This is a genomic window from Shewanella sp. Isolate11 (assembly GCF_022398315.1).
Lineage (GTDB): Bacteria > Pseudomonadota > Gammaproteobacteria > Enterobacterales > Shewanellaceae > Shewanella.
Window position 1 is genome coordinate 1 of sequence record NZ_JAKEVF010000009.1, and the last position, 57,671, is coordinate 57,671.

General features: G+C 46.3%; 55 protein-coding genes and 1 rRNA gene (1 of these 56 running past the window's edge). 21 read left to right on the plus strand and 35 right to left on the minus strand.

Annotation, left to right across the window (positions count from 1 at the left end; genetic code table 11):
- Positions 1–282, minus strand: a 16S ribosomal RNA gene (locus L1D21_RS15720); the annotation flags it as partial.
- A 688-nt stretch (positions 283–970) separates the two neighbouring features.
- On the opposite strand from L1D21_RS15720, the gene L1D21_RS15725 reads away from it, so the two are divergent.
- A complete protein-coding gene (locus tag L1D21_RS15725; RefSeq protein ID WP_239846217.1) occupies positions 971–1,528 on the plus strand; it encodes a gamma carbonic anhydrase family protein in 558 nt (185 codons plus the stop codon).
- Between the two features lie 149 nt (positions 1,529–1,677).
- Here the strand turns inward: L1D21_RS15725 and L1D21_RS15730 are convergent, their stop codons facing one another.
- Positions 1,678–1,944, minus strand: a complete 267-nt coding sequence (locus L1D21_RS15730) for a DUF1488 domain-containing protein (protein WP_239846218.1) — start codon at positions 1,942–1,944, stop codon at positions 1,678–1,680.
- A gap of 15 nt (positions 1,945–1,959) precedes the next feature.
- Positions 1,960–2,778, minus strand: a complete 819-nt coding sequence (gene aroE / locus L1D21_RS15735) for a shikimate dehydrogenase (RefSeq protein ID WP_239846219.1) — start codon at positions 2,776–2,778, stop codon at positions 1,960–1,962.
- A 171-nt stretch (positions 2,779–2,949) separates the two neighbouring features.
- Here aroE and L1D21_RS15740 point away from each other — a divergent pair, with 171 nt between their 5' ends.
- A complete protein-coding gene (locus L1D21_RS15740; RefSeq protein ID WP_239846284.1) occupies positions 2,950–3,390 on the plus strand; it encodes a group II truncated hemoglobin in 441 nt (146 codons plus the stop codon).
- A gap of 96 nt (positions 3,391–3,486) precedes the next feature.
- Here the strand turns inward: L1D21_RS15740 and hemF are convergent, their stop codons facing one another.
- The 6 genes from hemF to L1D21_RS15770 all read right to left on the minus strand — a co-directional run bounded on the left by hemF (position 3,487) and on the right by L1D21_RS15770 (position 8,457).
- On the minus strand, positions 3,487–4,401 hold the full coding sequence (gene hemF, locus L1D21_RS15745; protein WP_239846220.1) for an oxygen-dependent coproporphyrinogen oxidase: 915 nt from the start codon (positions 4,399–4,401) through the stop codon (positions 3,487–3,489).
- Between the two features lie 29 nt (positions 4,402–4,430).
- Positions 4,431–4,988 carry an L-threonylcarbamoyladenylate synthase gene (locus tag L1D21_RS15750; RefSeq protein ID WP_239846221.1) on the minus strand — a complete coding sequence of 186 codons (558 nt, stop codon included), beginning with the start codon at positions 4,986–4,988 and terminating at the stop codon, positions 4,431–4,433.
- Between the two features lie 101 nt (positions 4,989–5,089).
- Positions 5,090–5,653: a topoisomerase DNA-binding C4 zinc finger domain-containing protein gene (locus tag L1D21_RS15755; protein ID WP_239846222.1), complete on the minus strand. Its 564-nt coding sequence runs from the start codon at positions 5,651–5,653 to the stop codon at positions 5,090–5,092.
- A 126-nt stretch (positions 5,654–5,779) separates the two neighbouring features.
- Complete coding sequence (locus L1D21_RS15760) at positions 5,780–6,253, minus strand: DUF494 family protein (RefSeq protein ID WP_239846223.1); 474 nt, start codon at positions 6,251–6,253, stop codon at positions 5,780–5,782.
- Positions 6,254–6,255: 2 nt separating this feature from the next.
- Positions 6,256–7,275 (minus strand): DNA-processing protein DprA, encoded by a 1,020-nt coding sequence (gene dprA / locus L1D21_RS15765; protein WP_239846224.1) that lies wholly within the window; start codon positions 7,273–7,275, stop codon positions 6,256–6,258.
- Positions 7,276–7,359: 84 nt separating this feature from the next.
- The gene (locus L1D21_RS15770; RefSeq protein WP_239846225.1) at positions 7,360–8,457 is read right to left on the minus strand and encodes a LysM peptidoglycan-binding domain-containing protein; all 1,098 of its coding nucleotides are present in this window, start codon (positions 8,455–8,457) and stop codon (positions 7,360–7,362) included.
- A 126-nt stretch (positions 8,458–8,583) separates the two neighbouring features.
- Here L1D21_RS15770 and def point away from each other — a divergent pair, with 126 nt between their 5' ends.
- From def to L1D21_RS15795, 5 genes are read left to right on the plus strand one after another with little or no spacing between them, the layout of a single operon-like run.
- Positions 8,584–9,093 (plus strand): peptide deformylase, encoded by a 510-nt coding sequence (gene def / locus L1D21_RS15775; protein WP_239846226.1) that lies wholly within the window; start codon positions 8,584–8,586, stop codon positions 9,091–9,093.
- 7 nt (positions 9,094–9,100) lie between these two features.
- On the plus strand, positions 9,101–10,066 hold the full coding sequence (fmt, locus tag L1D21_RS15780) for a methionyl-tRNA formyltransferase (RefSeq protein ID WP_239846227.1): 966 nt from the start codon (positions 9,101–9,103) through the stop codon (positions 10,064–10,066).
- Complete coding sequence (gene rsmB, locus L1D21_RS15785; RefSeq protein ID WP_239846228.1) at positions 10,066–11,346, plus strand: 16S rRNA (cytosine(967)-C(5))-methyltransferase RsmB; 1,281 nt, start codon at positions 10,066–10,068, stop codon at positions 11,344–11,346. Before fmt ends, rsmB begins: the two co-directional genes overlap by 1 nt.
- 9 nt (positions 11,347–11,355) lie before the next feature.
- Positions 11,356–12,765, plus strand: coding sequence for a Trk system potassium transporter TrkA (trkA, locus tag L1D21_RS15790; protein WP_239846229.1), 1,410 nt, complete (start codon positions 11,356–11,358; stop codon positions 12,763–12,765).
- A gap of 15 nt (positions 12,766–12,780) precedes the next feature.
- Complete coding sequence (locus L1D21_RS15795) at positions 12,781–14,223, plus strand: TrkH family potassium uptake protein (protein ID WP_239846230.1); 1,443 nt, start codon at positions 12,781–12,783, stop codon at positions 14,221–14,223.
- A gap of 8 nt (positions 14,224–14,231) precedes the next feature.
- Here L1D21_RS15795 and rlmF read toward each other — a convergent pair whose 3' ends face one another.
- A complete protein-coding gene (gene rlmF / locus L1D21_RS15800) occupies positions 14,232–15,329 on the minus strand; it encodes a 23S rRNA (adenine(1618)-N(6))-methyltransferase RlmF (protein ID WP_239846231.1) in 1,098 nt (365 codons plus the stop codon).
- A gap of 85 nt (positions 15,330–15,414) precedes the next feature.
- Positions 15,415–15,822, minus strand: coding sequence for a flagellar basal body-associated protein FliL (locus L1D21_RS15805; protein WP_239846232.1), 408 nt, complete (start codon positions 15,820–15,822; stop codon positions 15,415–15,417).
- 157 nt (positions 15,823–15,979) lie between these two features.
- On the opposite strand from L1D21_RS15805, the gene L1D21_RS15810 reads away from it, so the two are divergent.
- The gene (locus tag L1D21_RS15810) at positions 15,980–16,549 is read left to right on the plus strand and encodes a chorismate lyase (protein ID WP_239846233.1); all 570 of its coding nucleotides are present in this window, start codon (positions 15,980–15,982) and stop codon (positions 16,547–16,549) included.
- 72 nt (positions 16,550–16,621) lie between these two features.
- Here the strand turns inward: L1D21_RS15810 and L1D21_RS15815 are convergent, their stop codons facing one another.
- Complete coding sequence (locus L1D21_RS15815) at positions 16,622–19,459, minus strand: immune inhibitor A domain-containing protein (RefSeq protein WP_239846234.1); 2,838 nt, start codon at positions 19,457–19,459, stop codon at positions 16,622–16,624.
- A gap of 244 nt (positions 19,460–19,703) precedes the next feature.
- The gene (locus L1D21_RS15820; RefSeq protein WP_239846235.1) at positions 19,704–20,306 is read right to left on the minus strand and encodes a YhgN family NAAT transporter; all 603 of its coding nucleotides are present in this window, start codon (positions 20,304–20,306) and stop codon (positions 19,704–19,706) included.
- A 223-nt stretch (positions 20,307–20,529) separates the two neighbouring features.
- Here L1D21_RS15820 and L1D21_RS15825 point away from each other — a divergent pair, with 223 nt between their 5' ends.
- Together L1D21_RS15825 and L1D21_RS15830 are read left to right on the plus strand one after the other, a co-directional pair.
- The gene (locus L1D21_RS15825; RefSeq protein WP_239846236.1) at positions 20,530–22,107 is read left to right on the plus strand and encodes a metal transporter; all 1,578 of its coding nucleotides are present in this window, start codon (positions 20,530–20,532) and stop codon (positions 22,105–22,107) included.
- A gap of 293 nt (positions 22,108–22,400) precedes the next feature.
- A complete protein-coding gene (locus L1D21_RS15830) occupies positions 22,401–23,162 on the plus strand; it encodes an NRDE family protein (protein WP_239846237.1) in 762 nt (253 codons plus the stop codon).
- Here L1D21_RS15830 and L1D21_RS15835 read toward each other — a convergent pair.
- The gene (locus tag L1D21_RS15835) at positions 23,159–23,581 is read right to left on the minus strand and encodes a DUF4440 domain-containing protein (protein WP_239846238.1); all 423 of its coding nucleotides are present in this window, start codon (positions 23,579–23,581) and stop codon (positions 23,159–23,161) included. The genes L1D21_RS15830 and L1D21_RS15835 overlap by 4 nt on opposite strands.
- Positions 23,582–23,739: 158 nt before the next feature.
- On the opposite strand from L1D21_RS15835, the gene L1D21_RS15840 reads away from it, so the two are divergent.
- Entirely contained in the window at positions 23,740–24,297 is a 558-nt protein-coding gene (locus L1D21_RS15840; protein WP_239846239.1) for a lysophospholipid acyltransferase family protein, read from the plus strand.
- 11 nt (positions 24,298–24,308) lie between these two features.
- On the plus strand, positions 24,309–24,929 hold the full coding sequence (locus L1D21_RS15845) for a LysE family translocator (RefSeq protein WP_239846240.1): 621 nt from the start codon (positions 24,309–24,311) through the stop codon (positions 24,927–24,929).
- On the opposite strand, the gene L1D21_RS15850 is transcribed toward L1D21_RS15845, so the two are convergent.
- Positions 24,926–26,176: a mechanosensitive ion channel domain-containing protein gene (locus L1D21_RS15850; RefSeq protein WP_239846241.1), complete on the minus strand. Its 1,251-nt coding sequence runs from the start codon at positions 26,174–26,176 to the stop codon at positions 24,926–24,928. The two genes, L1D21_RS15845 and L1D21_RS15850, sit on opposite strands and share 4 nt — an antisense overlap.
- 231 nt (positions 26,177–26,407) lie before the next feature.
- Here L1D21_RS15850 and L1D21_RS15855 point away from each other — a divergent pair, with 231 nt between their 5' ends.
- Complete coding sequence (locus L1D21_RS15855) at positions 26,408–27,049, plus strand: DUF3157 family protein (protein ID WP_239846242.1); 642 nt, start codon at positions 26,408–26,410, stop codon at positions 27,047–27,049.
- 178 nt (positions 27,050–27,227) lie between these two features.
- On the opposite strand, the gene hutH is transcribed toward L1D21_RS15855, so the two are convergent.
- The 3 genes from hutH to hutC all read right to left on the minus strand — a co-directional run bounded on the left by hutH (position 27,228) and on the right by hutC (position 31,237).
- Positions 27,228–28,760, minus strand: coding sequence for a histidine ammonia-lyase (gene hutH / locus L1D21_RS15860; protein WP_239846243.1), 1,533 nt, complete (start codon positions 28,758–28,760; stop codon positions 27,228–27,230).
- Between the two features lie 18 nt (positions 28,761–28,778).
- Positions 28,779–30,458 (minus strand): urocanate hydratase, encoded by a 1,680-nt coding sequence (hutU, locus tag L1D21_RS15865; RefSeq protein ID WP_239846244.1) that lies wholly within the window; start codon positions 30,456–30,458, stop codon positions 28,779–28,781.
- Between the two features lie 71 nt (positions 30,459–30,529).
- Positions 30,530–31,237 (minus strand): histidine utilization repressor, encoded by a 708-nt coding sequence (gene hutC / locus L1D21_RS15870; protein WP_239846245.1) that lies wholly within the window; start codon positions 31,235–31,237, stop codon positions 30,530–30,532.
- Positions 31,238–31,421: 184 nt separating this feature from the next.
- Here hutC and hutI point away from each other — a divergent pair, with 184 nt between their 5' ends.
- The gene (gene hutI, locus L1D21_RS15875; protein WP_239846246.1) at positions 31,422–32,648 is read left to right on the plus strand and encodes an imidazolonepropionase; all 1,227 of its coding nucleotides are present in this window, start codon (positions 31,422–31,424) and stop codon (positions 32,646–32,648) included.
- Between the two features lie 99 nt (positions 32,649–32,747).
- Here hutI and L1D21_RS15880 read toward each other — a convergent pair whose 3' ends face one another.
- The 4 genes from L1D21_RS15880 to L1D21_RS15895 all read right to left on the minus strand — a co-directional run bounded on the left by L1D21_RS15880 (position 32,748) and on the right by L1D21_RS15895 (position 36,574).
- A complete protein-coding gene (locus tag L1D21_RS15880; RefSeq protein WP_239846247.1) occupies positions 32,748–33,131 on the minus strand; it encodes a hypothetical protein in 384 nt (127 codons plus the stop codon).
- A gap of 162 nt (positions 33,132–33,293) precedes the next feature.
- Entirely contained in the window at positions 33,294–34,244 is a 951-nt protein-coding gene (locus L1D21_RS15885; protein WP_239846248.1) for a PDC sensor domain-containing protein, read from the minus strand.
- A 270-nt stretch (positions 34,245–34,514) separates the two neighbouring features.
- Positions 34,515–35,663 (minus strand): alpha/beta hydrolase-fold protein, encoded by a 1,149-nt coding sequence (locus tag L1D21_RS15890; protein ID WP_239846249.1) that lies wholly within the window; start codon positions 35,661–35,663, stop codon positions 34,515–34,517.
- Between the two features lie 71 nt (positions 35,664–35,734).
- Positions 35,735–36,574, minus strand: coding sequence for a tetratricopeptide repeat protein (locus tag L1D21_RS15895; protein WP_239846250.1), 840 nt, complete (start codon positions 36,572–36,574; stop codon positions 35,735–35,737).
- A gap of 206 nt (positions 36,575–36,780) precedes the next feature.
- Here L1D21_RS15895 and mtnC point away from each other — a divergent pair, with 206 nt between their 5' ends.
- Positions 36,781–37,458 (plus strand): acireductone synthase, encoded by a 678-nt coding sequence (mtnC, locus tag L1D21_RS15900; protein ID WP_239846251.1) that lies wholly within the window; start codon positions 36,781–36,783, stop codon positions 37,456–37,458.
- 160 nt (positions 37,459–37,618) lie between these two features.
- On the plus strand, positions 37,619–38,056 hold the full coding sequence (locus L1D21_RS15905; RefSeq protein ID WP_239846252.1) for a thioesterase family protein: 438 nt from the start codon (positions 37,619–37,621) through the stop codon (positions 38,054–38,056).
- Between the two features lie 81 nt (positions 38,057–38,137).
- Here the strand turns inward: L1D21_RS15905 and L1D21_RS15910 are convergent, their stop codons facing one another.
- From L1D21_RS15910 to L1D21_RS15935, 6 genes are all read right to left on the minus strand, one after another.
- Complete coding sequence (locus L1D21_RS15910) at positions 38,138–39,151, minus strand: Solitary outer membrane autotransporter beta-barrel domain (protein ID WP_239846253.1); 1,014 nt, start codon at positions 39,149–39,151, stop codon at positions 38,138–38,140.
- 194 nt (positions 39,152–39,345) lie between these two features.
- Positions 39,346–39,750, minus strand: a complete 405-nt coding sequence (locus L1D21_RS15915; protein ID WP_239846254.1) for a thioesterase family protein — start codon at positions 39,748–39,750, stop codon at positions 39,346–39,348.
- Positions 39,751–40,131: 381 nt separating this feature from the next.
- Positions 40,132–41,928, minus strand: coding sequence for a long-chain fatty acid--CoA ligase (locus tag L1D21_RS15920; protein ID WP_239846255.1), 1,797 nt, complete (start codon positions 41,926–41,928; stop codon positions 40,132–40,134).
- A gap of 125 nt (positions 41,929–42,053) precedes the next feature.
- Positions 42,054–43,340: a hypothetical protein gene (locus L1D21_RS15925; protein WP_239846256.1), complete on the minus strand. Its 1,287-nt coding sequence runs from the start codon at positions 43,338–43,340 to the stop codon at positions 42,054–42,056.
- Entirely contained in the window at positions 43,337–44,182 is an 846-nt protein-coding gene (locus tag L1D21_RS15930) for an ABC transporter ATP-binding protein (protein WP_239846257.1), read from the minus strand. Before L1D21_RS15930 ends, L1D21_RS15925 begins: the two co-directional genes overlap by 4 nt.
- A gap of 19 nt (positions 44,183–44,201) precedes the next feature.
- A complete protein-coding gene (locus tag L1D21_RS15935; protein ID WP_239846258.1) occupies positions 44,202–44,576 on the minus strand; it encodes a GntR family transcriptional regulator in 375 nt (124 codons plus the stop codon).
- 109 nt (positions 44,577–44,685) lie between these two features.
- Between L1D21_RS15935 and L1D21_RS15940 the strand changes: the two genes are divergently transcribed.
- The 5 genes from L1D21_RS15940 (at position 44,686) to L1D21_RS15960 (ending at position 48,838) form a co-directional block, all read left to right on the plus strand.
- Positions 44,686–46,242, plus strand: a complete 1,557-nt coding sequence (locus L1D21_RS15940; protein WP_239846259.1) for an alpha/beta hydrolase — start codon at positions 44,686–44,688, stop codon at positions 46,240–46,242.
- Complete coding sequence (locus tag L1D21_RS15945) at positions 46,235–46,969, plus strand: ATP-binding cassette domain-containing protein (protein WP_239846260.1); 735 nt, start codon at positions 46,235–46,237, stop codon at positions 46,967–46,969. The genes L1D21_RS15940 and L1D21_RS15945 overlap by 8 nt, the downstream gene beginning before the upstream one ends.
- Positions 46,969–48,102, plus strand: coding sequence for an ABC transporter permease (locus L1D21_RS15950; protein WP_239846285.1), 1,134 nt, complete (start codon positions 46,969–46,971; stop codon positions 48,100–48,102). The genes L1D21_RS15945 and L1D21_RS15950 overlap by 1 nt, the downstream gene beginning before the upstream one ends.
- A 51-nt stretch (positions 48,103–48,153) precedes the next feature.
- Entirely contained in the window at positions 48,154–48,387 is a 234-nt protein-coding gene (locus tag L1D21_RS15955) for a hypothetical protein (RefSeq protein ID WP_239846261.1), read from the plus strand.
- A 190-nt stretch (positions 48,388–48,577) separates the two neighbouring features.
- Positions 48,578–48,838, plus strand: coding sequence for a hypothetical protein (locus L1D21_RS15960; protein ID WP_239846262.1), 261 nt, complete (start codon positions 48,578–48,580; stop codon positions 48,836–48,838).
- A gap of 148 nt (positions 48,839–48,986) precedes the next feature.
- Here L1D21_RS15960 and mog read toward each other — a convergent pair whose 3' ends face one another.
- The 7 genes from mog to L1D21_RS15995 all read right to left on the minus strand — a co-directional run.
- Positions 48,987–49,520: a molybdopterin adenylyltransferase gene (gene mog, locus L1D21_RS15965; RefSeq protein ID WP_239846263.1), complete on the minus strand. Its 534-nt coding sequence runs from the start codon at positions 49,518–49,520 to the stop codon at positions 48,987–48,989.
- A gap of 170 nt (positions 49,521–49,690) precedes the next feature.
- Positions 49,691–50,584 carry a diguanylate cyclase gene (locus L1D21_RS15970; RefSeq protein WP_239846264.1) on the minus strand — a complete coding sequence of 298 codons (894 nt, stop codon included), beginning with the start codon at positions 50,582–50,584 and terminating at the stop codon, positions 49,691–49,693.
- A 257-nt stretch (positions 50,585–50,841) separates the two neighbouring features.
- Positions 50,842–51,444 carry a hypothetical protein gene (locus tag L1D21_RS15975; protein ID WP_239846265.1) on the minus strand — a complete coding sequence of 201 codons (603 nt, stop codon included), beginning with the start codon at positions 51,442–51,444 and terminating at the stop codon, positions 50,842–50,844.
- Between the two features lies 1 nt (position 51,445).
- Positions 51,446–52,741 carry a TolC family outer membrane protein gene (locus tag L1D21_RS15980; RefSeq protein ID WP_239846266.1) on the minus strand — a complete coding sequence of 432 codons (1,296 nt, stop codon included), beginning with the start codon at positions 52,739–52,741 and terminating at the stop codon, positions 51,446–51,448.
- Between the two features lie 12 nt (positions 52,742–52,753).
- Complete coding sequence (locus tag L1D21_RS15985) at positions 52,754–54,067, minus strand: HlyD family type I secretion periplasmic adaptor subunit (protein ID WP_239846267.1); 1,314 nt, start codon at positions 54,065–54,067, stop codon at positions 52,754–52,756.
- The gene (locus L1D21_RS15990; RefSeq protein WP_239846268.1) at positions 54,064–56,187 is read right to left on the minus strand and encodes a type I secretion system permease/ATPase; all 2,124 of its coding nucleotides are present in this window, start codon (positions 56,185–56,187) and stop codon (positions 54,064–54,066) included. Before L1D21_RS15990 ends, L1D21_RS15985 begins: the two co-directional genes overlap by 4 nt.
- Positions 56,184–57,671 carry the end of an Ig-like domain-containing protein gene (locus L1D21_RS15995; protein WP_239846269.1) on the minus strand. 10,032 nt of this gene lie beyond the right edge of the window, so only the last 1,488 of its 11,520 coding nucleotides appear in the window; its start codon lies off the right edge, out of view; it ends in the stop codon at positions 56,184–56,186. The genes L1D21_RS15990 and L1D21_RS15995 overlap by 4 nt, the downstream gene beginning before the upstream one ends.

Below are 57,671 nucleotides of genomic sequence, written 5' to 3' on the forward strand. Positions count from 1 at the left end.
GTCGCCTTGGTGAGCCATTACCTCACCAACTAGCTAATCCCACCTAGGTACATCCAATCGCAGAAGGCCCGAAGGTCCCCTCTTTTCCCCCGTAGGGCGTATGCGGTATTAGCAGTCGTTTCCAACTGTTATCCCCCTCGACTGGGCAGYTCCCTAGGCATTACTCACCCGTCCGCCGCTCGTCATCTTCAAAAGCAAGCTTTTGAAATGTTACCGCTCGACTTGCATGTGTTAGGCCTGCCGCCAGCGTTCAATCTGAGCCATGATCAAACTCTTCAATTAAAGTTTTGGTGCTCCAAACCCCGTTAAGAGTTTAGAACGGCTCAATGAATTCTGATTCGTTTGAAAGACTCGGAAGAATCTTAAAAACGTTTGTACATATTGCTATGGACATTCACTATCTCTAGTTAACTATTGCTAGTTACAGAAAAGCATTGAGAAATAAATCGTTTTCGATTAACTCAATACCTGTGAGTGTCCACACAGATTTCTTGNTCGGAAGAATCTTAAAAACGTTTGTACATATTGCTATGGACATTCACTATCTCTAGTTAACTATTGCTAGTTACAGAAAAGCATTGAGAAATAAATCGTTTTCGATTAACTCAATACCTGTGAGTGTCCACACAGATTTCTTGTTTTATTTTGTTAAAGAACGTTAGCCGCTGTGGGCTAGGGCTGCGTATTCTACGCTTTCCTTGGTCGGCGTCAAGTGATTTTTTAGAAGTTTTTTAACTTCGCTCACTTTCGACTCGAGTTACTGATTTAATCACTGCTTTCATGACGCTAGGCGTCGCTGTTTGCCGTGTCAGTGGGAGCGCATTATAGGGAGCGAAAACTTTTACGCAAGGGCTTTTTTTAAGAAAAGTGACACTTTCACCCTGTTTGCATGATTTTTAGCCTGACTAGCTAGTTTTTACCCATTATACTGTTCGATTCTGGCTAAATTCACGGCATTAAGGACTTTCGCGTGACAAATTCAATCCGTTCATACAAAGGCATTAGCCCTCAATTTGATAATAGTGTTTATATTGATGAGGCATGTGTACTCGTTGGTGACATCAGTTTAGAAAGCGATGCCAGTATTTGGCCTCTTGTTGCCGCTCGAGGTGATGTTAACCAGATCAAGATTGGTAAACGCTCTAATGTTCAAGATGGCACAGTGCTGCATGTCACCCGTAAATCTCCAGCTCGTCCTGAAGGTCACCCTTTATTAATTGGTGATGATGTCACCATAGGTCATAAGGCAATGTTACATGGTTGCACTATTGGCAATCGTATTTTAGTGGGTATGGGGGCGATTATTCTTGATGGTGCAATTCTAGAAGATGACGTGATCTTAGGTGCAGGTTCGTTAGTACCTCCTGGTAAGGTACTGCAGAGTGGTTATCTATATGTTGGCAGTCCTGCTAAGCAGATAAGGAAGCTGACCGAGGCAGAGTTAGCCTTCTTACCTCAATCTGCCGATAACTATGTCAGATTAAAAAACGAGTATTTAGAAGAGACGCTACAAAATTTACCAACCTAGTCACTCTGCTTTATGGTGTCGAATCGACATTCTACAACTCGATATTAGTATCTTGATATTCGGCGGTTAGTTATTCAAATGGTGCTCTATCTAACTAACTTTACTAACTCTACCAACTGACTCTACCAGCCAAGCTTGGTAGAGTTGGCTTAAGCTGTAATCCATATCCGCCCCTGCTCATCAAATACTTCTTGTTCGATGAGCTGTTCAGCTAGTTCTTCTATATCAAACCGATACTCATCAAATACCTTCATCGCTTGTTGCTGATTAAGTATAGTTTGTTGGCTTAATCTGCCTAGAGCACTTAAACCAATGTAGCAACGAATATTCATTCCTTGTTGCTGACCAGTAAATTGAATACTCGCCGACTCGTCACTCCAAGTCGCATCATCGCTAAATAAAATATTCTGGTTCATCTCTCTTCCCACAAATTAGGCTAACTGCTGGCGCAACTGGGTTAAAACCGACTCGACATCCGGCTCGACACCACGCCATAGATAGAAACTCTTTGCCGCCTGACCAACTAGCATGCCTAATCCATCTAGAGTTTGCTTTGCACCCGCTTGTTGTGCCCAAAGATTAAATGCGGTGAGCTGTTTAGCGTACATCATGTCGTAGCACAGGGTATCATCACCAATAATCTCGGTCGGTAAATCGGGGGATTCACCCGATAGGCTCGAGGAGGTTGAATTAATTACAATATCGTAAACCGAGTTCAACTCATCACACGACTTGGCTACAACCTGACCATAGTCAGCAAAAGTTTTGGCTAGGCTTAACGCTTTAGCGTGAGTACGATTTTGGATGGTTAATTGCTTAATGCCACTATTTAACAACGGTAAAATAGAGCCTCTCGCCGCACCACCAGCACCAAGCAATAGCACAGACTTACCAGCGAGCGAACCAATATGACGCTCTAAATCGGTAACCAAACCTATGCCATCGGTGTTATCGCCCCGAAGCTGACCATCTTTTAATACGCTGAGGGTATTGACCGCTCCTGCCAGTTTAGCCTCATCACTTAATTGATCGCACAATGCAAAGGCTTGCTCTTTAAAAGGAACCGTCACATTACCGCCTTTGCCACCCTCTGTAAGAAATGCCTGCAGCGTCGATTTAAAATCATCGACAGGTGCCAATATCGCCTCGTAACGGATATCTTGCTCTGTGGCGGTGGCAAAAGCATGGTGAATAAAAGGCGATTTGCTGTGTGCAATGGGATGACCGAATACGGCGTACCTGTCTGTCATGGTTCACTCTGTCTCTATTTGCAATTGCCATCAGTCTACTGAGCTTTACCTCGTAGTCAAAGCCAATAATCGATTCGAGTTATTATCTAAATTCTGAACCAAATACTGAGTTGCCGGTAGATGATGAATAAGTTAGTGTGCCAGCCATCAGTATTTTCAGCGGCCGTCAAAATGAAATGGTTAAAGAAATTAGTCAGCAATAAACAGACCCAGCGGGATCCCAACCAATCCAACGCCTATGATCGCATTGGCGGAGAGAGGGTTATTCAAGCACTCGCTAGACAATTTTACTTACAGATGCACATCCTACCCGAGACTCAACCGCTTTTAGCCATGCACCGCTCACCCATCAGCGAATCAGAACAAAAGCTTTTCGAATTTTTAAGTGGATGGCTAGGTGGCCCACAGCTTTATCAACAAAAATATGGCCACCCCGCGCTACGTGCGAGACACATGCCTTTTGCGATCGATAAAGCTCTGCGTGATCAATGGCTGCTATGTATGAAAAAGGCGATCGAAATTGAAATATCAGAAGCCCAGCACCAGCAAGCTATCTATCAGGCAATATCGACCCTCGCCGATCATATGCGTAATCAGGTTGAAACTGACTGACTACAAGTACTGGTACCTTCATTGGGAAGTGATCTTATCGTTATAATAAAGGGGCCTTAGCCCCTTTATTATAACGATAAGATTGTTAGCCTAGATTTAGCTGACAAGCCACTCTCTTGGATGTAAAAACTCATCATATAACTTAGCTTCTGGGCTACCGGCCTCAGGAACATAGGCATACTGCCAACGCACTAATGGCGGCATTGACATCAAAATAGACTCGGTACGGCCACCGGTTTGCAAGCCGAATAAGGTGCCTCGGTCATATACCAAGTTGAACTCGACATAACGGCCACGACGATAAAGTTGGAAATCACGTTCACGCTCGCCATACTCGCAGTCTTTGCGGCGCTCAACAATTGGCGCATAGGCATCGAGAAAGCCATTACCAACAGCTTGCATAAAAGCAAAGCTGGTATCGAAACCTTGCTGATTTAAGTCATCGAAAAATAGCCCGCCAACACCACGAGTTTCATTACGATGTGGTAAGAAAAAATACTCATCACACCATTTTTTATATTTCGGATACACCTCTTCACCAAAAGGCTGACAAATCTGCTGAGCCGTTTGATGCCACTGGACGACATCTTCTTCGAAAGGATAGTAAGGCGTTAAATCGAACCCACCTCCAAACCACCAGACCGGGTCTGCGCCTTCTTTTTCGGCAATAAAGAAACGCACGTTGGCATGAGTCGTTGGGATATAAGGGTTTTTAGGGTGAATAACTAGCGATACACCCATCGCCTCAAAACTACGGCCAGCTAACTCAGGTCGATGAGCCGTTGCCGAAGCGGGCATAGCCGCCCCCGTAACATGAGAAAAGTTAACACCAGCCTGTTCGAATACTTCACCATCGGTCATCACTCGGCTGGTTCCACCGCCACCTTCTTCTCTTGTCCAAGAGTCAGCAATAAATTCAGCCTTACCATCCAGACGTTCCAGCCCTTCACAAATTCGCTGTTGTAATCCTAGTAGAAACGCTTTTACCTCGGTGGCATTTGGCTTGCTCATCATGATTCCTTGTTCTGAGTATTGGCTGTTTATCTTAAAATTTTGCCGCTAATGGCATCGATAATAGTCGATGGTTTCGGTTCGGCGCCTAAACTACCGACCACTAACGCATCAATTTTATCTGCAAACTGCAGCTTAACCTCGTCTGCGGTCATCGCAGGTTCTTGACACGTTAAATTAGCACTGGTCGAAACGATAGGCTTACCGAGAGCCTGACATAAGGCTTGCACATCGGGGTGATTAGAAACGCGTACCGCCAAAGAGTCAAATTGACCACTTAATAATGGGGACACATCAGGCTTTATCGGCATGATAAAGGTAAAAGGACCCGGCCATTTCTCGAATGCGTTTTGTAATTGCTCTGCTGTTAGTCGAGTCTTATCGACATAAGCCTCGAGTTGTGCAAATTCGCTGGCGACTAAAATCAAACCTTTCTGCCAAGGCCGCTGTTTCAATGCTAATAGCTGTTTAATTGCCGCTTCATTATCCGGATCACAGCCCAAGCCATAAACCGCTTCGGTGGGATAAGCTATCACGCCACCTTGTAACACCACATCGACAACTGCACTGGGCTCAACTTGCAACATTTAACTCAAACCTTGATATAAAAAACCGTTAGATGGGTCAACACTCCGATGAAGCGGATTATACAGAGATGGCTAATACTGACAACGCTCAAACAAGCACTCTATAGTGCTCGCTTATATTTACACGCCTTTTGCGGACATTCGAGCCGCATGCCGGCTGCCCCTTTGCGTTCGACTAACATATCAAAACCACAGTCAGGACAACTCTCAGCTACTGGAGGATAATTAACTAAAAACTTGCATTTAGGGTATGCACTACAAGCATAAAACGTTTTACCAAAGCGACTGGTTCTGTGCTCCATAGTGCCTTTATGGCAACTGGGGCAAGTGATCGTTTGTTCGCTATCATCTTGATCATGCTTCTCAATATGATTGCATTCTGGATAACGGGTACAACCGATGAAAATCCCGAAACGCCCGGACTTAACGGCTAATTCGGCCCCACATTCGGGACATTCCGATCCCTCAATCACCTGAGTTTCAATTGATTCGTGTTGCACTAAAGGTCGGGTGTAATCACAGCTAGGATAGTTATTACATCCTACAAAACCACCATGCTTACTGTTTTTAATCGATAGCTCGCAACCACACTTAGGACAGAGTTCATACTCTTTCTCTAATGCATGTTCGTGGGAACTAAACAGTTGCTGATCTATTTTAGACATGATGATCTCACTCAGGACTATTGCATTATTTTACCAAGGTTAGCGATAACTTGGGAATCGAATATCAGCTAATTGTAGGCACTAAAAAGGAGGCTGTTGCCTCCTTTTAATTGATTTGAAATTTTCCTATGAATGTAAGCGTCCGTCGGGTTGTTCAAATATCAGATCTTCCATCTGCTCGTAAGCCGACTCATTGCCGGGAGAATTAAACAACACCATCAAGATGACCCACTTAAGATCTTCTAAGATCAATGCAGGTTCATCAAGTTCCATCACACGATCGATCACCATCTCACGAGTTTCAACACTGAGTACTTTTATCTGTTCTAAGAACAGCAAAAAGCCTCTGCACTCGACATCGAGCTTATCCATCTCTTTATCGGTATAGATACGAAATGAATGCTGGGTGTGATCGCACAGATAAGGCTGATCACTTTCTTGCAGTGACGCCAGATGCTCTAACCAAGATAAGGCTTTGAGAATCGCGGATTGATGAAAACCTGCTCGAGTAAGCTCTTGCGTCAACTCATCTTCGTCGACCAACAACTCAACCTCACTATGGACATAGTTTTCAAATAGATACATGAGGATATCAAACATGGCTAGCTCCTCTTAAGTCTTACATAACCACCGGGTACAGCTGAAACCCAACCTTGTAGTTCAAGTTCAAGCATTTGCTCTAGTACTAGCTCTATCGTTTTTCCACTATGTTCAACCACTACATCTAGTGGAGTGATCTCATAACCTACACTAGCTAACAGTGAGGAAAATGGCAAATCAGAAGCTAACTCATCTTCTATATGGTGGCGCTGATGCAACTCTTCAAGGTGAAACATCAATAAAGGTGAAAGTTCTTCGACAACATCTGCCGCACTCTCAACCAATTTAGCACCACTACGTAGTAGATCATGACATCCTTGATGATCGCCTGCAAGTATATTTCCCGGCACCGCGAACACTTCTCGCCCTTGCTCTAACGCCAGTCTGGCGGTAATTAATGAGCCACTTTTTCTCGCGGCCTCGACAACTAACACGCCCAAAGATAAGCCACTAATGATCCTATTTCGCTTAGGGAAATTGCCAGCAAAGGGTTGAGTATCCGGCCAAAACTCACTAACCAAGCAACCAGATGATTGAATATCTTGATATAACTTACGATGCCGCTTGGGATAAATAACATCGATACCTGTGCCTAATACCGCGATAGTGGCTCCCTTCGCGTCCATGGCACCTTGATGCGCCGCACCATCAATACCTGCAGCCATGCCACTGCAAATCGCCAGTTCACAGCCTGCAAGCTCTTTCGCTAATTGATAGCTCGACGCCAATCCTGATTGCGATGCCGCACGACTGCCCACTAATGCCACACTCGGATGAGCCAAAGCAGAAGGCTCACCTTTAATAAATAGTACCGGAGGGGGATCGTTAATTTGTAGTAACAGACTGGGATAAAGAGGGTCGTTTTGCGTCAATATATGGTGATTATCCTCGCGTTCAAGCCAGCTTAGCGCGGCCTCAACACGAGAAAAATCAGGATTCAAACTGGTCTTGAGGAGCTTTTCAGGTAAGGGTAAAGCATTATGGTCATGCTCTACCCTTTGCCTAAGTTCCTCTACATCCATGTAGTTTAATAATTGTTTAATCCGAGCCGGTCCTAACCCGGATACAGCTGAAACAACTAGCCAATCGACCAGTTTATTTTCTATTTATTCACCTTCTAAAAGGGTATCGGGTTGCAATAACTTGTCTTTAACACGAACAGGCTTCTCATTCACTAAAATGAGCCCTAGGCTGATTTTATCGAACGCCTTAAATACCATTAACTTGCCGCGATAAATATCAGGCATTTTAATTTCGTTGTCTGAAGAAATTGACGATAAAAGGTCTTCGTACATGCTTCTATCTTGCGGTTTTACCGGCTGACCATCACCATCGATCACTATGCCTTGTCCATCTCTATAAATAGAGAATACTTGCCCAGGCTCAACACCAGCCTCGGTTCCGCGGTCAATATACACCACATCTAACTTACCCATTTCTCTGGCGTTGCGTTCAGATGCTAAAACTGAAGCTGAAATCGTCGCTGCTTTCGGAACAAAATATGCCGACATCAAAGATTCATCATCGATAGGCAATACTCGATAGCCAGCTTTAGTCTCTCGTAAATTACTGAGCAATTTAACCTTAGAGATTGGGCCAGATTCGGTCACACGCCCACTGGCGGTTAAAATCACCTCTTGGCCTAAACTATCGCCTGACGCTTCATCGGTAAATTCACGACCTTTAACATAAACACCCAGCTTCTCACCTACAGGTAATTCACCTTGGATGTAGATAATGTCATTCATAACATGATGTTTAGATTCGCTTTCACCGCCCATCACCATGGGCTGTTCTTCAAACCATGCGCCATCAACTACACGGTTATGAACTAAATAAGGTTGAATAAGGGATAAATCGATCGCGGGAATTGCGCCATCTTTCGGAAGTACCCGTCCTTCAGGACTTTTACGAATATGAGGTTTAACCACTAATCTTGGCTCACCATCGATAAACACTAAAGTGAGCCTGTCGCCGGGATAAATAAGGTGCGGGTTCGCAATCTGTGGATTGGAGCCCCAAAGCTTAGGCCAACGCCAAGGATCATCAAGAAAATACGCTGAAATATCCCAGAGGGTATCGCCTTTTTTGACAACATATGAATCAGGATGCCCAGACTTCAATGTCAGAGTATCCGCTTGAACAAATGAACAACTTAAAATCATTAAACCGAGTAAAATTAGTCGTTTCATGGGGGTATCCATGCTGTTTGCCCTTTTATATAGAGCTTTTGCTGTTATTGATTGCCACTAAGGATTAAAATTAATCTATTAGCCTAGGTCAGTATAACCAACTGACTCAAATTTGACAGACTTGTTAAGAGTTTATGTATGAGTTTACTAAAAGTTTTACGTTTTCCAGATGAACGCTTACGCACTATTGCTAAGCCAATAACCGAATTTAATGCCGAACTTCAAACCCAAATTGATAACATGCTTGAAACCATGTACGAGGAAAAAGGCATTGGTCTCGCGGCAACTCAAGTCGATTATCACCACCAGCTTATCGTGATGGATCTTCAAGATGAAGTCGAGCGCCCTAATGTCTTCATTAACTTAGAGATCATCGAAAAAAGTGGTGATTTTTGCAACGAAGAGGGCTGTTTGTCTGTCCCAGGTATTTATGCCAAGGTCGATCGGGCCGAATTTGTCACCATTAAAGCCCTCGACCGTCACGGTAACGAGTTCACTTTAGAAGCCGATGGTCTTTTTGCTATCTGCTTGCAACATGAGCTTGATCATCTCAATGGTAAGTTATTTGTCGATTACTTATCGCCGCTAAAAAGACAACGCATCAAACAGAAGCTAGAAAAAGCCGCTCGTCTCGAAGCCAGAGGATAAGTTGCATTTGAAACCACTTAATATCATTTTTGCGGGTACGCCAGATTTTGCCGCCCGCCATCTACAAGCGCTGATCGAATCTGAACACAATGTCATCGGTGTCTATTCCCAACCCGACCGACCTGCAGGTCGAGGCAAGAAACTCCAAGCCAGTCCAGTTAAAGCCTTAGCTGTTGAGCATGATATTCCTGTGTATCAACCCGCTAGCCTACGTGACGAGCAAGCTCAAGCCGAGTTAGCAGCGCTAAATGCCGATATTATGGTGGTAGTGGCTTATGGTCTTATCTTGCCGAAAGTCGTATTAGACACCCCAAGACTGGGTTGTATCAATGTGCATGGCTCTATCTTGCCACGTTGGCGCGGTGCGGCGCCGATACAGCGCGCGCTTTGGTCCGGTGATGCCGCTACGGGCGTGACCGTCATGCAGATGGATATTGGCCTAGATACAGGTGACATGTTACTCAAAACTCATCTTGCGATAGAAGATAACGACACTTCGGCCTCACTCTACGAAAAACTGGCCCAGCAGGGGCCGACAGCACTCATCGAAGCGCTAGCCGGATTAACTCAAGGGACTCTCAAAGCCGAACCTCAAGACGAAGCATTGGCTAATTACGCCGAAAAACTCAGCAAAGAGGAAGCATTACTCGACTGGAATAAGCCCGCCGTGCAGCTATGGCGCGAAATCCGCGCTTTTAATCCTTGGCCTGCGAGTCACTTTAGCCATATGGATGCCAGTATCAAAGTCTGGCAAGCAGAGGTCAGCCAAGTAACCAGCTTTCAGGCAGCGGGAACCATAGTGAGCGCAGATAAAAACGGCTTAGCCATTGCGACTGGTGACGGGGTGTTATTACTAAAAACCATGCAACTCCCCGGTAAAAAAGCCATGGCGGTTAGCGATATACTTAACTCTCGCGGCGACTGGTTTACGCCCGGAACTCAACTTAACAATGCAGCCGAGGCAACCCAGTAATGAATTTACGAGCCTTAGCCGCCAAGGTGGTCTTTCAGGTATTAGAGAAAGGAATATCCCTATCTGTTGCCCTTCCCGAGCAGCAACAAAAACTCACCAGTGGCAAAGATAAAGCCCTGTTAGCCGAGCTTTGTTATGGTGTGATGCGTCACCTCCCCCAGCTCGATAAATTGGTAAGCGATTGCATGAGCAAGCCAATGAAAGGCAAACAGCGTATCGTGCACCCGTTGTTATTAATCGGCTGTTATCAGCTGTATTTCACTCGTATTCCGGCGCATGCGGCCATCTCAGAAACCGCCGAAGCCTGTCGTCAGCTTAAATTTGAAGGTTTGGTTAAAGTGGTCAACGGCGTGCTGCGCAATCTACAGCGCAATGAAAAACAGTTGCCAACCGATAACGAAACCTTACAGTTCAATACCCCAGCGTGGCTAGTCAAACGCTTAAAAAGTGCTTATCCGGACACCTGGCAACAAGTGATTGAACAAAGCCACCAACGGCCGCCAATGTGGTTACGCAACAATGCATTGTCACAGTCTCGTGAACAATATCTAACCCAACTCAACGAACTTGAGATTGGCGCTTCGGCGGGTCAAAGCGATAATGCGATTTTACTCGATGCCGCTAAAGATGTGGCGCTGCTGCCCGGTTTTAGTGAGGGGACAGTCTCGGTACAAGATGGCGCGGCACAATGGGCTGCGACCTTACTTGCGCCCCAAGCTAATGAGTTAATTCTCGATGCTTGCGCCGCTCCTGGCGGGAAAACCTGTCATCTACTGGAAAGCGAAAATAGTATTGAGCTAATCGCGGTAGACTTCGATGCCAAGCGTCTCGAACGAGTACAGCAGAATCTCGACCGACTATCTCTTAAGGCCAAAGTAATTCATGGTGATGCCGCTAATATTGACTCTTGGTGGCAAGGCGCTAAGTTCGATCGTATATTGCTTGATGCACCTTGTTCTGCCACGGGTGTTATCCGTCGCCACCCAGATATCAAATGGTTACGCAAACAAGCCGACATTGAAGCGTTATCAAAATTACAGTCACAAATTTTAGATCATTGCTGGCAGTGGCTAAAACCAGGTGGCACACTGCTGTATGCAACTTGCTCAATTTTGCCTGAAGAAAATGCGCAGCAAGTGAGTGCTTTTTTGGCGAGAACCCAAGATGCAACCCTCGCCCCCATCGCACAACAACCCAAAAGCGATGATATAGGCTGGCAAATCACGCCTGGGCAAGACAATATGGACGGGTTTTATTATGCTCGCCTGATTAAGGGATAAAGTAACAGCATGAAAATTATCATATTAGGCGCTGGCCAAGTTGGCGGAACCTTAGCCGAAAACTTGGTAGGCGAAAATAACGATATCACTATTGTCGATAACGACAGAGACAGATTACGTTCACTACAAGACAAGTACGATCTACGTGTCGTGCTGGGTCATGGTGCCCATCCTAGCGTGCTGAGGGATGCGGGAGCCGAAGATGCCGATATGTTAATTGCCGTAACCAACAGTGACGAATGTAATATGGCAGCCTGCCAGATTGCCTACTCTCTCTACGGAACCCCAACCAAAATTGCTCGTATTCGCTCCGAGCAATATCTCGCCCTTAGAGACAAACTGTTCATCGACAGTGAAACTAAAAATAGTGAACATCGCCCAAGAGGTGGTTTTATTATCGATGAACTGATTGCCCCAGAGCAGCTAGTGACGTCCTATATTCGCCGACTAGTCGAGTATCCAGGAGCACTACAGGTCCTCGAATTTGCTGAAGGGCGCCTCAGCTTAGTTGCCGTTAGAGCCTATTATGGCGGGCCACTGGTGGGTAATGCCCTAGCGGCGCTGCGTGAGCACATGCCCAATATTGACACTCGTGTTGCAGCTATTTTCAGACAAGGTCGCCCTATCATGCCTCGCGGCACTACCATTATCGAAGCCGATGATGAAGTGTTTTTCGTCGCCGATAGCCGCCATGTACGCGCGGTGATGAGCGAAATGCAGAAGCTGGATAACACCTACCGCAATATTATGATCGCCGGAGGCGGTAATATCGGCCTTGGTCTAGCCAAACAGTTACAACGCAACCATTCGGTGAAACTGATTGAGCATCGTCAAGATCGCGCCGAAGCCTTGTCTGAAAAATTAGAAAACACCACGGTATTTTGTGGTGATGCCTCAGACCAAGAACTGCTTATCGAGGAACATATCGATCAAACCGATGTGTTTATTGCGGTCACCAACGATGACGAAGCCAATATCATGGCCGCCCTACTGGCTAAACGCATGGGCGCAAAAAAAGTCATGGTGCTGATCCAGCGCGAAGCCTATGTCGATATTGTACAAGAAGCCAATATCGATATCGCCATCTCACCACAACAAGCTACCATCTCGGCATTGCTGACCCATATTCGCCAAGGTGATATCTGTAACGTGTATTCATTACGTCGCGGAGCCGCCGAAGCCATTGAAGCTATTGCTCATGGTGACTCAAGCACATCGAAAGTGGTAGGTAAACAGGTCAGCGAGATCAAGTTGCCACCTGGCACCACCATTGGTGCTATCGTGCGTGATGAGGAAGTATTAATGGCTCATGATAAAACGGTTATTGAACAGGGAGATCACGTTATTCTATTCCTAGTGAATAAGAAGTTTATTGGCGAAGTTGAGAAGCTGTTCCAGCCAAGCGCCTTCTTCTTTTAAATCGGCTCGCTAACGATGCTGAATATACGACCATTACTGTTCATATTAGGCGTGTTCCTATCCACCTTAACCGCCTTTATGTTTATTCCACTTCTATTTGCCTTAATCTATGGCGAAGAGACGGTGGGTGCCTTTATGATCGCCTCGTTAGCCACCGGCACCTGCGCCAGCGCGTGCATGCACCAAGGTCAAAGTGACAACTTACGCTTAAACATTCGTGATATGTTTTTGCTTACCAGTTTAACCTGGTTCATCGTTAGCCTGTTTGCCGCAACGCCTTTTACCCTGTATCACGGCATCAACTACACAGATGCTTTCTTCGAGACCATGTCGGGGATCACCACCACAGGTTCTACGGTTCTCTCTGGTTTAGATACCATGGATCACAGTATTCTTATCTGGCGTTCTTTATTACAGTGGCTTGGCGGTATTGGATTTATCGTGATGGCGGTGGCGATTCTGCCCTTCTTAAACGTCGGTGGTATGCGCCTATTTAGAACAGAATCTTCAGATTGGAGTGACAAAGCTGTCCCCCGAACCCAAAATATGGCCAAGCACTTGTTTTGGGTTTATATCGGCCTTACCGTTGCCTGCGCGCTCGCTTATCATGCCGCTGGAATGAATTGGTTTCAGGCCATCAATCACTCGATGACCACTCTTTCAACCGGCGGATATTCCACTTCCGACAGTTCCATGGCGGCTTTTTCTCACTCGGCACATTGGATTGGCACCCTGTTTATGGCGGCCGGTGGACTGCCGCTGTTGATGTTTGTTCACTCCCTGTCTCAACGTTCGGTAAAGATTTGGAATGACGCTCAAGTTAAAGGCTACTTATTGTTTATCATCTGCATCTCTTGCAGCTTAGCTTTCTGGCTATGGCACCAAAATGATATGGCACCAGAAGATGCCCTGCGTCTAGCAAGTTTTAACGTGGTATCTGTAGTCACAACCACAGGTTATGGCCTCACCGACTACACCGCCTGGGGGCCGTTAGCTAATGTGGCCTTCCTGTTTTTAATGTTTGTAGGTAGCTGTTCTGGTTCGACTTCGGGCGGGATTAAAATCTTCCGTTTCCAAATTGCGTTCTCGATCATGCGCGAACAGTTAAAGCAGCAACTACACCCTAACGGCGTGTTTAAAGAGCGTTACAATGGTCGCCCAATCACCGAAGATATTGTGCGCTCACTGGTGACGTTTATTCTGCTATTTTTAGGCGTTATTGTGGTGTTATCGGTGATATTAGTCAGCACAGGTCTGGATCCCACGACCAGTTTGAGTGGGGCTATCACCGCCGTGACGAACGTCGGCCCAGGTCTTGGCCCTGTTGTCGGTCCATCGGGTAATTTTTCCTCGCTACCAGATATCGCTAAGTGGGCACTGTCGATTGGAATGCTATTGGGACGGCTGGAGATCTTGACCGTGGCGGTATTGTTCCATCCCAACTTCTGGAAATATTAACCTAGCGACTAACAACGATATTGCTGCCATACCTGCTGTTGGCTCGGTTCGAGAAAGCTCCAAGCCAATACTCGAGTTAACTTATTCCCCTGCGCCATCTCTATCGTTTTAACGCTTGCCGCACCTAGGCGCTCAAGGGTGCGATAACACGATTTGAGATTGTCTTTCTTCGACACGAGACTGGTAAACCACAGACATTGGCTGGCAAATTGCTGGCTTTCAGTAATCATATCTAACAAGAATCTCTGCTCGCCACCATCACACCATAATTCGGCTTGCTGCCCACCAAAATTCAATGAAGGCTTATTTGCTGTGCGCTTAACATCACGCCCCTTGGCCTGGCGATTAGCGGCAAGGTTTTTCAGTTTACGCTCGCTGCCCTGACTCGCCTCACTTGCGGAACTATGAAACGGCGGATTACATAAAGTGACATCAAATCTGTCGTCAGGATTGATCACCCCTTTAAAAATCTGCTTGCTATTAGTTTGCTGTCTTAAGGCTATTTTGCCTTGCAACGATACATTGTTATCGATGATCCGCTGTACATTGGCTAATGACTTAGGCTCAATATCGCTAGCGACAAACTGCCAACCATAACTCTGTACACCTAATATCGGGTAAATACCATTGGCGCCTGTGCCGATATCCAGTGCTCGAATCATCGCTTTAGTGGTTTTCTTGCCTTTGCTGCCATTTGCCCCTATTAGATCAGCAAGATAATGCAGATAATCCACACGACCGGGGATCGGCGGACATAAAAATCCAGCGGGAATATCCCAATATTCCAATCGGTAATGTAAACGCAATAGTGCCAGATTAAGCATTTTCACCGCCTTTGGGTCGGCAAAGTCTATCGATGCATTACCATAAGGATTAGGACGCACAAAAGCAGCAAGCTGTGGGGTATGGCTCACCAAGGCGTTAAAGTCATAACCTTGGTTATGAATGTTGCGCGGATGCAGCCCTTTAGATTGGTTCGATTTCGACTTGGATGCCACCTTCGATTTCGCCCTAGTTTTCATCGGCTGAGTATTAGTTAACTGAGCTTTAGTCAACTGAGTTTTAGTTTGCTGATTTGAGGAGCGAGGACGGCGAGACTGAGTCATAAAAGCAATACCATAAAATGCGATTGCCGAGTGTTATCCTCGGCAATACTGATTTGAAGCAAACGTTTAGCGGCTAAAGTTAAGCTTAGTCGTACAGATACTTAGTAAACAATAAATTAACCACCAGCGGACGCCCGACCTCTTGCTCTAACAAGCGATTAAGGGTGTCATAACACTCGCGGCGGATCTCTTCTTTGCCGGTAAGTGATTTCACTTTCTCTTCTGGCTGAGACCCTAGAATTTCAATAATAGCCGCTCGCAACAAAGGATCATGATGCTCTAGCACGATCAGATCATTGGGCTGCTTCACCATCAATTCGACACTAATCCTCACGAAACCCAATTTCTTACGATTAGAGATGTAATTGGTCACTATATCGGGCTCAAAGCCATAATAAGCATAAGTGTCTTCCACCTTCTTATCTGCGGCAAAGAGGCCAACGCTGGTAAGACTCGTGACAAAAATAAGCAACAGCAGTGCAAATTTTTTCATACTTGGTAAATGCTCCATTATTGGTTTAAGCCTGTGTTAGTACTAAAAGCTCACTCTACTGACTATTAACGGCCAGATCTCAAACGACTTTAGTTACCGACATCGACCATTGGCCATGATAAACTGCGATGGTTTTGAATATTGTACCGAGAAATAGATGAGCGTGACTAGGTTAAGCTTTCCTTATGGTGAATCAATACAGTGGTTTTCACCGAATAACATCCCTCTACAACCCACTTCGCCATTCAAAGACTGGCTATTAGACACTGGTAGTTTAACCCAAAAACTCAAGTCTCACTGTCAGCAGTTTGAAGTCATTGTATTAGGTGAGGATAAGCTTAGCCCGTTCAAAGAGGAGTTCCCCACACATGATTCAGCCTGGGTCCGTGAAGTGCTTCTGTGTCTCGATGGCACCCCTTGGGTGTTCGCTCGAACACTGATCCCCAGCGATTTACTTGATAACTCTGAGTTCAATTTTATCGGCTTAGGCAATCGTCCGTTAGGTGAATTACTGTTTACCGAGGGTGAATTTACTCCCGGAAAAATAGAAGTGAGCCATTTTACCCCATGTCAATCTTTAGCAGCGTTGATCCAAGCTCAGGGACAATCGTCACAACCCGTCTGGGGACGTCGTCGTTACTTTAATCGTCAGGATAAACACCTCATCGTCAGTGAGATATTTTTACCCGCTGCTCGACAGCTTATCGAAAGCCAACAGCTAAAATAACTCGCTTAGATAATGCTGAAATAAAAAAGCCTCGGTTAACGAGGCTTTTTATGTGGATGATTGAAAATCTGTTTAGCTACGTCTGCGAATCGCCAACGACATCAATAGGGCCAGAGACCACCAAGCTAAGCTACCGCCAGAGCTGGAATCTGATTCAGATTCTGTCGGTGGGGGCGGTGAAACAATGCCCGAGGTTACCGTAACCGATTGCGAAACAGTCGACACATTGGCTTCAGTATCAGTGACTGTCAGCACGACAGTGTAGGTGCCTGAACTGGTATAACTATGACTCGGCGATTGTGCGGTGCTGCTATTGCCATCACCAAATTGCCACTCATAGCTCAATGCACCAACTCCCGCCGAACTACTATTGCTGAAGCTAACGTCCAAGTTGGTTAGCGTAAAGCTGAAACTCGCTACAGGTGGAATAGCCACATCGACAGTGAGACTATCACTGCTCGCCTCACCTGTACCGTCGGTCACTGTCACTGTCACTTGATATTGGCCCGCATCGGCATATACATAAGTCGGAGTGGTTTCTGTACTACTTGCTCCAGCTACGCCAAAGTCCCAGTCATAGCTATAGTTACCATCGCCACCAGTCACTGTAGTGTTAAAGCTGACCCTGGCGCCATCTTGTTGAGCCGATAGACTCACGGTAACCGAATCAGACATACTGTCACTACCATATTTAAATCTTAACGTCGCACTGCTGGAGTCTGCCGCTTGGGTCAAGACCGCCATGGTAATGCCTAACGCAGGCAATATCACGCCCGCTTCAGGTTTAGCTTGTGCTGTGTAGTCTTCGGTGTCATCGAATAGGGGATTGCCTGCAAGATGATTATCGCCAAAATAACTCGTCTGATCATACAAGCTAAAGGCCGCATCTCGGATCTGCACCGTAGTATCATAGTTACTGATCAAATCTTGGTCGGCATCGACAACTCCAATCAACCCTGAACCAGGGTGCTCGCTGGAATTATTATCGGCTTCATCTTTGTTTTCCAGCCAGACTAAAACGCCGCGATCATAATAATGTGTCTGCAGACCAACATCCACATCGTTATAACTGCGTAGCTGCACTACGTAACGGCGATCACCACCGGGTCGCTGGTCGGTGATGCGAGCAAAACCGCCACTGAAAGTCATCACGCCATCAGTTTCAGCGTCATCACTGTACACTTCGCTCGAGTCTGCCAGTAACTTGATATCGTCGACTACAAAACCATAGTCACCGACAAATTCGTCGGTCACATACACCAGCTTAATCTGGTGAGTTCCGCCAGCATAGGCAGATACGTCGAAGGTTAAATCGACCCAAGCATTAGTGCCTTCTGCGCCCGCGATATCTTGAGATCCACCGGTAATAATATTTTCTGCGGCATTAATAACATTACTCGCCTTGGTATGATTACCCAGCAAAGGCGTGCCATCGAGTAACACCTGAGCATAATCGTAATCTTCTTCGATATTCCAATGCGCCTTCATCCGTAACGACAAACTGCCACTCGCAGGCAGGGTCAAACTAAATTCTGCCGCAGTGCTGATCAAGTTTCCCTGACCAGAATAGTATTGATAACTGCCAGAATAAGGCGCCTTGAAAGCCACGTCAGCCGCAGGTAAAGGAATAGAGATTTGGTTAACCTTGGTGTTATTCACAGCTTCAAATAGCTGAACATCTTGGCCACTATCCGCAAGCGTATCTATGTCTATAACCGTTTCGTTTAGCCATTTACCTTTATAGGCATCTTGCAAATAAGAGCGCGCATAAGGACTAAAGCCAACGGGTTGTGAACCAGGGATCATGCCGGTCCAGCTACCACCGCCCATAATAGACCAAGAGCCGACCGGTGAACCATCACCACTATTGCCACTAATATCGTATTCATCTGGCAGCCCCAAATCATGGCCAAATTCGTGAGCGACCACACCCGCTGCAGCGTCAATAGGCTGAACCGTATAGGTATAAACCTTCATGCCAGTACCGGGAATGGTATAGCCAGCATTATTGCCATCCATCACATAATATTGATGTGACCAAATCGCATCATCACCGAGTACACCACCACCCGCTTCTTCCCCAATACTAGAATGAAACAGCATCACATGGTCGATATAGCCATCGGCTTCATCAAGATTACCATCGGCATCAATGTCATAAGGGTCTTCGACATCATAAGTCGCAATTTCATCGGCAGTCATATCGGCTAATGCCGCTGTAACCGCTTCTTTAACTAACTCGGGAACACGATAATCGTTATCGGCATCATTAGGGTTATTTGCACCATAGTAGGCCGCATTTTGAGTGGCGGTATACCAGCCCTTAACACTACCAGTAAAGAAGAAACTCCCGCCCGACTCGGCCTGATAATATTGATACCCGGAAAGCAGCGTCTGCCCAGAAGGACCACTAAATCCAGTGGTTGAGAACATCAAATTCTGATAATGAGAAAGCGGATAACTCGAGTAATACATAGCCGTATCACTGGCACTGAGACGATTGTTATCATGGGGAAGATCAGGAAAATCAATCAGTACGCCAAGCACTTTTACCGTTTTTGTCACCTCGGCATCGGCTTGCGCCTTGTCAACAACAGAACTACTGCGCAGCACCTTGCTCGATACTTGTTGCTTGATCAGCTTAGCTTGTTGCAAACGTGCATCGAGCTTAATTTTACCGGCTTTACTTGTGTAACGCTCAAACGCTTGTTGCTTCTGTTGCTCAGTCGCATCTGTGGCTAATTCACCACGCTTAGTCATCCAATAAAGAATCTGTTCTTTATTGATCACACCAACGTCTGCTGTCGGACCTGACGCTATAGGAGCCGAAGGTGTAGCATGTGCCATCGTTACAGGGAATGCTAGTGCCAATGTCGTTAATGCACCTGCATAATATGTGTTCATTTTCATTAACTTCCCTTGTACTACTTTATTTTATCGACACCATGAGTTATCAGGATGGCAATAAAATAATCTCAATTATCGTTAAATTAGGTCGTACTTTGCAGGGATAACCCAGTCACATCAGAGCATAGGGTCTATTCCACCACTAAAAACCAACAGAACATTAACAACAATTTGCTCAGTAAACCAGCAGCAAATACGACTTTCAAACCATAAATTCTATTTATGACTTTACTCAGCACAATTAGGTCTAACTAACGTTTCCTGTATGGGCAATATAATTAGCCACACCGTCGAGGAACATCTGCACCGAAATCATCACCAACACCATGCCCATCAGGCGTTCAACCGCCGTTAAGCCCTTCTCGCCAAGCACTTTAGTAAACAATTTATAGAAGAGTAAGATAACGGCACTCGCGCCCCATGCGGCCACTAATGCTATAGTCCAGTCTGTCATACGACTGGCATCGGTATGAGCAAGTAATATTAACGCTGCGAGCACCGATGGCCCCGCCATTAACGGAATCGCCATTGGCACGATAAAGGGCTCTTCACCTGCTGCTAACCCAACGACGCCACCGGGCTGAGGGAAGATCATCCGAATCGCAATCAAAAACAGAATAATACCACCGGCAATACTGACCGATTCAGAGCGCAGATTTAGGAAACTCAATATCGCTTCACCAGCGTAAAGAAAAAGCAGCATAATCACTAATGCGAAGATTAACTCTCGGATCAGAACTCGACGGCGCTTTTTCGGCTCGATATGACGCAAGATAGAGGCGAATATGGGCAAGTTCCCTAATGGGTCCATAATCAGAAATAACATTACCGCAGCAGAAAAAATGTCCATAGCTCAATAGTCGTCAAGAGTTGAGCCCGTATTGTATAACGAATCCAGCTGCTTATTCAGCAGATCAGCCAACAAAATTAGGCTAAAGCACAATATCCAGCCATTTAAACTAACCAACTAACAAAGCATAAGTAAATTCACTATCAGGTGATGGTAAATATTCGATTGCCAGAGATAAGACTGTTATACTAACGGGCTTCCTTATTCCCTAATAACAGTTGATATGTACTATCTCGTCGCCAGTTGTATTGCACTCCTGCTAGGTCCACTATTTTACCGTTTCTTTACGGCAGAAAGTGGCCTACAAAAAGGCTTAGATGGCTTTATCTTTGTCTCCCTCGGCGGCCTTGTACTTATCCACATCCTGCCAGAACTGTTAGAACATGGTGGCTTCTTGGCCGTAGTGTTTGTCATTATCGGTTTATGGGGACCTACCCTCAGCGAAAGGCTATTTCATCGCTATTCCGAAGTGACTCATAACCTGACCCTCATCTTAGGGATCACCGGATTATTGCTACACACCATGACCGATGGCGGCGCCATGGTGCTTGCTCAGCAAGATGGTAACTCCGCCCTACTCGCACTCGGAGTGATACTGCATCGGCTCCCTGTTGGGCTAGCCATTTGGTGGCTGCTAAAACCCCAGGTTGGTAGTCGCTGGGCGATGATAGTGCTATTGGGAATGATGTTATTAACCAGTGTGGGCTATTTCGCTGGTGAGCAATTACTGACTCAGCTCAGCCTTGATAATACGGTTTATCTGCAAGCCTTCGTTACCGGTTCGATTCTGCATGTGGTCTTGCATCAGCCCCACGGCAATAGCATCAATGACAAGCAAGGTAAATATGAATATCAGGCGGGTATCGGCAGTATTCTCGGCATTTTACTGCTGTTTGTATTGCTAATGATGGACTCGGGGAGTCATGACCACCATGAACACTCCCACAGTACAGAACAGCTTATCGACTGGTTATTAACCTTAGCCCCAGTATTGTTACTCGCTTACATCATTGCCGCGGTGCGTTATCAGTTTGGTCTATCACCACATCACAACAAATTAAGTTTACGTTGGCTGCAACGACTCGCCGGACCTGAAGCCTTGGTGATTAGTTTGCTATTACTGGGGCCAAGCCTTGCGATTATCCAGATAGCGGGTTTGCTGTTTCTGGGCTTGTTGTTCACGCAATTTAAAGTCGAGCCCACAGATCCACATCAAGGCCTACCTATCGCTTCGTGGCAGTTTGGCTTTGGCCATTTAGTGGATCGCAGTGCACCTTGGATTATTCTTAGCCTGATCTTAGCCAACCTGATAGGTCACCCTTCAGTTCCACTGGAAAATCCTATAGTTCAGGTCATCATATTATTGCTGCTGTTTTTGCCAATGCGCTTTTGTAACTTAGGCGGCGCGGTATTAGCATTATCACTCGCCTACAGCGGCTGGAGCATCGAGGCAGTAATGGTGACCCTGTTAGCAGCACCAATATTTAACGTTGCCCAATTAAAGTTACTTAACTGGCCACAACGTCTGTCACTTTTCACCATGCTGATAGTCTGCTTATTAGCTTGCCATTGGCTGTTACCCCAATGGCACAGTGTGATCAGCTTGCCACAAGCAATGAATGCAACGGCACTGGTGTTAATTGCAGTTATTTTCGGTGCCAGCTTATTAAGACTCGGCCCTCGTAAGTTTATGGCTCGCATAACTTTATGGACACCGAAAGTGCATGATCACGGCGATAATGGACAGCATCAACATGGTCAACAAGATCACAGTCACCACAAACATGGCCATCACCACTAACGGCAACGAGGCTCTCATAATCAGGCAAGATGGTGCTTGATTTACGGTGATAAAGTTGGCATTTCAATGCTGACGCAGCTAAGTTATACCAATCAAAGTAAATTAGTGATCAGCCCGTTTGTAACAGAAAAAGGCGCAGGACAAATTGTCGAGAACAAGGCGTAAATTGCAGTAACTAGTTATTCTAATAACAAAATTTACAACACGGTTATCGGCGATTTTAACTAGCAAGAATGATCATATAATTACTACGATTGGTATTAAAGCCACTCATCATTATTCAGGTCTGGCCAATGTGCATTCTGTTTATCGCCTTAGAAACTCACCCTGATTACCCGCTAATTGTCTGCGCTAACAGGGATGAGTTTCATATTCGCCCCACCGAGCCCGCTCACTTTTGGCCACCGGAAAACCAGCTACTCGCAGGCAGAGATCTACAGGCGGGAGGCAGTTGGCTGGGAATAAATCGACAGGGTTATATTGCCGCAGTAACCAATATCCGCGCCCCCGAGCTACAGCAATCCGATAAACGCAGTCGTGGCGAGTTAGTCATCAACAGTCTGCAAAACCCCGAGGCAATGAATGCAACTTGGCTAGAAGAACAAGGCCACTTTTATAATCCCTTCAATCTGCTGTTTGGTCAGGGACATAGACTCTACTGCTTTCATAGTGTCGACAATAGCATCAAGCGCCTCAGTCCGGGATTTCACGCGATTAGCAATGGTGCCTTAGATGATATCTGGCCGAAAATGGCCAAAGGTACTCAAGCTCTAGAACAACAGCTTTCTCATAACAGCCCACCGGATATCGATGCTCTGTTGCAAATCATGACAGATCAAACTCAGGCCGATGATACTCTCTTGCCGCAAACGGGGATCGCCTTGGAGTGGGAAAGACAGCTCTCCTCTATTTATATCAAACACCCTGAATATGGCACTCGATCGACCTCGATTATCATCCAAGATAAATTAGGTAATTGTCGCTTTATCGAGGTGCGATATGATGGCAAAGGCAGAAACCTTGGCCAGCAGACGTTTAACATTCCTGCGGATTAATCGGAAGAATGATCATGGGTGATCACCCATTTGTCATCAATTTTTTCCACCAACAGAGTAAACACCCCATTGGGTTTATCTTTGGCACGAATTAATTGCCAGCGTCCCACAACTAAAGCCGCATAGTTACTCAACAGCTTAATATCTACATTGCTAAATTTGAGCTGTCCCATAGTGGCTTGATCGGGGTAATTCTTTTTATAGGCTGCGAGGATTTCGACCCAGCCATTACGAAACTGCTTGGTAGTGGCAAAACGCAGCTTGTCGCTCTTCCAATACCCCTGCATATAGGCATCTAAATCTCCACGATTCCAGGCCACCGCTTGCCTTGATAACATGGCAGCAATTTCGTCTGTGGGAACGGCCGCAGCAGGAAAAGTCCATATCAGTAATAATACTATCCAACCATTTTTAAACATCATCTACTCCATCGTGCGATATTAAGGTGTAATATATAGTACAAATTCTGTAAGGCGCTCTCTAAAAACAATATTTTAATGCCGTTAGCGACGATGTGAATTATTAAGAAATACGACTGCGGCAAGCCAACAGAACACCTAATCATAGAGCTTAACTTATGTTCAGAATAACCTGTAAAAGCCTACTCAAGTTATGGGGCTGGAAAATTGATGGGCACTTGCCTGTCAATCAACAATATGTCGCCATCGTTGCGCCCCATACCAGCAATTGGGATTTTATTATCGGTGTCTTAGCTCGAGGGGCATTGGGACAAAAAATTCACTTTCTCGGTAAACATCAGCTATTTATTCCCCCCTGGGGGTGGTTCTTTAAAGCCATCGGCGGCACGGCGGTCGATCGACGTAAGAACAACAATCTAGTGGATGCCGCGGCGCAATTATTTAGCCAAGACCCTAACTTCAGACTCGCACTAGCCCCCGAAGGCACTCGCAGTCCAGTCAAGCGTTGGAAAACGGGTTTCTACCATATTGCCGTAAAAGCTCAGGTGCCTATCGTCACTGTTGCCTTCGATTTTGCGAATAAGCAAGTGGTGATCCCCGAGCCGATGCAAGTCACTGGAGATATTGAGCCCGAAATGAATCGCATCTTAGATTTCTATCGCGACATCAAAGGCTGTCATCCAAAGGCCATACCTGAACGTTTTGACGCGCAATAATCTGCCAGCTTATGAATTTAGATACTTGGTTACTCTATCTATTTGCGATTGTGATGCTCGCCATCTCCCCCGGCACTATGGCCGTGCTGTCGATGAGTCATGGTATTCATTTCGGCAAACGTCGCAGCTTAGCCACCGCCTGTGGCAGTGTTAGCTCGGCACTATTATTAATGTTTGCTTCGGCAGCGGGACTGGGCGCACTTTTAAGCGCCAGCGAATATGGCTTTGTATTACTGAAATATTGTGGCGCCGCTTACCTGGGTTATTTGGGCATCAAGTTACTGCTGAGTAAACCAAGCACACCAGGATTCGAGTTACAACGGCAGAGCAAAGGCACACCGAAACAGATGTTTAAGCAAGCCTTTCTGGTCGGGATCAGTAACCCCAAAGATCTCCTGTTCTTTGGCGCACTGTTCCCGCAGTTTATCGACCTTAACGCTCCCCAAGGTCAACAACTGATGATATTGGCACTAACATGGGCCATCGTCGATTTCAGCTTTGTGATGATCTATGCCAGCATGGCTAATGTGCTAGCACCTAAACTGAAAGCCAGCCAACAACTGCATTGGTTTGACCGAGTTAGTGGTGGCATATTTATCACTTTAGCCACCATCCTCATCACTCGAGATTAACCTTTTAAACTTCGCACATCGGCACCAGTAGGTGCCTGGAAAGCACGCAGGTTAAACTGCGGCAGAATCGCATAGATATGGTCGAAAATATCTGCCTGAATATCCTCATAAAAAGCCCATCGAGTATCGTTAGTAAAGATATAAATCTCTATGGGTAACCCTTCCGTCGTCGGTGCTAACTGGCGTACCAGCAGCGTCATATCTTGATGCACTTTAGGGTGCTGCTGCATGTACTGACGCAAATAGGCACGGAAGGTGCCCACATTGGTTAGGTGACGACTATTAACCGGCATATCGCCATCTTGAATCTTGGCATTAAACTCACTAATTTCTGTCTTTTTATCGGCTAAATACTGCTTTAACAGATTGATTTTACCCAGACGCTGCAACTGCTCTTCGGTTAAAAACGCTATCGAGTCGATATCGATATTCACCGCTCGCTTAATTCGGCGGCCGCCCGACTCCGACATGCCCTGCCAGTTCTTAAACGCATCCGACACTAAGGCATAGGCGGGGATCATGGTAATGGTCTTATCCCAGTTCTGCACCTTTACCGTGGTCAATGACACCTCTTCAACCGAGCCATCGGCGCCATACTTATCCATTTGGATCCAATCGCCAGGGCTTACCATCCGATTAGCCGCCAGCTGAATACCCGCCACAAAACCCAGAATGGTATCTCTGAACACCAACATCACTAAACCGGTGGCAACCCCTAAGCCGCTGAGGAAGTAGATGGGCGATTGCTCAGACAGCACCGAAATAGACACAATAATGGCCACAAAAAACAGAAACAACTTACACAGCTGAACAAAGCTCTTGATGGGTAAACGGCGACTGATCTGATTCACATCAGCAATCTCGTTGGCCGAATCCAAGGTGCTAAAGATGGCACGAACAACCAATACGATAATCACCACATCCAGCAGCCGATCCACCATACTACTGATCAGTTGATGCTCGGCTAATACTAATGGCAGCATGATGTTGAGCATCAAGGCGGGCACTAGGATTGCCATTTTTTCCAACACGCCGTGATGCATAATAACGTCGTCCCAACGCACCTTAGAGCGCTGAATCACGATATTCATGGTACTCACAACACCACGCTTAACCAGAAAATAAGCAATGAAAGCAATCAGCAGACAAGCAAATACCATGATGCTCACGGTGAGTCCATCTGTCGAACTGTCGATACCTAAGCCAGCTAACCATTGTGCGACTTGCTCGCGTAATTCTTGATCCAAAATATCACTCTCCCATGGCTATTAGGCTGTACTATTTATCAGATAAAAAACCTTTATAGACAAACAGATAAAAATACCACAACCTCTTATTTAAAACGCATTTTAGCACAGACGATATGTCTTCATAATAAATATCATCTCGCCCTATCGTCAGCGGTATACGGATTCTCATACCGCTCATAAGCTATGCTAAGATAAACTGATATCTGCCTAATTCATTGGATGATTTTTATGTACAAAGCCCTGCAAGCCTATAGCTTTTTGGCATTCGCCCTAGTGGCCTTGCCCAGTGTTGGCGACGAAGTATCGAAACAGACTATGGCTGTGGTCACCTTAGAAAATGGTGCCAAGGTGCAACTAAATGATGACTTCACCTGGGAATATCTTTTTATCGACACTCCAGCGGCTCAAGCCGCCCCCCAAGTTACAGACGCAGAGCAAATGGCTCAGCAAACTGCAGAAGCCATCAACCCAAGCATCAACACGGCACCAGTGGTGGCTGGAGCACTAACCAATAGCGCCATCAATCAAGCTCAGTTATTAAAATCTACCGCTAAAGATGGCGTAAAAGTCAGCTATTTAACCCATCAATGGGATGATAAAGGTCGCCTCGGGCTTAACTTCGAACTCTCAAGCCAAAGCAGCGACAGTTATGTGCTAATCGAGCTGGAAGTGAGCTTATTCGATGACGATGGGCAGCCGCTCGTCAAACAAACCTTACCGGTATGGCAGGCGATTTTTAGAATGCCTGAAACTTATCTGCGTAAAGGCCAAACTCGCAACAGCGATACCCTTTGGTTCGAAGGAGTCGATAAAGCGCGCTGGCAAAAACAGTTGTTAACCCTGAAGGTTAAAGACATGGATTCGCGTTAACCCAATTCACTGCAACCTAGTTCCCCCGAGATCGGATAATTACTGCGATTGGTATTAGCTTAAGGTTCTTTGACAACACTCATAGCTAACGACAGCGCATAAAAAAGGGCCATCATGACCCTTTTTTATCGTGCACTCTTTATTGTGTGATTGTTTATTGTGCGATTGTTATCGACAATTAGAAGCTAGGCATAGTGTTCGCTGGAAGATAGCCATTGAAGCTTGCCGTTAACAACAAGTCAGTCGCCGATTCGATATCTGGACCGAAGAACCTGTCCTTATCATAATAGCTTACCAACTCGCGCAGCTCAGCTTTAGCTTGCGCTACCGCAGCTGACGGCTGAAGGGGTGCGCGGAAATCTAACCCTTGTGCAGCTGCCAGCAGCTCAACCGCTAACACGCCACGAGTATTCTCAGACATATCTCTTAATCGACGAGCCGCGAAAGTTGCCATAGAAACATGGTCTTCCTGATTAGCCGATGTGGGTAAGCTGTCTACTGACGCAGGGTGAGCATAGGTTTTATTTTCCGATGCCAATGCCGCAGCGGTAACCTGAGCGATCATAAAGCCTGAATTCACACCACCGTTTTCTACCAAGAAAGGGGGCAACTTAGACAGGCTAGAGTCAATCAATAATGCGATGCGACGCTCGGCGATAGACCCTAACTCAGCAATGGCAATCGCCAAGTTGTCGGCGGCCATGGCAACCGGTTCCGCATGGAAATTACCACCAGAAATAATATCACCCGTATCTTGGAATACCAGCGGGTTATCAGTCACGCCGTTGGCTTCTGTGACTAACACTTCTGCCGCGTGACGAATTTGCGTCAAACAGGCACCCAATACTTGCGGCTGACAACGTAGCGAATAAGGATCTTGTACCTTCTCACAATTGACGTGATCCAGACTGATCTGTGATTCTTCCCCCAGCAGATGACGGAAAATCGCCGCCGAATCGATTTGTCCTTGCTGACCACGAGCCGCATGAATACGCGGGTCAAACGGGCTACGACTGCCCATTGCAGCTTCGACACTCATGGCACCAATAACCGAGCTTGCTGCAAACAAATCTTCCGCATTAAATAAGCCTTCTAGCGCCAACGCAGTTGAAGCTTGGGTACCATTAAGTAATGCCAAGCCCTCTTTGGCTGCGAGCTCGATAGGCTCGAGTCCTGCGATCTCCAGTCCCTCTTTGGCCGAGATGAGTTCGCCCTTATGGCTCATCTCACCTTCACCTAGCAGAGGCAAACACATGTGTGATAGCGGTGCTAAGTCGCCCGATGCGCCAACAGAGCCTTTCTCTGGTACACAAGGGTAAACTTCGGCATTCACAAGGGCTATCAGGAAGTTAATCACCTCTAAACGAATCCCAGAGAAGCCGCGACTCAGCGAGTTGATCTTCAGCACCATCATCAGGCGCACTGTCGCATCTTGCATATATTGACCGGTGCCAGCCGCATGAGAGAGCACGATAGAACGTTGTAATAACTGCAGATCTTGCTGGTTAATTTTAGTGTTGGCTAACAAACCAAAACCTGTGTTGATACCATAAACGGTGCGACCTTCGTCGAGTACCTGCTGTACTAATCCGGCACTGGTATTGATATCGGCGATAGCGCTCGAACACAACTCCAGACTCACCTTGCTGCGGCTAATTTCACGCAGCTGTGCCAGCGATAATGTGCCTGGCTTTAAAACTAAATGACTCATATTTACTGCCTCTTATTATTATTTGTTCTGTGCATCTAACATTGGAAGATCTAAGCCTTGCTCCTTGGCGCACTGCTTAGCAATATCGTAGCCCGCATCGGCATGACGCATCACACCTGTCGCCGGATCGTTCCACAATACACGACCTAAACGCGCTTCGGCTTCATCGGTACCATCGGCCACAATCACCACACCCGAGTGTTGACTGAAGCCCATACCGACGCCACCGCCGTGATGTAGCGATACCCAGGTCGCGCCACTGGCAGTATTCAGTAACGCATTCATTAATGGCCAATCCGATACCGCATCTGAGCCATCGAGCATAGATTCAGTTTCACGATTAGGGCTGGCAACCGAGCCCGAGTCTAAATGATCACGGCCAATCACAATCGGTGCAGATAACTCGCCCGATTTCACCATATCGTTAAATGCCTTAGCCAGACGCGCGCGATCTTTTAAGCCAACCCAACAGATACGGGCAGGCAGACCTTGGAATGCAATACGCTCACGCGCCATATCTAACCAGTTGTGTAGATGTGGGTTGTCAGGGATCAACTCTTTAACTTTGGCATCGGTTTTATAGATATCTTCTGGATCGCCAGACAGTGCAGCCCAGCGGAATGGACCAATACCTTCACAGAACAACGGACGCACATAGGCAGGTACAAAACCTGGGAAATCGAAGGCATTTTCAACCCCTTCTTCAAACGCCATTTGACGAATATTGTTACCGTAATCGGTCGTCGCCGCACCCGCAGCTTGCAGTGCTAACATGGCTTTCACTTGTACCGCCATTGATTGCTTCGCCGCTTTCACGACAGCCGCTTCATCTTGCAAACGCATTTTTGCTGCTTGTTCAAGGGTCCAACCCTGCGGCAAATAACCGTTAAGCGGGTCGTGCGCCGACGTCTGATCGGTCACAACATCTGGCGTCACGCCGCGCTCAACTAATTCGGCAAACACATCGGCAGCATTGGCCAATAAGCCTACAGACACTGGCTTGCCGCTGGCGTTGGCTTCATCGATCATCGCCAAGGCTTCATCTAAGTTAGTCGCCTTCTTATCGACATAACGGGTACGCAAACGGAAATCGATACGGGTTTCATCCACTTCACAGGCTAATACCGAATAACCAGCCATCGTCCCCGCCAGCGGTTGAGCACCGCCCATACCACCGAGGCCACCAGTTAAGATCCACTTGCCCGCCGATGAACCATTGAAATGTTTATTCGCCATCGCCACAAAGGTTTCATAAGTGCCCTGCACAATCCCTTGTGAACCGATGTAGATCCATGAGCCCGCCGTCATCTGGCCATACATGGCCAACCCCTTTTTATCTAACTCGTTAAAGTGTTCCCAGTTTGCCCAGTGGGGCACTAGGTTAGAGTTTGCAATGATCACACGTGGCGCATTGTTATGGGTTTTAAATACTCCGACAGGTTTGCCCGATTGCACCAATAAGGTTTCATCATCTTCTAGGCGCTGTAGCACTTCAATGATCTTGTCATAGCATTGCCAATCACGGGCTGCACGGCCAATACCGCCATAAACCACCAGATCTTCTGGGCGTTCAGCCACATCGGGATGCAGGTTGTTCATCAACATCCTCATTGGTGCTTCGGTAAGCCAACTTTTACAAGTTAACTTGCTGCCGTGGGGAGCAATAATCTGGCGACTAGGGTCATGTCTGTTATTCATTATGTTTACCTCAACCTGTTCGACTTCATGTCTTTATCTTGTTATTCGATTATTTTTGATATTGTTGGCATCTAACGATTAAAAGTTAAATGTCCACCGAGGCGGAAACGACTGCCTGGGTGAATTAACCGTGCGAAACTCACTACTCCCTGTCGCGACCAAGTTCGGCGCAGGATCTGTAAGCAAGGTTCACTGGATTCAATTTGTAGATGTTGCTGCTGTGAAGTATTCGCCACCACAGCTTCGATGGTATGACGCGCCTCAGTTAAGGGAGCTACCAGCGATAAATATTCATGGGGAGTTTGGCTGCAATAATCTTGTTTGAGATAGTCTGGCACCAGCTTGGGATTGACGAAACGTTCCTCTAGCTGCAAAGGTGTGCCTTGTTCACAATGCACCAGTACCGAATAGAATACCGGGCTGCCTTCTTCCAACCCCAAGGCGTTGGCAATTGGCGCCGCTGCCACAATCTCGGCCAGTTCTAATTGCTGCACACTGTAACCATGACCACGCTCGTTGATCTCATCGGCGATGTTGCGGATCTCCATCATCGATGACTGTGACTTTAATCCGGCCACAAAGGTGCCTAAGCCCTGTGAACGCTCGAGCACACCTGACTCGGTCAGCTCGGTTAACGCGCGCCTTGCCGTCATACGACTACACTCAAACAGTTCTGCTAACTGATTTTCTGACGGCACTTTGCAATCTTGTTGCCACTCACCGGTCTCAACCTTAGTTAGAATAAACTGTTTAATTTCAGCAAATTTGGGCGTTACCATCTAAGCTCCTGTGTCGATATTTAGCTTCTCGATAGCGATGTAAGCTGCCAAGATGCACCGATACCCGTTTTCAAATCATAAAAATTATCGCTATAATCCTAGCTTGTATATACAAGTAAACACAAGCTAGCTCACACAAGTTTTTTACGCTGGCCGACAAAGTTCGCCGCGAGAGGAAAAAGTTATGGATTGGGATCAGGTCTGGATTGACGTCAACATTGCTACTATGGATCCAGCAATTTCAGCACCTTATGGCGCTATTACCGATGCGGCATTAGCCGTTAAAGAGGGCAAAATTGCCTGGATGGGTCCCCGTAACCAGCTCCCTGAATTCGATGTTTTGTCAACGCCGGTTTACAGAGGCAAGGGCGGCTGGCTAACACCCGGCCTTATTGATGCCCACACGCATTTAGTCTTTGCTGGAAATCGCGCCAACGAATTCGAACTGCGCTTACAAGGCGCCAGCTATGAAGAGATCGCCCGCAGCGGCGGCGGTATTATCTCTACTGTGAAAGCCTGCCGCGAAGCCAGTGAAGCCGAGTTATTCGAGCTAGGTCGACAACGACTCAATGCATTAGCCAAAGAGGGCGTTACCACTGTCGAGATAAAATCTGGCTACGGACTCGACACCGACACCGAGCTAAAATTACTCCGCGTTGCTCGCGAATTGGGTAAACATCACCATGTCGATGTTAAGACCACCTTCTTAGGTGCGCACGCGATTCCGCCTGAATATAAAGATAATAGCGATGCTTATGTCGACTTAGTGATCGATGAGATGCTGCCAGCAGTGATCAAAGAGAACCTCGCCGATGCAGTAGATGTGTTTTGCGAAAATATTGCCTTCAGTCTAGAACAAACACAGCGTGTATTGTGCGCCGCTAAAACTGCCGGATTGGATATTAAGCTTCATGCCGAGCAACTGTCTAACTTGGGCGGTTCGGCTATGGCGGCAGAACTCGGTGCTAAGTCGGTAGATCATATCGAATACTTAGATGAAGTCGGAGTCAAAGCCCTGAGTGAAAGCGGCACTTGCGCCACCTTGCTACCGGGCGCATTTTACTTCTTACGCGAAACCCAACTTCCTCCTATCGAGCTGTTGCGTCAATATCAGGTACCCATGGTATTAGCCAGTGACTTTAATCCCGGCTCATCACCGCTATGTTCAAGTTTGCTGATGCTGAATATGGGTTGCACCCTGTTTAGATTAACCCCAGAAGAAGCATTAAGCGGTATGACCCGTAATGCCGCTAAGGCGCTAGGAATAGAGGATTCTGTCGGCGTATTACGTCAAGGCATGCAAGCAGACTTCTGTCTTTGGGATATCACGACCCCGGCGCAACTTGCCTACAGCTACGGTGTTAATCCCTGTAAAGAAGTCGTCAAAGCCGGCAAGCTGGTTCATCAATAGAGATCCATCGAGATAAAAACAAAACGGCGCTCAATGGGCGCCGTTTCTATTTAAGCCGTTACAAACTCATGCGATTTACAGACCCATACTATTGAAAAACTAAGCAAACCTGCGCTTCTCTTCAGTAAGGCGATCTAACAGATAAATCGCCAAAAATGGTAGTAAGAGAATTTCGAGAAACACTCCTTTAGCGCCAATATCACCATGAACAAAAACACCTTGCACATAACGAACTAAGCCCATGTAATCCCAGAGGGGATAATTAATATTTCCTATCAGCATCATGGCTAGCGGTACAACTAAGGCTAAAACCAGCCACTTATATTCTGGTTCATAGGTTCGGATCAACAGTGCCAATATCAAGGATGCTATGCCGATACCGATAAAGTTTTGCGCAATATGATAAAAGTGAAAGTTATCCCGCCACTCAAACCACCAAAAAATTTTATGGGCTGCCGCAGATCCCAGAGATTGTATAATCATGTGGAAATAACAGCCCCCGAGGAAAATACTAAAAAGCAGTAGCGTTAACCATCTCATCAATCTTAATCCTTTAAAATCATCTTGGTCTCTTCGTTTTATAATAAATCACACAAAATAAGTATTTTCAATCAACAACATAGTCTAACACTATTTGAATGAAGCTTATGATGTCTTGCCATTGCCCTGCTTGAGTAACAGCTCGGCCTTCGCCCCCAGATAAACATATATCCCCAGCGCCACTAACAAGCCCGCCACGGCAAACATCATCATGATCGCAGGTTGAACATATTCCATCTCCCCCAGTGATGCCTTGAACATGGTTAATAAGGCTTCGATAGAGATGGCAATCAAAATGGTGGAGATAAATCGAGTGATAGTGCGCCGGGTGGAGCTATGACGGAAGATATCTTTATGCATCAGCACCTCCTCTTCCAAAATAGTCTTACCCAGATCGAACACCGCCAGCGCCAGCGTAATAAAAATAATAATACTGAAAGGTTTTATCGAGCCGCTGTTTACCGCCCCTTCAGACAACAGATGAACAATATCGACCGAAGCCATACTGATCAGCACCGCCACCATAATAAACAAGCCCAACACCAAAGAGGTGTACACCGCCTTAAATAGTGGCGTCGCTTTACGGCGAGCGCTGTCGCCCATCATAAATTCGATCAATTGAGTCAGATTCACATCAACCACAATATAACCTTGCGAACCTCCCCCCTCGACACGATAGGAAGCAGACAAACACAGTTTGCCACTGGCATTAGACAAGTATGGATTGGTTATTTTCAGGCTTTCAACCTGCTGAGTCTTGGAGAAATAAGGACGATGACTCCGATTTAAATTTTGTCCCACAGGAATGGCCTGTACTACGCGATTAACGATAGCGACATTGTCACTGATCTGAACCCCGCTACCGTCAAGCACATACAGCAACTCAATAAAGGGATAGCTGTTAGCAATCTCAGCCATGGCACGAATACGCATCCCAGGATCTGAAAGCATTACGGGATCGCTGATCCCAACCAACACCGACTCCAGCAGCTCTTTTACCACTTGCTCATGTTCATGGTAACGCTCAATCACACTTAAAAAACTCATTGCTGCCATAAACAACTCCTATAACGAAATACATCTCAATTCCATACATACTGCAGCAAAAGCCTGCAACAATAACGCCAACATCTGTTGCAAAGGATTCAGTGAGTTACAAGTCGGGAAATATCGCTGTTACAACAAAATCGTGCTTATGGATAACAAGGTTTATCTAATTAAAACTCCTCGTAGCGAGCGGTATCTGCACCAATATAGGGCAATGCAAGCCAAAGCCGGCAATATGACAAACGACTGGGCTAACGCTCGTTCTTATACTAATTGGGATTATTCCAGTTTCTGCGCCTCTAGCTCGGCTAGACTCTCGTTATACTTACGAGTCCAAAAAGGATGCTTGGTCTTGGCTAGGGCCAGCTTCTGCTGAGTTATGGCAAGGTCAAACATTTTCAATTTTCCATAAGCTCGCGCCAAGGCATTGTGCGCGGTATGGGACTCAGGATTAGCTTCAACTGCAGCGAGATAAATGGCTAATCCTTTATCGCCATCTTTAGCGAACTCGGCATCAGCCAGAGCGATAAGTGAATCGGTCGAGGGCACGTTGAAACCATATTTCTGCTCGGAGAGATAGCGATAATGAGCAAGTATCGCAGCCACACCATCCCGAGCTATCTCAGAGTCAGGTGTCAATACCCTGTGATAGTCATCGAAAAGCCACTCTATACCATAAGCCGTTGCGAGGATCGGCTGGGTCATATAGTAAGTACCGTCAAAACGCTTCACCTGATAGTGCAGCACCGGATTAGGCGTCGTCTTAATCAACTGCTCCAGTGCCGCGAAATCTGCCAACTGACGCTGCTCGAAGCCACTGTCGCTTGTGGTGAGCATCAGGTAACGTGGCTTCCCCTTGAGACTTGCTAACTTCTTCGATGCCGACTTCATCACATAGGCAAAGTCATCACTCAATACCGGACTGGCCGCCAGATAAGCGTTAAATAGTTCGGGACGATTTAACAAGGTATACAGCACTAAGCCTGCATTACCTGTGAAACCATTCATGATGCGAAAACCATTGGTGCGATATTTGGCATCGATAGCGGGTAACAGCGATTGCTGCATAAAGTCCAGCAACGCTGTGTTACCCAGCTCTTCTATCGCCAAGCGCTTTAGCTTACCCAAAGAAGCGTCGCCATCGGGCGCCGTAACGATAATCGTCTCTAACCACGGCCAGTCACCGTTATGACTCATCCAATCGTGCATACCATCCAAATAAGCACGACTACGGGGATGAAAGTCGAACAAAAGCACATAATGTTTATCGGGATTTTTGTCGTAACTGGGAGGCAAAGTAATATTAAAGGCTATCAACTTATCGGTGTCCGGAGCCTTAACCATCAAACTCTCCAGATGAGGAGTCGCAGCTTGGGCGGAACTGACACACCAGAGCAAGATAACAACGGCAATCCATTTTTTTATCACGTGTCTTCCTTATTATTTTTATTGATTAAGTGGTGTAATTAATCAAGTGATTCGTTAATTAATGCTAACCATTACCAGGTTGACATTAAAAACTCGCGAATTCTCATTTGGTCGGATTCGGTATTACAGGCAATCATCTCACCGCAACCTCGCCCTCTAATTCGGGTTCCTGTTGCTGTACCGCCATCCGGCCTTTTATTCCTCAATAAAGAGATGTGGTAAGTGAACACTTCCTCTATAGAAGGAGCACGTACCTCGATAACTTCCATCTCTCCTTTAGGAGCGGTCACTTTGGGGGTATCTCTCGTCGTCGCGGTTAGCTCAGCTTGCGCTTTTGAGGCTGGCTTGGTTGCACTGCTTTCTTGGAGCACACCTAATTTTGCGTAACTTAAATCGGCGAGCACATCTATGGTTGGCTGATAACCCGCTTGATAAGATTTAGTCAGATACTCCTTGGCTTTTTCAGTATTTTTTTCAATTAGTTCGCCCTCTAGATACAGCATGCCTAACAAGTGAGCCGCTTGATTCAAGTCGGAACGGTTGGCATCTCGTAAATATCGCATCGCCTTGTCGATATCTTGGATCTCCGACTCCTGCAAATAAATAATCGCGGCTTTATATTGCGCAAACGGATTACCCAACTTAGCCGCACGACGATACCAACGTATCGATAAACGACTATCGATCTCTGTGCCATAACCTATACGGTACATTTCGGCTAAAGTGTACATGGCATCGGAATGGCCATATCGCGTCAAGGTTTTATACTCTTGAAAGTGCTTAGCGCAATCGACGCTATCGCAAGGTACCAGTTGCGTAGGCAAAGCTTTAATGGAAACCTTAGCAGAGGCGGAGAAAATGAAACAACTTATAAAAGCAGATAACAGAATGAAATAAATATGATTTTTCACAGTCAAACTCCATCCATTGAATTTATGACATGAGAAAGCAGTATGATATTCAACCAATATCAAGTCAAACCCTAACACATGGCAAATTACAGTAAATATCAACACAAATTGCCTATAATTCACTAGCCAAAGCTAACGATTCAGCTTAGGATCTGAGCTGTAATTAAAATACGTTTTCTTAATACATTGTGGAGTAAACCAACCTTATGGGTATTCGAGCCATAGTTGTAGATACAGCCGGAACAACGACCGATCTTAGCTTTATTCAGGACACCCTTTTCCCATACTCAGCTAAGGCGTTACCTGAATTCTTGCAAGCGAATCAGCACAATGTACTTGTCGATAACTGCCTATCTGATATCAGAGATATTGCCCTCGAACCCGATGCATCACTAGAGCGAATTGTTGAAATATTACAGCAATGGATCAGTGAAGATCGTAAAGCGACTCCACTGAAAACCCTACAAGGCCTCATCTGGAAACAGGGCTATGCCAAAGGTGAATTTAAAGGCCATATCTTCCCAGATTTCATCGAAGCCGTTAAAGGTTTTAAGCAGCAAAACCTGCGCCTTTATAGTTTCTCTTCAGGTTCGGTAGAAGCGCAAAAATTACTATTCAGCCACAGTGATGATGGTGACTTAACTGAGTATTTCGATGGTCACTTTGATACCCGTACCGGTAATAAACGCTTTAAACAGGCCTATAGCAATATCATCAACACGATCAGCTTAGCGCCCAAGCAAGTGCTATTTATCTCTGATTTAATTGAAGAGTTAAAAGCCGCCGATCAAGCGGGTCTACGGACACTACAAATGGTGCGTGAAAGCTCGCAGCGCACCGGTGATTTCGCCCAAATCAGCAGCTTTACAGAGCTTGCTATCTGATATCAGCCAGTATAAAACGAGATTCAATCCAGCAAAGGCATCGATAAGATGCCTTTGTTGTTTCTGACATTGAGTTATTGTCTTGGCTTGTTGCTATTTATTGATACTGTTATGCTAAATCAAACAAGCGTTTAAATATTGACATTGATAGAGCAAATATATGAGCCCAAAAGAGAAGTTTATCCAGCAATATCCTATTCATACCGAGATTAGTGTCGCTTGGGGCGAGATGGATGCCCTGCAACATATCAATAATGTAGTTTATTTTCGCTACTTCGAAACGGCTCGAATCGATTTCTTTAACCGTTTTTTCCCGCTAGATGAGATGTATAAATCCGGCATTGGACCAGTGATCAGCGACAATAGTGCCCGCTATAAGCGTCCGGTCACCTTTCCCGATACCCTGTTTGTGGGAATAAGTGTTAGTGAGATTAAAAGCGATCGCTTTACCATGCACTATCAGGTTTTTAGCGAGCAACAACAAGCCATCACTACAACAGGCTCATCTGTGGCTGTGATGTTCAATTTCAAAAACCAGACAAAAGCTGACTTGCCCGCAGCCATGTTAACGGTATTACAGCAACACCTCAGCGAATAAACCAATATCAATCAAAATAAGCCAGATTCGAGTAATAAAATGGGCGAGTCAATGACTCGCCCATTTTAATGCAATAGAGGATTAAAATTCTTCGTTGATCAGGAAAACTACACCACCACCACTGAGGCCGCTATTGATATTCAAGGTAATACCAATACCAAATGTTTCCAGCCATGACACCACTGACGATGAGTCGATAATCCAACCCGCCCCCACTTCATAATAATTCGTGGTGCTCATCGCAACGATCGCATCACCACTTAAATCGATTCGCTTAAACAAAAAACGCATTTCGTTACGCTTATCCCACACGCTTGGCAGTTCATAGTGGAAAACAAACGAATTACTCCAACGACCGGCCCTTGGCGTAACCGACTGAGCACCATTATCGGTTAACACTGTACGTCCGATGGCATAACGAAAACCACTGATAAACTCCCATTTATGACCCAACACGTCGCCGGTATAAGTCAACTGTACGCTAGGATCTAGCATGATGGCACCATAACTGGTATTCGCTATAACATCATCCAACAAAGGCTTAACCTGTGTAAGAAGAGGGTCGCGATATGTCAGCGTGTTTTCCATCCACATCAACTGTCCACCAGCACCTAACTTAAGCTTCCAATTTGGGTTGATTTGATATTTCCAGTTAAAGTCACTGGCAAACAAATAAGCGATATCTTCGAGGGGATTCTTAATCGTAGGATCATCGAGTCCATTGATATTATCGGTAGAATTAACATAAGACAGTCTTACTGACGTAGAGCCAGTCCAGTCAGGTGACAGCTGGATTTCATCACTTTCCCACGGCAAGGTATAGCTACGCAAAGTACTGCGACGTTGCAAGGTGTCATCATCCCCAGCATTACCTACTTCACTAAGATCGATAATCGAGTTGGGATTAAAGTCCACTACGCCAAGAGAGATTAAATTGGCATCGGTGAACACTATGGCACTGGTCACATCGCCTTTAACTTTCTGCTCGGCGGCAGCACGAATGGCAGGGTCTATGGTATTGGCATTAAGGCTAAAACTAGCCAATGTCATGGCTAAAACAGCGGCTAAACGATGATAAAAAGCCCTAGTTGACATCTGACTAACCAAGTGAAGATTCACGGGAAAACTCCATGTAAACATCAGTATTTGCTAAACAAACACCATATTGTTATTAGAATAGTACTCAATAGCTCTAGGCTACCAGAAAAGCCGTCAGAAGTAGAAACACTAATCAACAAATCAATAACACTTATACTCTGTGCCTCAATCCAGCAAGCGAGCTAAACCTCCTACTCACCAGTAATCTGTGATAAACGCTGCTTCAGCGAGTCCCCCATAGGCTGGCTCTTATTAATGGCATAATCGAAATGCACCAATGTGGTTTGTGCTTCTGCAGTTTTTTGCCCCCCCTGCCAACACTGCTGGGTCAGTTCAAAACTACTATTACCAACACGGCTAACCCAAGTTTTAATCTCGACATCGCTGCCATAATGGGTAGGAATAAGATAAGCGATGGTAAATCCGGCCACGATTAAGTTCCAACGCTCTAGATTTAGCCCCGGATTAAAAATAGCAAAAATCGGCTCACGTCCCGCCTCAAACCACACGGGTATCACGGTATTATTGATATGGCCTAGGCCATCAGTTTCATTAAATCTAGGTTGGATAGTACGGGTAAAATAACGTTCTGACACAGGCACATCCTTGGTAAGGTATCTTATTTTTGTGGCAAAGACGTTAACTGAGATGCTTTACTGATGCAATAACTGCGATGGAAGGGATGCTAATTTTAAGACGAGATTTGCTAGCGAGAAACTTTCTTCTCGCTAGCCGATTAACACTTAGTTAACCTGAACTCGGGATAACGAGTGTCGGAAAATCTAAATTTAACAAGTTAATTCAATGTTATAAAGGATTAGTTCGAAAAGGAAAGTCTATTTCCTGACTGAATGCGCAGATTTTTGGGCATATCAAGGCGCTCTGTCGTACACCATAGCGAGCTATGGTTAGACAGAGCAACGCAGAGAGGCACGCAAAGATGCCTATTCAGCGGCTCTGCTTATCCAGAGTTCAGGTTAGTTATTGTACATCGCATTAATTTCATTGGCGTATTTATGATAAATCATCTTACGACGTAACTTCAGCGTTGGAGTAATTAAACCCGCTTCCATCGAAAATGCTTCGGGTAGCAAGGTAAACTTCTTAATCTTTTCAAAACCAGCTAATTCCACTTGTAGAGTTTTTAAACGCTGCTCGAAATGCTCAACCACATGGCTGTGTCGCAGCAGTTCCAATGGAGATTCGTAATGCAGGCCTTTCTCTTTAGCCCAAGCCTCTAGCGACTCAAATGCAGGTACAATCAGCGCGGTAACATAATTTTTGGCATCGGCAATAATCGCTACTTGCTCGATGAAAGGACAACAACTGACTTTGCCTTCGACGCGCTGCGGCGCCACATATTTACCGTTAGAAGTTTTCATTAACTCCTTGATGCGATCGACAATAAACAAGTTGCCATGCTCATCAATTCGTCCGGCGTCACCGGTTTTTAACCAACCCGCTTCGAAGCTTTCTGCGGTTTCTTCGGGGCGATTGTAATAGCCGCGCATCACGGTATCGCCACGCACTAAAATTTCGTCATCTTTGCCCAGTTTAATTTCAACTTCAGGCAAGGTTTTACCATTCGAACCCGCGACACGGTTGTTTAAGGTATTACAAGTGACCGTGGCAGTGGTTTCTGTCATGCCGTAACCACACAATACCGGCACATTGATGCTGTGGAAGAAGCTCGCCACATTTTGATCTAACGCTGCACCGCCGCAAGGCATAAACTTTAATCGACCACCGAGCACTTGTTGCAGCTTGCTGAAGACTAACTTATTAGCCAGCTTATGCTGTAACGACAACGCCAGTGATGCTTGGCCGCGACCTTGACCCACTTCGAACTGACGTTCACCAACTGACATTGCCCAGGCAAATAACTTCTGACGCATGGCAGGTGCACTGGCGACTTTATCTTGAACTGCGCTATACACTTTCTCGAGGAATCGAGGCACAACACACAAGGTATGCGGCTTCACATCGACAATGGCCTCTTTAACATCCATTGGGTTTTGTAGATAAACGTTATGACCGCCACGGCACAAGACATAGAAACTCCAGCCGCGCTCAAATACATGACTCAAAGGTAAGAAAGCCAAAGACACATCGCCAGCTGTAAAAGGTAACACGGCATCATGTTGATGAATAACCGAGGCAATATTGCGGTAATCCAGCATCACCCCTTTAGGGTCGCCCGTCGTGCCCGAGGTATAAATTAGGGTTAACAGATCATCGAGTGAATGCTGGCTTAAACGCTGTGCCAGCTCATCATTAACCGATGGTTCGAAATGACGATTGAGTAGACTGTCGAAATGGAAATGCTGGTTATGATCTTCCAGCTTCACGTCGGCATCGAACACCACAATATGTGCTAAAGAAGGACATAATGGTAATAGCTGTAACGCCATTTGATATTGCTGAGCATCACCTACGAAAATTAATTTAGCGCCAGCATCATTAACGATATAGCTCGCTTGCTCTAAAGTACTGGTGGGGTAAATAGGCACAACAACGGCTTTCGCCTTCAGCGAACCCACGTCAGCACAAGTCCACTGTGGGCAGTTTTGTGACAGAATAACCACCTTATCCTGTACTGCTAAATCTAAGTAAATAAGCGCTTTGGCAATTTCATCACTACGGCTGTCAAAAGCAGTCCAACTTACCTTGTCCCATGGGGCTGCCATGCCATAGCCCTCAAGGGCAATAGCTTCACCGCGTTTTTGACTCTGCTGTTGAATCAAATGGATTGGATGATATTGTTGGAGCGACATATTATTTAACCTTTTTAGCGTACACTTGTACTTTTTTGGCGCATTCTACGCCAACATGGCTAAAAAAATAAGAGTTTTTACTCCAACTCTGTTACTTATTGCACAATTTCATACAAACTGTGTTATCAGCCCAAATCATGTTTCCATAGCTTTTTCTTTCCCCACCAGAGGGTTAGCATAGAAATCACGACAAAGCCTAGATCCATCCAGATCCACAATAAAATAGACTCACCTTGTCGCTGAACCAGCAGTGAACTCGACAGCCAACCCGAGTGCAATATCACCACCAACATACTCAAGCTGATATGTAATACGCCTTTGGCAGCACTGCCCAAGCCCAGTAATATGCCACAAACACTAAAAGTGCTGAGCACCACATGTATCCACATGCCCCAACTAAATTGAGCATTTAGGCTACACACAAGTGTTGCAACCAACATCATGTTTAGCGTAATAACCGCCAATAAACGATATTGAGCCGCAATAAAGGCCGCAATCATCCCTTGTCGCCCATCGAAACCAGGCAACACATATAAAGTTTCAACCGCACGCCAACGCTGAATACGGCTCCAGTGCACTAAGGTGCAAGCAACCGCACTAAACTGGCTTAGCATAAATAGAATAGGAAACTGCACATCGGCCACATAATTGACGATACCAACCCCCAGTGCCATCAGCAGCATAGCCACCAACAGCAGCGATAACATAGGGCCGATAAAAAAATTAGCCGGATGTAAAAAGCGGTCCAGATATGACATAAACCTGAGCGATCTCATGCTCGGCATCCATACCCAGCCCATCTCAAGCCCATTTAAATACACAGATCTAGCATCGCTGTGCCAAGCCAGCACCTTGATTTCACGCCACAATAGGTAGCACATCACCAATAATGCCACGGGCAAAACATAAAACCATTGCGTCGGTAAATGGGCTAACAGATAAGGTAACAGCGGCAGCAACATGAACAAAACAAACGATGCGTAAAAACCATTGACCACGCGGCGACAAAAATAGATAAAGCTGATGCCAATCAAAGTCGCAAGCATGACCTGTTCGACGCCGCGCTCTATATCAATCATCAGGCTGATACTTAAGGTCATCAGAGTGAACACTGCAAAGACCAGTACACATTGCGCCACAATATTGCGGCTATAATGCGGCACTAAATTGGCCCACTCGGTTGCCGCGAGTCGGTTTAACTGCCAGGCGATCGCTGCACAAATCGAAGCTTGGATCATGCTGAGCATAATAGGGACAGCGGCCAATTTTGTACCCGAATTCAGCAACAACAGCATCAGCACTAGCGCCATAACACTAATACCCACAAAACTGGCACTGCCGACATCATACAGCCAGAAACGTACCATGCCTCGCAGCATATTAGGCTTACTTATTGTGTGCGGCGCACTCATCGGTGCAGCTCCATAAACAACTGCTCGAGGTTCACCGGGGTTACCGCAACAAAATAGTCAGCCATATCGGGATGATAGTTATCCACCAGCAGCTTATCTTGCTGACGATTTAAAATCGTTAATGAAGGCGGCAGTTCGGTTTCAGCTTTTAAGGTGACAAGCTGCACTTGTTCTCTCAGCTTATCTATCTCCTTAAACAGCACTAATTTACCCTGTTTAAGCAAGGCTAAGTGACTCGCTACCCGCTCTAAATCTGAAGTAATATGCGATGAGAACAGCACCGCGGATCCCGAGTCGAGCGCAAGGTCGAACAGATCAGCCATAAATTTACGTCTGGCGATGGGATCTAGGCTCGCCACAGGCTCATCTAAAATCAGCAGTTGTGGTCGGTAAGCCATCGCCATTATCAGTGCCAGTGACTGTCTTTGGCCTACAGATAACCGCTGTACCTGCTTGCTACCATCAAGTTCAAAACGCTCAAGCCAGGTTTGCTCCAAAGCTTCATCCCAATTAGGATAAAAACTACGATGTAAATCGAGTGCCTTAGCAACAGTAAAACCTTCATAACCGAAAGGTTGCTGCGGTACGTAACCGATTCTCTCTTTCTGCGCGGAGCTCAAGTTCTGACTCGATTGCCCTAAAACTTCGACGCGTCCGGCATCGACATTGACAATCCCCAGAGCACATCGCATCAACGTCGATTTACCGGCGCCATTTTGGCCCAATAAGCCCACGACCATACCTGGCTCTAAGCTCAGGCTAATGTCATCTAAAGCAAGCTGACCATCAAACTGCTTACTCACTTGCTCAAAGGCTAAAATACTGGCGGTGCTGTTATCCATTTGCATCATTCCTAACGGGCTATTGATTCCAACTCGCTTCAATCACGGCTTGCAGTTGTTCCAGGCTCACCCCCAGCTGTTTCGCCTGCGCGATCAGAGCATTAGCTTGGGGTGAGATAAGTTCGGCACTAGAGATTTTTTCAGAGGGTGCTTGTTCAGCAACTCGAGTAGGCTGACCTCGGCGACGTTCTAACCAACCTTGCTCAACCAGTTGTTGGATCGCACGAGATACTGTCATGGGATTAACCGCCAGATGCTCGGCAATCTGCCTTACCGAAGGCAAAACTTGTTGAGGTTGTAGCTGACCACCCACAATTAAACGCACTATCTGTTGGTTCAATTGTCGATAAATTGGATCGCCACTACTGGGGTTGACATTAAGTTGTTCTAGCATTAGCCTTTAGTCACTGTATTAATACATTGATACACCGATACAGTACTAAATTAACATAGATACAGTAAATTTCAACTAAGGAATCGGTATCATGCTTCAAGGAAAGGTTATGCCCACGGCAAATAATGTCAGGCCGATCATTAGGCTCAAATATGTTGCCTACACTTTGCTGCCGTTAATCGCCGCATTGTTACTCTTCTCGCAGCCCACTTTGGCCAGCACAGAAAACAGCGCCAATGATGATAGCTGTTATGTGGACGGCTTATCGGATCGTCTGCACTGCGGTTATGTCACCGTGCCAGAAAATTATGCCAAGCCCGATGGTAAACAGATCCGAGTGCATTACGCCGTATTGCCCGCGATTAAACCCAGCTTCACTAAAGAAGCCTTACTCGCAATAGCCGGTGGCCCAGGTCAATCGGCCATCGAGAACGCCGCCAGCTTCGACCATATTTTTACTAAGGTGCGTCAGCAAAGAGATATCTTGCTGATCGACCAACGTGGCACAGGCCAATCAAATTTATTGCAATGCGACAATGATGCTGCCGTAGAAGCTATTCTGTCCATCAATGAAAATAATGTTGATATTCAAGCGGAAACCCAAAAGTGTCTCGATGGCATCGATGCCGATGTGACTCAATATGGTAGCGAAATCGCACTCAAAGATTTTGAAGCCGTCAGAAGCCATCTGGGGTATCAAAAACTGCACGTCTACGGTATCTCTTACGGCACCCGCATGGCGCAGCTATATATGCGTCATTACCCACAAGTGCTGGCCACTGTGACCTTAGATGGAGTGGTGCCTATGCAGCAAAGTGTGTTGCATATAGGTGATGCCATCGACAGAGCCATCGACTTGTTATGGCAAGACTGTAACGACAATAGCCTGTGCCGCCAGCAATTTGGTGAGCTTAAACAACAGTTTGAGCAAGTCAATCAGCAGCTACAGAATGGCCCTATCATCAGCCAGACGCGCGACCCGCTGACCAATGAGCCAACTCAGTTGACCATGACACAGGCTAAATTTATGGGCGCTATTCGCATGGCGCTTTACTCGACGAATGTCCGGGCCTTGATCCCTCACGCTATTCATCAGGCTGCGGAAGGTAATTTTCAGGCGATTATGGGCTTATATGCCTTAACGGTTAATAGCACAGGTATCGCCATGGGTATGCACTCGTCCGTTGTTTGTGGTGAAGATTGGCAACGTTTAAGCGAACAACAAGTTCAACAGGCACAGCAAAGTTATTTTGCTCGTGAGATGCTCAAGAGCTTCGACATCACATGCCCTATCTGGAACATGCCCGTCGTCGATAGCAAGCAGTTTTCAGCGGCCATCGACAGTGATATTCCCACCTTAGTGTTATCGGGACAGATAGATCCGGCAACGCCGCCGAGTTGGGGCGAGCTTGCCATGGAAAAGCTGTCTAACGCTAAGCACTTTATCGCTCCCTATGCGACCCACGGCGTGGCTTATCAATCTTGTGGTAATGAGCTTATCGCCCAGCTGGTCAATAGCTCGAGTGTCGAACAGCTTTCTGAGACCTGTTTGAGTAACGATGTCAGCCGTAACTTTTATCTCAACGCTAATACTGTTGAGCAGATAGCCAAACCATCCGATGCCGACAACCAGAGCAGCACAACGCAAGGAGCGACCCATGATTAAAGTATCTAACCTATCGAAACGCATAGGTGACGTGCAGGCGCTTAATGACCTGAGTTTTGAAGCATTAGATGGCCAGATCACCGGATTGCTCGGCCCTAATGGTGCAGGTAAAACCACTTGTTTACGCACAGTATTTGGCCTGCTAAAACCCGATAACGGTATTGCCGAAATCGATAATATCGATGTGGCCAAAGATCCGGTCAAAGCCAAGCAGCAATTGGGGCTATTCCCCGATCCATTTGGCCTCTATGAGCGTCTGACACCAAGAGAATATATTAGCTACTTTGCCGAACTCAATGGCCTTTCTCGTCAAGACGCTAAAACCGCCGCCGCTAATGTGCTCGGTAAGCTACACATGAACGATATTGCCGATCGCCGCTGCAAAGGCTTCTCTCAAGGCCAGCGAATGAAAACCGCTTTGGCACAAGCCATAGTCCACGAACCGACCAATATTATTCTCGATGAGCCGACACGAGGGCTGGATGTCATGAGCACCCGAGTGCTTCGAGATCTACTGAAAGATCTTAAAGCTGCCGGACACTGCGTGTTGTTTTCCAGTCATGTCATGCAAGAGGTCGCCGCCCTGTGCGATCGAGTCATCGTCATGGCAGAGGGTCGAGTGGTCGCCGTTGGCAGCCCAGATGAGCTATGCCAACAAACGGGTAAAGCATCACTGGAAGATGCCTTTATTGAACTTATCGGTACCGACGAGGGAATCGCAGCATGATTAACACCATAATTGCCATGGTCAGAAAAGAGCTGACCGACGCCGCCCGTGATAAACGTTCTGTCATGGCGGGACTGTATTACGCCATTGGTGCGCCCTTGATGATGTGCGCCATGTTTATGCTACTGATTGGCCAGATCACCAGTCCTGAAGCACTGAATATCACTATTAAACATGCTGAACGCGCACCGGATCTGGTGAAGTTTCTAGCCAGCAATGAGATAAGCCAAGGCGATAAAGCCGAGCGTAAAGATATCACTTTAATCATCAGCGATGATTACGCTGCCAACATGGCCAAAAGCCTGCCAGCAGAAATCACCTTAGTCGCCGACAACTCTAACGAAAAGTTGCAATCTTCAATTCGCCGCTTAGAAAAAAGCCTGCAGCGCTATAGTGCTGAAATGGGCAGCCTAAGGCTCATCGCTCGCGGGATCGACCCCAAAGTGGTGCAGCCTGTTAAGGTAAATGTTGAAGATCAAGCCACTTCAGATTCTAAGGGCGGCATGATCCTCGGTGTCGCCATATTTATGATGGTGTATGCGGTATTTATCTCAGGGATGAACTTAGCGATTGATACCAGTGCTGGCGAACGTGAACGAAACTCCTTAGCCCTGCTTCTGAGCCACCCAGTATCGAGCCGCGATATTGTGATTGCCAAAATCGCCGCCGTCACCATCTTCGCCATGATAGGTTTGCTGTTGACCTTAGTGATTTCCAAGCTTGCCTATGGCTTCGTACCTTGGCAGGAACTGGGCTTTAGCGTCAACATTACCCCAGATTTCATCATTCTTATGTTAGCGGTCGGTTTGCCCATCGCGTTAATGGCTGCGGCACTGCAACTGTTCGTCTCTTTTATGGCGAAATCTTTTAAAGAGGCGCAGTCCTACCTGACCATAGTGTTAATCGTGCCTATGATGTTATCGATGGCGGCGAGTTATAACATCGCCCCAGAAACCTTACAGTGGCTACCGGTTTCAGGTCAGATGCAGGCACTCATCGCTTACATCAAGGGACAAGAGTTTCCTGCAGCGCAACTAGCTATATCCAGTGTCGCAACCTTAGTCATTGCCATAGGTTTAGCCCTGGGTATGCAGCGCTCACTGAAGAGTGAAAAGATTGTTTTTGGACTGTAATTCACATGGCCTCCGATCATTAGAGGCCTATTTTTATAGGAGCAAAAAATAATGGATAAGAATGTACTGATCACCATCATGATGATCACTTTTATTATCGGCACTACCGCAACAGAGATGCTGAAACATTATATGAGGGCAAAGCGAACTCATTCATCCCAGGCTGACGATGAGCTCAAGCAATTACGGCAACAAAATCAGCACTTAGAGAAGCGGGTGCAAGTGCTAGAAAAAATTGTCACCGAAAATAGCTATGAGCTTAATCAGCAGCTAAAATCTCTTTAACCTGAACTCGGAATAACAAGTGTCGGAAAATCTAAATTTAACAAGCTAATTCAATGCCATAACGGGTTAGCTCGAAAAGGAAAGTCTATTTTCTGACTGAATGCGCAGATTTTTGGGCATATCGAGGCGCTCTGCTTATCCAGAGCTCAGGTTCTTTAGGTTAACCACAAATTCGGCAAGCAAATTCAGTATGCATAGATGTTTTAGACAAATTAAAAAATACCACAAGCTGCTTATCATATTGGCGTTAACTCAGCTATCGGCTTGCTCGCATCTGCTGTGCCAAGCACAAACCGATAGGGCACCAGATCCTCAGCAGCAAGATGCTGAAAATCGGCGCTGCATCGCTCAGATGGAAAAAAACATAGCCGATGATAAACGCCAACAACAGCGGGAAAACCAAGCACTATTACAAGCATCGATGGACAAGCACCTCAAACAAAAAAGCTAGCCCTATCGGCTAGCTTTGTCACTCACGTTCAAACCTCTGCCCAGGTAATACCAATCAGTCTAACCATAGCGAGCAATAGTTAGACTAAGCAACGCAGAGAGGCACGAAAAGATGCCCATTAAGCGATGCTGCTTATCCCTAACTCAGATTATTTAGCTTTGGGCCTAAACGGTTTTATTACCGCGTCATCACATTCTAAAAATGGGCCATCCATTAAGTCGATACAGTAAGGAATAGCAGGGAATACCGCGTCTAAACATTCACGGATTGATTTAGGCTTGCCAGGTAAATTCACAATTAAGCTATCGCCACGCAGCCCTGCTGTTTGGCGTGATAGGATTGCCGTAGGCACAAACTTTAATGATTCAGCGCGCATCAGCTCGCCAAACCCAGGCATCATGCGGTCGCACACCGCTTCGGTCGCTTCAGGAGTCACATCGCGCTTTGCTGGCCCAGTTCCGCCTGTCGTCACAATCAGGCTACAATCTTGCTCGTCTGCCATCTTGATCAGTGTCGCTTCAATCACATCTTGCTCGTCGGGAATCACCTCATAAACCGGCTGCCATTCAGACGTCAGATACTCATTTAATACGTCAATAATGGCCTTACCCGAAATATCTTCATACACTCCAGCGCTAGCGCGGTCGCTGACGGTCACAATGCCAATTTTAGCTTTTGCCATTCCTATGATCCTTTTATCTAACGTCATTATCTACTTAAACAATTGCGCCTAAAGTAACATAATTCTTGGCAAAAATTGCACCTCTTATCGGCAAATTGCAACATGGCGCAGAGGGTAAGTTTTATCTAGAGGGAATCAAGTAAAGGGAAAGGTACAGGACTAAACAGATATCAATCATCACAAAGATATTGACCCTGCTGATAACAGACTAAGCGGTTACGACCATCAGCTTTAGCCTTATACACAGCCTCGTCGGCTAATAGCAGTAAATGAGCAAAATCGGCGTTATCTATGTTCGCTACCACTAGGCCAAAACTTCCTGTCACTTCCACTCCTAGAGGTTTTAATTGCTGTAATTTTTGCCGAATTAACTCTGCCTTAGCGCGAGCCTGATACAGCCCCAACTCCATCATCACCACAAAGGCTTCTCCGCCTAAACGGGCCACCATGTCCTCTTTTCTAAAGCTTTGCTGCAGTAAACGCCCAACTTGCTGCAATATAACATCACCGACCTGATGCCCATTAAATTCATTGATCTGTTTAAAATAATCCAGATCGATCATCAATAATGACAGCTCACCATGATGACGTACCATGTTCGCCAGACTCTGCGAGGCTCGCTCGGCCAAGAAATGACGATTATACAAGCCGGTCAATTGATCATGAAATGCCATATATTTAAGCTGCTGTTGATGTTGTTTTAACTGGATATGGGTCGATACCCGCGCTCGAACGACAGCGGGCGATATAGGTTTAGAAATACAATCCGCCGCGCCTAAGGCTAAGCCTTTCTGCTCGGCTTCACTGTTATTGGTGCTAATGAGAATAATAGGAATATCGCTGGTTTCTGGGCTAGCTTTTAATTGACGGCAGAGCCGATAAGGATCAAGTTTAGAGGTGAGCATATTGAGCAAAATCAGATCGGGTTGCTGCTTTGCCGCTAACAGGCAGGACTCACCGTTATCGGCGGCCCACACTTGATATTGATCTTGTAGGCACTGCTCCATGTTCAAGACGTTTGTTTTAACGTCATCCACAACCAGCACCACAGAGAGTTTATTCATGCTTTCCTCTCAGGCCTGCATATCAACCTAATAAACAACACAACCCAAGTGGATAGCGCTACTACTTTAAAAGTGTAGCAGAGATGGCGGCAGTTACAGGCAGATAGACTTTCGATGAAAAGTAGGCTGGCGATTTAAGATGAAGCGACAAAAAATATGCTGAATAGCTCACTTTCTTACACTGATTAATATCAGAACAAAATGGCGGCAGATATTGCCGCCATGAAACCCGTCTCGATAGCAATAACCCTATGGGGCTATTTCGCTTTTAAGTCTTTACGTTCAGAAGTGTAAATATCCCACATTTTGGCTTCACCCGCTTCTTGCCAAGTGGCGACCCCGACTAAACGATGTTCACGGCCAGAGACTTGTTGTGGAATGTGGTTCTTACTGTAATAAACCTCTTCCTTAATCGCATCGGCAGGAAAACCTTGCGACAGGGCTAACTGACGAATATAGGCCACCCGACGCTTAGCCAGTGCCGAGTTATAATGCTCAGTGCCCTCTTCACTAGTGTCACCCACCAGATATAACACTGGCGATTGGCGCTTGGCTAAGTTAGCAATGATGCCTTTCCATTTGGCATCTTCCTCCGGACTCAGTTTGTCTTTATCGAAGCCAAACATCACAACCCTAAAGTCTTCCTTGAGGGTCACTGTGGGGCTAGGACATCCATCGTTACTGATCACTAAGCCCTTATTCGTTGAGGCACAATTGTCACGGGCATCGATCACACCATCGACATCACTATCTTGCAAGGCGCGCGTTTGTGGCACGACTTCGAAAGGCTCGGCGGTTTCCGCACACCCCTGTAACAAGAATAAAGCACACAGAATTAATTGGATCTGTAGCAGGCGCATATTACTTATCCTCCGTCCAAGCTTCAGGCGTGTCGACCCTAAACGATTCCATTAAATGCCCGGTAGCATTAATCAGGCGATAGGCTGCGATGTTGTAATTATAATGGGCTGTGATGTAATGCTTACGCGCGGCAAACACCTCAATTTTGGCATCGAGTACATCAAGCAGTGATCTTCGTCCTAACTCGAACTGACGAGAATATCCCTTCTCAGCCTGAACCGCTTGGTCAACATTTTCCCGATAATAGCCGCGTTGCTCTCCAATAAACTCATAGGCGTTCCAAGCAAGACGCACGCCCTCTTCCACCTGCTTCTGGGTGTTTTGACGAATCGAAAGCGCCTGCTGATAACGCCAAGATGCCGCTTCGATTCTATCTATGGTTGAACCGCCATTAAACAAGTTGTAACTGAGCATCAACATGGCACGCGCATCTTCATCTGGGCCTTCTATTCCCCCTATGTTGTCGTTTTTATTCGCTTGTAACTCGATAGATAGCTTGGGCCAAAAATCACTCTTCTCTCTATCATGTTGGGCATTAGCCGCTTGAGTATCTTGAATTGCCGCCTCGATTTCGGGGTGATTCTCTACCGCTAATCGCAATGCATCGGGTAAATTTTTCGGTACAAAATCAAAGTCAGGTTGCGGATCATGCAGGTCTTTTGGTAACTGCCCCACCAGATCATAATAGTTAGCCTGCTTATCCATTTGATTATGTCGCGCCGATAAATATCCCGACTGGCTGGTCGCTAAACGCGCCTTAACCTGAGCCACGTCGGAGGCGCTGCTCAAACCTTTATTCATCCGCGACTCGATGTTTTTTAGTACTTCTTGATGCTCTTCAATATTGCGCTCGGATAACTCAACAATTTTATTGGCCATAGACAGTTCGAGGTAGACTCGGCTCACCTCTAAGCTCAGGTTTTCAGCATCAGACAGCAATCCGAAGCGTTCGGCTTCCTTCTCAAAATCCAGCCTATCGATCTCTGAGGTGGTACGAAAACCATCGAATAATAGCTGCGATACACTGAGGCCAATCTCGGTTCGATCAAGCTCAGAATCGATCCGTTGACCACTGTTATAACGCACATTTTCATAGCCTATGCCGCCATAGAGTTTAACTTGAGGCAGATAGTCCCCCACTGCAGCACGTTTATAACGTACCGCTGCCTCGAAGCTGGCATATTTCTGTAAAATCGTCGGATGATGATTAATGGCTTCAGCCACCGACTCTTCGAGTGTCAGTGCATGTGCTGAGGCTGATAATGTTAGTATTGGAATGAGTATCAGTCGTCGCATAATATCCTTGCCTTATGGTTCCCGTAACGCATTGGCTCTAGCGCGTAACAATGGCTTAAGCCAGTAATTTAAAACTGTTTTTTCTCCGGTGAGAATGTCCGTACTCGCCTGCATCCCCGATATAATCGGCCAGCCGTTAAGTACGTTTTCCTCAGTCTTAACATGAGCTTCAAAATAGGTCGTTCCATCATCTAACTGTTGTGCATCTGGGCTGACGTAAATCACTTCCCCTTTTAAACCGCCATAAATTACAAAATCATAGGCGGTAAATTTAACTGTCGCCTTTAAACCTTTGTGCACAAAGGCAATATCTTTAGGTGCGATACGGGTTTCGACAATCAAAGCCCCGTCTTGTGGCACGATTCCCATAATGGTCATGCCCGGCTCAACCACGGCACCTATCGAACGCACAACAATATTGGTGACATTGCCATTAATCGGCGAGACGATTTTCGTTCTTGCCAAGCGGTCGGCTAAGGTTTTCATACTCTCGGTTAAGGCATTGAGTTTATTAATCACCTCATTACGCTCGGCCTCGGCGCGGCTGAGAAAATCTAACGCCACAGTAAGATATTCAGCTTCCGTCTGACTCTGCGCCGCTTTGAGCTGACGCCCATTCGCTTGAGACGCCGATAAGTCGCCCTTGAGACGAATTTCATCACGTTCGAGTTTGAGTAGTTCCAACTCGGCAACGGCTCCATCTCGCACTGCACCTCGCGTCATCTTTATCTCTTGCTGTACTAGCGCCAAGCCGCTCAACTGCGCTTCAATAGTGATGTTCACCTCTTCAATCGCTTGCGCTTTTTGTTCAATACCTTGTGCCGACTGTTCTAATTGCGAAGACAGTTGCGATAACCGTGAGCGGAATATCGCCAGCGAATGTGAACTGCTTGCTATGTCGTTATCACTGATTTTTTGCGGGGTAATTTTGACCTTGTCTTGCCAATAACCCGCGGTGTCATCAACAACCACACTGGCAATCTCAGCATCGAGTCGCGCCTTCTGTCGCTTCAGCGCAGCCGCCTGAGAACTTGCTTCATCGAATGCCGAGGCGAAGCGTAATTCATCCAAAACCAATAAGGGTTCTCCAGCCTTAACCGATTGCCCCTCGTTCACTAAGACTTGCTTTAAGATACCGCCATCGAGACTCTGAATTTGTTGTACTGCAAGGGTTGGTACCACCATACCTTGTCCCACCACCACCTCTTCGAGCTTGGCAAATGATGCCCAAACTAAGCTGACCACAATTAATGCCGCCACCAGCAAGATTAATTGATTGGCGCGCTTCGCTCCTTCTAGGTGCTTGATATGCAAACGGCCGCTCATTTCGCCTCTCCTTTTTGACGAACATTAACCGCCTTAATTCGGCTCTTACCTCGCTGACGCATCTCATCCGGAATTTGCTCATGGATGATACGGCCTTTATCTATCACCAAAATCCGATCGCACAGGGCCAATAATTTAGGATTATGGGAAGCTATCACCATAGAAGTGTCGGTAATTTGCGATAAGCAGGCGATGATCTGATTTTCAGAACGCTCATCCATAGCGCTGGTTGGCTCATCTAATAACATTAATTTCGGCTGACGCAATAACACTCGACCTAAGGCAATCGCCTGACGCTGGCCACCCGAGAGCTGTCGTCCAAATTCGCCCACCTGACTGTCTAGGCCACTACCGAGTCGGTCCATCAATTTGTCGATGCCAGAACTTACAATGATATTCGCCAGCAAGGTTTCATCGACTCGAGTGAGTCCAAACAACAAGTTGTCTAATACGGTTCCATAAATTAACGCAGGTTGCTGCGACATCCAGCCAACATTGGCTCGAATATCGCCAATCGACCACTGTCTTGCCTCTAGGCGATTATAAAATAACTGACCACTGCTCAGCTGATACTGCCCAGCCATAATGGCCAACAAACTCGACTTACCGGCGCCTGCGGGACCAAGCAGGCCTATTTTTTCACCGGGTTCGATATTGAGATTGACCTCGGTAAAGGCTGGTAGGGAGTGGTCCGGATAATTAAAGCTAGCGTTGCGCAGAGAAACCGCACCATTAAAGCCGACCGAGTTACTCGATTGATGGGCTTTTTGCTGCTCTTGTGGCAGCTCAAGGATTGAATTAACCGCAGTGATTGCCGACTGGGTTTGTTTAAACTTAAGCAGCAGCATTGAAATCTGGTTAATGGCATTGGCCGCACGGCCACTTAACATCACGATGGCAATCAATCCCCCCATACTGAGATTTCCTGCATGGATCTGATACACACCGGTAATAATTAACCCTATGGTGACCAGTTGCTGACTGTTCATCACGCTATGGCTCAGGGTATTGGAGGCAATGCGAGATTCATTCTGCCAATCGGCCAGACTACTGACGGTATCATCCCAAATACGCTGCGCCTTGGCCTCGCCATTATTCTGTTTTGTCTCGACCAGCAGGTTCAGGGTTTCAATAAGATGCGCTTGGCGCTGAGTCGATAGCTGCGAAGTATGTTCTATGGTTGCCATCAGCTTTTTTTGCATCACAAAGCTAATGATAAACAACAGCAACATACAGACTATAGGCACCAACACCATATAGCCGCCCAGCCAAGAAATTAATGCTAAAAACAGTAAGGTAAAGGGTAAATCCACTGCGGTCACTAAAGTTGCAGAGGTAATAAAATCGCGAATGCTGTCAAACTCTTGTAGCTGCTTGGCAAAGGCGCCTGCCGAAGCCGGACGGTTTTCTAAACGCATACCTAGCACTTTGGCAAACAAGATATTAGACATGCGAATATCCACCTGTTTACCGGCAACATCAGCTAATCGAGTCCGCGCCTGTTTTAATAGCCAGTCAAAGATAATCGCTAAACTTGCCCCTGTAGCCAGCACCCACAAGGTATCTATGGCTTGATTGGGCACCACGCGATCATACACATTCATGGTAAATAGCGGTGTCACCAAGGCGAGAATATTAATGGCTAACGAGCCCAATAAAAAGCTGCCATAGAAAGGTTTTACCTCGTCGAATGCCGCCAACAACCAATGACGTTTTACACTGAAATGATGCTCTTCGCTGCGGGCGTCGGTCACCATGTGTCGCTTAACATGCCAGCTATCTTGGTAAAAGTTAGCCTTGAATTCAGCCTCAGAAATTTCAGCTTGTTGCCCCTCGGCATCCAGCAGTTGTAAGCGCCCCAGCGGGTCCTTGCTAAGCAAACCCGGTTGGTGCTGCTTGGAAATCACGATTGCCGGAAGAGCCAACTTATTTAGCGGTAGCTTTTGCTCCACCGCCTCGATACCAACATTGTTGCAGGCTTGCACCAAATCCATTGTAGATAAACGGCCATCGCTAACCACGATATGCTTGAGCAAGGTCGGCTTGGAAAAGGTTAGTCCTAATTGCAGACACAAGGCCTCAATCACATTGACTAATGCATCTTGAGTTGGATTAATCATGGCTGCAGACTCACTAAGGCCATTTCATCATCGAGTCGGGCAAGCAAGTCATTGGCCGAAGCAGAATACTCCATATTTTGATCTAAGCTCGTGCTCAGGTAATCAGCCTCTGTGCTTTGAATGAAGCTTTGCTTTATTGCTAAAGACAGTTCACTCTCGCTCGATTCATACTTGGCCTCGAGCAATGCTTCCTGCTTAAGCTCTTCATCTAAGGCTTGACCGCCTTGCAAGGTATATGGCAATGGGCTTACTTGGGTTTCCGTTATCGGCACACTCATCGCAGACACAGGTGACGGAGCCGCTAAATCGACAGTCACAGTAATGGTTTCTACCGCGCCTTCGGCAGTTTCCCCTGCAAGTACCGCTGTCGGTTCGAGAGTTAAAGTAAACACATCGCCATCTTCGGCACCGACAACCGTAATAAACTCAACCCGCTCGAGAGACACAACCCAAGCATCGCTGGTCTGTACGCCTTCAGACAAACTCATATCATCTGGGACGCCATAAATGGTCAGCTGTCCACTTTCGTTGAAGGCTGGATTTTGCAACGCCAAGCCTAAATTTAACGCCACATTGTTAACATCATTGGCGGTAACATCGGCCACTTGCGTCCATACTGGTGCATCCACTTGCGGTGAAATCTCAACTTCAAAATTAACCACGGTTGCATCGCTGAAGTCAGACTCCAATCCGCCAAGCACCCTTGCAACATCTAAAGAAGTTAGTTCCAACTGCACATCTAATGTGCCGAAGGCTAAATCACCGGGATACAGTTCAAACTGAGTCAAGGAGCTTAACGCCGTCAGGGTGGCATAGTAGTTGTCGTTCACATCATCGTATTTAAAGGAGATAAATTGATTGCCTATCTTCACCCCTTCTAAACCGACCAAGGCCGAGGCATCATCTGAAGTCACGACGACTCGCATAGTGATCAACTCAGAACCATCAACTTCCTTAAGTGCGGTATCTAAATCTATGGTGATCACTTCATCTTCGACACTGGAATACAGGCTCTCTGGAGGGGTGATCAAGTCGACACCATCGGCAACGGGCGATACACCTACAAGGATATCTGTACTACTCGTTACAAAATCATCTGTGCCAAGCTCTTGAGTAATAGCCTGAATTGAAAGTGGAATATCACCACTAAAATCGCTCGGCGGTAAAAAGACTAAACCGGCTAATTGCTCCGACGTTACCGACCAAGCATAGGTTGGTGAACCGTTAAAATTACCGCCATCGGCACCCACATTTGGTAACTGAATCAGATCTGTACCATCTTGGTAATATAAAACTGAGCCACTTGGCACACCACGAATAGTGAGATAAATCTCTTCAGAGCCATCTTGGTCTATCAGACCAAGGCTCGATGCATCAAGGGCTGAGAGGTCGATCAGCGTATCTTCCTGCCCTTTAACTATGATCTGCTCACTCGGCGTTTCGGCGGCATCGGTAACTGGAGTCACTTCTATCGTAAAGGTATT

Bases quoted from the DNA above. Each gene is read 5' to 3' on its own strand.
- L1D21_RS15730 (WP_239846218.1), bottom strand. From the start codon at position 1,944: ATGAACCAGAATATTTTATTTAGCGATGATGCGACTTGGAGTGACGAG.
- aroE (WP_239846219.1), bottom strand. From the start codon at position 2,778: ATGACAGACAGGTACGCCGTATTCGGTCATCCCATTGCACACAGCAAA.
- L1D21_RS15740 (WP_239846284.1), top strand. From the start codon at position 2,950: ATGAAATGGTTAAAGAAATTAGTCAGCAATAAACAGACCCAGCGGGAT.
- hemF (WP_239846220.1), bottom strand. From the start codon at position 4,401: ATGAGCAAGCCAAATGCCACCGAGGTAAAAGCGTTTCTACTAGGATTA.
- L1D21_RS15750 (WP_239846221.1), bottom strand. From the start codon at position 4,988: ATGTTGCAAGTTGAGCCCAGTGCAGTTGTCGATGTGGTGTTACAAGGT.
- L1D21_RS15755 (WP_239846222.1), bottom strand. From the start codon at position 5,653: ATGTCTAAAATAGATCAGCAACTGTTTAGTTCCCACGAACATGCATTA.
- L1D21_RS15760 (WP_239846223.1), bottom strand. From the start codon at position 6,253: ATGTTTGATATCCTCATGTATCTATTTGAAAACTATGTCCATAGTGAG.
- dprA (WP_239846224.1), bottom strand. From the start codon at position 7,275: ATGGATGTAGAGGAACTTAGGCAAAGGGTAGAGCATGACCATAATGCT.
- L1D21_RS15770 (WP_239846225.1), bottom strand. From the start codon at position 8,457: ATGGATACCCCCATGAAACGACTAATTTTACTCGGTTTAATGATTTTA.
- def (WP_239846226.1), top strand. From the start codon at position 8,584: ATGAGTTTACTAAAAGTTTTACGTTTTCCAGATGAACGCTTACGCACT.
- rsmB (WP_239846228.1), top strand. From the start codon at position 10,066: ATGAATTTACGAGCCTTAGCCGCCAAGGTGGTCTTTCAGGTATTAGAG.
- trkA (WP_239846229.1), top strand. From the start codon at position 11,356: ATGAAAATTATCATATTAGGCGCTGGCCAAGTTGGCGGAACCTTAGCC.
- L1D21_RS15795 (WP_239846230.1), top strand. From the start codon at position 12,781: ATGCTGAATATACGACCATTACTGTTCATATTAGGCGTGTTCCTATCC.
- rlmF (WP_239846231.1), bottom strand. From the start codon at position 15,329: ATGACTCAGTCTCGCCGTCCTCGCTCCTCAAATCAGCAAACTAAAACT.
- L1D21_RS15805 (WP_239846232.1), bottom strand. From the start codon at position 15,822: ATGAAAAAATTTGCACTGCTGTTGCTTATTTTTGTCACGAGTCTTACC.
- L1D21_RS15810 (WP_239846233.1), top strand. From the start codon at position 15,980: ATGAGCGTGACTAGGTTAAGCTTTCCTTATGGTGAATCAATACAGTGG.
- L1D21_RS15815 (WP_239846234.1), bottom strand. From the start codon at position 19,459: ATGAAAATGAACACATATTATGCAGGTGCATTAACGACATTGGCACTA.
- L1D21_RS15820 (WP_239846235.1), bottom strand. From the start codon at position 20,306: ATGGACATTTTTTCTGCTGCGGTAATGTTATTTCTGATTATGGACCCA.
- L1D21_RS15825 (WP_239846236.1), top strand. From the start codon at position 20,530: ATGTACTATCTCGTCGCCAGTTGTATTGCACTCCTGCTAGGTCCACTA.
- L1D21_RS15830 (WP_239846237.1), top strand. From the start codon at position 22,401: ATGTGCATTCTGTTTATCGCCTTAGAAACTCACCCTGATTACCCGCTA.
- L1D21_RS15835 (WP_239846238.1), bottom strand. From the start codon at position 23,581: ATGTTTAAAAATGGTTGGATAGTATTATTACTGATATGGACTTTTCCT.
- L1D21_RS15840 (WP_239846239.1), top strand. From the start codon at position 23,740: ATGTTCAGAATAACCTGTAAAAGCCTACTCAAGTTATGGGGCTGGAAA.
- L1D21_RS15845 (WP_239846240.1), top strand. From the start codon at position 24,309: ATGAATTTAGATACTTGGTTACTCTATCTATTTGCGATTGTGATGCTC.
- L1D21_RS15855 (WP_239846242.1), top strand. From the start codon at position 26,408: ATGTACAAAGCCCTGCAAGCCTATAGCTTTTTGGCATTCGCCCTAGTG.
- hutH (WP_239846243.1), bottom strand. From the start codon at position 28,760: ATGAGTCATTTAGTTTTAAAGCCAGGCACATTATCGCTGGCACAGCTG.
- hutU (WP_239846244.1), bottom strand. From the start codon at position 30,458: ATGAATAACAGACATGACCCTAGTCGCCAGATTATTGCTCCCCACGGC.
- hutC (WP_239846245.1), bottom strand. From the start codon at position 31,237: ATGGTAACGCCCAAATTTGCTGAAATTAAACAGTTTATTCTAACTAAG.
- hutI (WP_239846246.1), top strand. From the start codon at position 31,422: ATGGATTGGGATCAGGTCTGGATTGACGTCAACATTGCTACTATGGAT.
- L1D21_RS15880 (WP_239846247.1), bottom strand. From the start codon at position 33,131: ATGATTATACAATCTCTGGGATCTGCGGCAGCCCATAAAATTTTTTGG.
- L1D21_RS15885 (WP_239846248.1), bottom strand. From the start codon at position 34,244: ATGGCAGCAATGAGTTTTTTAAGTGTGATTGAGCGTTACCATGAACAT.
- mtnC (WP_239846251.1), top strand. From the start codon at position 36,781: ATGGGTATTCGAGCCATAGTTGTAGATACAGCCGGAACAACGACCGAT.
- L1D21_RS15905 (WP_239846252.1), top strand. From the start codon at position 37,619: ATGAGCCCAAAAGAGAAGTTTATCCAGCAATATCCTATTCATACCGAG.
- L1D21_RS15910 (WP_239846253.1), bottom strand. From the start codon at position 39,151: ATGTCAACTAGGGCTTTTTATCATCGTTTAGCCGCTGTTTTAGCCATG.
- L1D21_RS15920 (WP_239846255.1), bottom strand. From the start codon at position 41,928: ATGTCGCTCCAACAATATCATCCAATCCATTTGATTCAACAGCAGAGT.
- L1D21_RS15925 (WP_239846256.1), bottom strand. From the start codon at position 43,340: ATGAGTGCGCCGCACACAATAAGTAAGCCTAATATGCTGCGAGGCATG.
- L1D21_RS15930 (WP_239846257.1), bottom strand. From the start codon at position 44,182: ATGGATAACAGCACCGCCAGTATTTTAGCCTTTGAGCAAGTGAGTAAG.
- L1D21_RS15935 (WP_239846258.1), bottom strand. From the start codon at position 44,576: ATGCTAGAACAACTTAATGTCAACCCCAGTAGTGGCGATCCAATTTAT.
- L1D21_RS15940 (WP_239846259.1), top strand. From the start codon at position 44,686: ATGCCCACGGCAAATAATGTCAGGCCGATCATTAGGCTCAAATATGTT.
- L1D21_RS15945 (WP_239846260.1), top strand. From the start codon at position 46,235: ATGATTAAAGTATCTAACCTATCGAAACGCATAGGTGACGTGCAGGCG.
- L1D21_RS15955 (WP_239846261.1), top strand. From the start codon at position 48,154: ATGGATAAGAATGTACTGATCACCATCATGATGATCACTTTTATTATC.
- L1D21_RS15960 (WP_239846262.1), top strand. From the start codon at position 48,578: ATGCATAGATGTTTTAGACAAATTAAAAAATACCACAAGCTGCTTATC.
- mog (WP_239846263.1), bottom strand. From the start codon at position 49,520: ATGGCAAAAGCTAAAATTGGCATTGTGACCGTCAGCGACCGCGCTAGC.
- L1D21_RS15970 (WP_239846264.1), bottom strand. From the start codon at position 50,584: ATGAATAAACTCTCTGTGGTGCTGGTTGTGGATGACGTTAAAACAAAC.
- L1D21_RS15975 (WP_239846265.1), bottom strand. From the start codon at position 51,444: ATGCGCCTGCTACAGATCCAATTAATTCTGTGTGCTTTATTCTTGTTA.
- L1D21_RS15980 (WP_239846266.1), bottom strand. From the start codon at position 52,741: ATGCGACGACTGATACTCATTCCAATACTAACATTATCAGCCTCAGCA.
- L1D21_RS15985 (WP_239846267.1), bottom strand. From the start codon at position 54,067: ATGAGCGGCCGTTTGCATATCAAGCACCTAGAAGGAGCGAAGCGCGCC.
- L1D21_RS15990 (WP_239846268.1), bottom strand. From the start codon at position 56,187: ATGATTAATCCAACTCAAGATGCATTAGTCAATGTGATTGAGGCCTTG.